The 57,671-nt window shown below is 35.1% G+C and carries 57 protein-coding genes and 1 pseudogene (2 of these 58 cut by a window edge); 15 read left to right on the forward strand and 43 right to left on the reverse strand.

Annotation, left to right across the window (positions count from 1 at the left end):
- The 4 genes from PSR14_RS18390 to PSR14_RS18405 form a co-directional block, all read right to left on the reverse strand.
- Positions 1-445 carry the 5' portion of an ORF6C domain-containing protein gene (locus PSR14_RS18390; RefSeq protein ID WP_098487051.1) on the reverse strand. Its footprint begins 380 nt before the window's first position, so only the first 445 of its 825 coding nucleotides appear in the window; it begins with the start codon at positions 443-445; its stop codon lies off the left edge, out of view.
- Between the two features lie 37 nt (positions 446-482).
- A complete protein-coding gene (locus PSR14_RS18395) occupies positions 483-638 on the reverse strand; it encodes a DUF6906 family protein (RefSeq protein ID WP_171840947.1) in 156 nt (51 codons plus the stop codon).
- 22 nt (positions 639-660) lie between these two features.
- On the reverse strand, positions 661-849 hold the full coding sequence (locus PSR14_RS18400; RefSeq protein WP_060852527.1) for a helix-turn-helix transcriptional regulator: 189 nt from the start codon (positions 847-849) through the stop codon (positions 661-663).
- Between the two features lie 75 nt (positions 850-924).
- A complete protein-coding gene (locus tag PSR14_RS18405) occupies positions 925-1,131 on the reverse strand; it encodes a helix-turn-helix domain-containing protein (protein ID WP_098487052.1) in 207 nt (68 codons plus the stop codon).
- A gap of 172 nt (positions 1,132-1,303) precedes the next feature.
- Here PSR14_RS18405 and PSR14_RS18410 point away from each other — a divergent pair, with 172 nt between their 5' ends.
- Complete coding sequence (locus tag PSR14_RS18410; RefSeq protein WP_098487053.1) at positions 1,304-1,639, forward strand: helix-turn-helix domain-containing protein; 336 nt, start codon at positions 1,304-1,306, stop codon at positions 1,637-1,639.
- Positions 1,640-1,645: 6 nt separating this feature from the next.
- On the opposite strand, the gene PSR14_RS18415 is transcribed toward PSR14_RS18410, so the two are convergent.
- Together PSR14_RS18415 and PSR14_RS18420 are read right to left on the reverse strand one after the other, a co-directional pair.
- The gene (locus PSR14_RS18415) at positions 1,646-1,798 is read right to left on the reverse strand and encodes a hypothetical protein (protein ID WP_113733196.1); all 153 of its coding nucleotides are present in this window, start codon (positions 1,796-1,798) and stop codon (positions 1,646-1,648) included.
- 256 nt (positions 1,799-2,054) lie between these two features.
- A complete protein-coding gene (locus PSR14_RS18420) occupies positions 2,055-3,275 on the reverse strand; it encodes an AimR family lysis-lysogeny pheromone receptor (protein WP_098487054.1) in 1,221 nt (406 codons plus the stop codon).
- A 789-nt stretch (positions 3,276-4,064) separates the two neighbouring features.
- Here PSR14_RS18420 and PSR14_RS18425 point away from each other — a divergent pair.
- Positions 4,065-5,156, forward strand: a complete 1,092-nt coding sequence (locus tag PSR14_RS18425; protein ID WP_098487055.1) for a site-specific integrase — start codon at positions 4,065-4,067, stop codon at positions 5,154-5,156.
- Here PSR14_RS18425 and PSR14_RS18430 read toward each other — a convergent pair.
- A pseudogene (locus tag PSR14_RS18430) lies at positions 5,136-5,855 on the reverse strand (2Fe-2S iron-sulfur cluster-binding protein); the annotation flags it as partial. The gene PSR14_RS18425 and the pseudogene PSR14_RS18430 sit on opposite strands and share 21 nt — an antisense overlap.
- A 332-nt stretch (positions 5,856-6,187) precedes the next feature.
- Here PSR14_RS18430 and gerSA point away from each other — a divergent pair.
- From gerSA to gerSC, 3 genes are read left to right on the forward strand one after another with little or no spacing between them, the layout of a single operon-like run.
- Positions 6,188-7,726 carry a spore germination protein GerSA gene (gerSA, locus tag PSR14_RS18435; protein ID WP_046198274.1) on the forward strand — a complete coding sequence of 513 codons (1,539 nt, stop codon included), beginning with the start codon at positions 6,188-6,190 and terminating at the stop codon, positions 7,724-7,726.
- Entirely contained in the window at positions 7,723-8,820 is a 1,098-nt protein-coding gene (locus PSR14_RS18440) for an endospore germination permease (RefSeq protein WP_000166500.1), read from the forward strand. The genes gerSA and PSR14_RS18440 overlap by 4 nt, the downstream gene beginning before the upstream one ends.
- Positions 8,821-9,957, forward strand: coding sequence for a spore germination protein GerSC (gene gerSC / locus PSR14_RS18445; protein ID WP_001252192.1), 1,137 nt, complete (start codon positions 8,821-8,823; stop codon positions 9,955-9,957).
- 82 nt (positions 9,958-10,039) lie between these two features.
- Here the strand turns inward: gerSC and PSR14_RS18450 are convergent, their stop codons facing one another.
- The 5 genes from PSR14_RS18450 to PSR14_RS18470 all read right to left on the reverse strand — a co-directional run bounded on the left by PSR14_RS18450 (position 10,040) and on the right by PSR14_RS18470 (position 16,769).
- Positions 10,040-10,174: a hypothetical protein gene (locus PSR14_RS18450; RefSeq protein ID WP_001116173.1), complete on the reverse strand. Its 135-nt coding sequence runs from the start codon at positions 10,172-10,174 to the stop codon at positions 10,040-10,042.
- 57 nt (positions 10,175-10,231) lie between these two features.
- A complete protein-coding gene (locus PSR14_RS18455; RefSeq protein WP_000175141.1) occupies positions 10,232-13,594 on the reverse strand; it encodes a tubulin-like doman-containing protein in 3,363 nt (1,120 codons plus the stop codon).
- A gap of 73 nt (positions 13,595-13,667) precedes the next feature.
- Positions 13,668-15,767 carry a vWA domain-containing protein gene (locus PSR14_RS18460; protein WP_048557176.1) on the reverse strand — a complete coding sequence of 700 codons (2,100 nt, stop codon included), beginning with the start codon at positions 15,765-15,767 and terminating at the stop codon, positions 13,668-13,670.
- A 257-nt stretch (positions 15,768-16,024) separates the two neighbouring features.
- On the reverse strand, positions 16,025-16,363 hold the full coding sequence (locus tag PSR14_RS18465; protein ID WP_000693976.1) for a VOC family protein: 339 nt from the start codon (positions 16,361-16,363) through the stop codon (positions 16,025-16,027).
- A gap of 70 nt (positions 16,364-16,433) precedes the next feature.
- Complete coding sequence (locus PSR14_RS18470; RefSeq protein WP_000842897.1) at positions 16,434-16,769, reverse strand: hypothetical protein; 336 nt, start codon at positions 16,767-16,769, stop codon at positions 16,434-16,436.
- Positions 16,770-16,903: 134 nt separating this feature from the next.
- Here PSR14_RS18470 and PSR14_RS18475 point away from each other — a divergent pair, with 134 nt between their 5' ends.
- Positions 16,904-17,299 (forward strand): hypothetical protein, encoded by a 396-nt coding sequence (locus PSR14_RS18475; RefSeq protein ID WP_042875367.1) that lies wholly within the window; start codon positions 16,904-16,906, stop codon positions 17,297-17,299.
- A gap of 41 nt (positions 17,300-17,340) precedes the next feature.
- Here the strand turns inward: PSR14_RS18475 and PSR14_RS18480 are convergent, their stop codons facing one another.
- From PSR14_RS18480 to PSR14_RS18530, 11 genes are all read right to left on the reverse strand, one after another.
- Positions 17,341-18,060 (reverse strand): class I SAM-dependent methyltransferase, encoded by a 720-nt coding sequence (locus PSR14_RS18480; RefSeq protein WP_048557177.1) that lies wholly within the window; start codon positions 18,058-18,060, stop codon positions 17,341-17,343.
- Positions 18,061-18,172: 112 nt separating this feature from the next.
- Positions 18,173-19,879 (reverse strand): peptide ABC transporter substrate-binding protein, encoded by a 1,707-nt coding sequence (locus PSR14_RS18485; protein WP_000728472.1) that lies wholly within the window; start codon positions 19,877-19,879, stop codon positions 18,173-18,175.
- Between the two features lie 305 nt (positions 19,880-20,184).
- Positions 20,185-21,891: a peptide ABC transporter substrate-binding protein gene (locus PSR14_RS18490; RefSeq protein WP_000728455.1), complete on the reverse strand. Its 1,707-nt coding sequence runs from the start codon at positions 21,889-21,891 to the stop codon at positions 20,185-20,187.
- 376 nt (positions 21,892-22,267) lie between these two features.
- On the reverse strand, positions 22,268-23,980 hold the full coding sequence (locus PSR14_RS18495) for a peptide ABC transporter substrate-binding protein (protein ID WP_000727520.1): 1,713 nt from the start codon (positions 23,978-23,980) through the stop codon (positions 22,268-22,270).
- A 347-nt stretch (positions 23,981-24,327) separates the two neighbouring features.
- A complete protein-coding gene (locus PSR14_RS18500) occupies positions 24,328-25,590 on the reverse strand; it encodes a dicarboxylate/amino acid:cation symporter (protein ID WP_001223620.1) in 1,263 nt (420 codons plus the stop codon).
- Between the two features lie 199 nt (positions 25,591-25,789).
- A complete protein-coding gene (locus PSR14_RS18505; RefSeq protein WP_000427602.1) occupies positions 25,790-26,827 on the reverse strand; it encodes an LCP family protein in 1,038 nt (345 codons plus the stop codon).
- A 17-nt stretch (positions 26,828-26,844) separates the two neighbouring features.
- Positions 26,845-27,843, reverse strand: coding sequence for an anti-sigma factor (locus PSR14_RS18510; protein WP_074532778.1), 999 nt, complete (start codon positions 27,841-27,843; stop codon positions 26,845-26,847).
- Between the two features lie 12 nt (positions 27,844-27,855).
- The gene (locus PSR14_RS18515; protein WP_000864717.1) at positions 27,856-28,389 is read right to left on the reverse strand and encodes a sigma-70 family RNA polymerase sigma factor; all 534 of its coding nucleotides are present in this window, start codon (positions 28,387-28,389) and stop codon (positions 27,856-27,858) included.
- A gap of 127 nt (positions 28,390-28,516) precedes the next feature.
- Positions 28,517-28,888, reverse strand: coding sequence for a glyoxalase/bleomycin resistance/extradiol dioxygenase family protein (locus PSR14_RS18520; protein ID WP_229136658.1), 372 nt, complete (start codon positions 28,886-28,888; stop codon positions 28,517-28,519).
- 50 nt (positions 28,889-28,938) lie between these two features.
- Positions 28,939-29,745, reverse strand: a complete 807-nt coding sequence (locus PSR14_RS18525; RefSeq protein ID WP_001041449.1) for an ABC transporter permease subunit — start codon at positions 29,743-29,745, stop codon at positions 28,939-28,941.
- The gene (locus PSR14_RS18530; protein ID WP_000626578.1) at positions 29,738-30,631 is read right to left on the reverse strand and encodes an ABC transporter ATP-binding protein; all 894 of its coding nucleotides are present in this window, start codon (positions 30,629-30,631) and stop codon (positions 29,738-29,740) included. The genes PSR14_RS18525 and PSR14_RS18530 overlap by 8 nt, the downstream gene beginning before the upstream one ends.
- 155 nt (positions 30,632-30,786) lie before the next feature.
- On the opposite strand from PSR14_RS18530, the gene PSR14_RS18535 reads away from it, so the two are divergent.
- Entirely contained in the window at positions 30,787-31,389 is a 603-nt protein-coding gene (locus PSR14_RS18535) for a TetR/AcrR family transcriptional regulator (protein WP_113732406.1), read from the forward strand.
- A 25-nt stretch (positions 31,390-31,414) separates the two neighbouring features.
- Here PSR14_RS18535 and PSR14_RS18540 read toward each other — a convergent pair whose 3' ends face one another.
- From PSR14_RS18540 to PSR14_RS18575, 8 genes are all read right to left on the reverse strand, one after another.
- The gene (locus tag PSR14_RS18540) at positions 31,415-32,446 is read right to left on the reverse strand and encodes an oxidoreductase (protein WP_000719752.1); all 1,032 of its coding nucleotides are present in this window, start codon (positions 32,444-32,446) and stop codon (positions 31,415-31,417) included.
- A 151-nt stretch (positions 32,447-32,597) separates the two neighbouring features.
- The gene (gene parC / locus PSR14_RS18545) at positions 32,598-35,021 is read right to left on the reverse strand and encodes a DNA topoisomerase IV subunit A (RefSeq protein ID WP_001147475.1); all 2,424 of its coding nucleotides are present in this window, start codon (positions 35,019-35,021) and stop codon (positions 32,598-32,600) included.
- Position 35,022: 1 nt separating this feature from the next.
- Positions 35,023-36,987, reverse strand: a complete 1,965-nt coding sequence (gene parE / locus PSR14_RS18550; RefSeq protein ID WP_001062205.1) for a DNA topoisomerase IV subunit B — start codon at positions 36,985-36,987, stop codon at positions 35,023-35,025.
- A 375-nt stretch (positions 36,988-37,362) separates the two neighbouring features.
- Positions 37,363-37,776 (reverse strand): CoA-binding protein, encoded by a 414-nt coding sequence (locus tag PSR14_RS18555; RefSeq protein ID WP_000151382.1) that lies wholly within the window; start codon positions 37,774-37,776, stop codon positions 37,363-37,365.
- A gap of 79 nt (positions 37,777-37,855) precedes the next feature.
- On the reverse strand, positions 37,856-39,097 hold the full coding sequence (locus tag PSR14_RS18560; RefSeq protein WP_000542648.1) for a S1C family serine protease: 1,242 nt from the start codon (positions 39,095-39,097) through the stop codon (positions 37,856-37,858).
- A gap of 202 nt (positions 39,098-39,299) precedes the next feature.
- Positions 39,300-39,977: a response regulator transcription factor gene (locus PSR14_RS18565; protein ID WP_001044683.1), complete on the reverse strand. Its 678-nt coding sequence runs from the start codon at positions 39,975-39,977 to the stop codon at positions 39,300-39,302.
- Positions 39,978-39,996: 19 nt separating this feature from the next.
- On the reverse strand, positions 39,997-40,449 hold the full coding sequence (gene nrdG / locus PSR14_RS18570) for an anaerobic ribonucleoside-triphosphate reductase activating protein (protein ID WP_098487057.1): 453 nt from the start codon (positions 40,447-40,449) through the stop codon (positions 39,997-39,999).
- Positions 40,446-42,302 (reverse strand): anaerobic ribonucleoside triphosphate reductase, encoded by a 1,857-nt coding sequence (locus PSR14_RS18575; protein ID WP_076855418.1) that lies wholly within the window; start codon positions 42,300-42,302, stop codon positions 40,446-40,448. The genes nrdG and PSR14_RS18575 overlap by 4 nt, the downstream gene beginning before the upstream one ends.
- A 225-nt stretch (positions 42,303-42,527) precedes the next feature.
- Here PSR14_RS18575 and plsY point away from each other — a divergent pair, with 225 nt between their 5' ends.
- Both plsY and PSR14_RS18585 read left to right on the forward strand, forming a co-directional pair.
- Positions 42,528-43,124, forward strand: a complete 597-nt coding sequence (gene plsY / locus PSR14_RS18580) for a glycerol-3-phosphate 1-O-acyltransferase PlsY (RefSeq protein WP_000258966.1) — start codon at positions 42,528-42,530, stop codon at positions 43,122-43,124.
- A gap of 108 nt (positions 43,125-43,232) precedes the next feature.
- Entirely contained in the window at positions 43,233-43,523 is a 291-nt protein-coding gene (locus PSR14_RS18585; RefSeq protein WP_001054442.1) for a HesB/YadR/YfhF family protein, read from the forward strand.
- Positions 43,524-43,549: 26 nt separating this feature from the next.
- Here the strand turns inward: PSR14_RS18585 and PSR14_RS18590 are convergent, their stop codons facing one another.
- Positions 43,550-43,969, reverse strand: coding sequence for a thioesterase family protein (locus PSR14_RS18590; RefSeq protein WP_000495810.1), 420 nt, complete (start codon positions 43,967-43,969; stop codon positions 43,550-43,552).
- A 109-nt stretch (positions 43,970-44,078) separates the two neighbouring features.
- On the opposite strand from PSR14_RS18590, the gene PSR14_RS18595 reads away from it, so the two are divergent.
- On the forward strand, positions 44,079-45,371 hold the full coding sequence (locus PSR14_RS18595; RefSeq protein WP_000614849.1) for a glycosyl hydrolase family 18 protein: 1,293 nt from the start codon (positions 44,079-44,081) through the stop codon (positions 45,369-45,371).
- Between the two features lie 28 nt (positions 45,372-45,399).
- Here the strand turns inward: PSR14_RS18595 and tlp are convergent, their stop codons facing one another.
- From tlp to PSR14_RS18620, 5 genes are all read right to left on the reverse strand, one after another.
- Complete coding sequence (tlp, locus tag PSR14_RS18600) at positions 45,400-45,597, reverse strand: small acid-soluble spore protein Tlp (RefSeq protein WP_001133509.1); 198 nt, start codon at positions 45,595-45,597, stop codon at positions 45,400-45,402.
- 99 nt (positions 45,598-45,696) lie between these two features.
- A complete protein-coding gene (gene sspN / locus PSR14_RS18605) occupies positions 45,697-45,831 on the reverse strand; it encodes an acid-soluble spore protein SspN (RefSeq protein ID WP_000527989.1) in 135 nt (44 codons plus the stop codon).
- A gap of 43 nt (positions 45,832-45,874) precedes the next feature.
- Complete coding sequence (locus tag PSR14_RS18610) at positions 45,875-46,018, reverse strand: FbpB family small basic protein (RefSeq protein ID WP_001254697.1); 144 nt, start codon at positions 46,016-46,018, stop codon at positions 45,875-45,877.
- Positions 46,019-46,159: 141 nt separating this feature from the next.
- Entirely contained in the window at positions 46,160-47,107 is a 948-nt protein-coding gene (locus PSR14_RS18615; protein ID WP_000526906.1) for a 3'-5' exonuclease, read from the reverse strand.
- Positions 47,108-47,224: 117 nt separating this feature from the next.
- Complete coding sequence (locus PSR14_RS18620; RefSeq protein ID WP_000269075.1) at positions 47,225-47,800, reverse strand: TlpA family protein disulfide reductase; 576 nt, start codon at positions 47,798-47,800, stop codon at positions 47,225-47,227.
- Positions 47,801-48,048: 248 nt separating this feature from the next.
- On the opposite strand from PSR14_RS18620, the gene PSR14_RS18625 reads away from it, so the two are divergent.
- Positions 48,049-48,306: a hypothetical protein gene (locus PSR14_RS18625; RefSeq protein WP_001083868.1), complete on the forward strand. Its 258-nt coding sequence runs from the start codon at positions 48,049-48,051 to the stop codon at positions 48,304-48,306.
- A 36-nt stretch (positions 48,307-48,342) separates the two neighbouring features.
- Here PSR14_RS18625 and PSR14_RS18630 read toward each other — a convergent pair whose 3' ends face one another.
- Together PSR14_RS18630 and acnA are read right to left on the reverse strand one after the other, a co-directional pair.
- Entirely contained in the window at positions 48,343-49,980 is a 1,638-nt protein-coding gene (locus PSR14_RS18630) for an ABC transporter ATP-binding protein (RefSeq protein ID WP_000666354.1), read from the reverse strand.
- Between the two features lie 116 nt (positions 49,981-50,096).
- Positions 50,097-52,820 carry an aconitate hydratase AcnA gene (gene acnA / locus PSR14_RS18635; protein WP_000238570.1) on the reverse strand — a complete coding sequence of 908 codons (2,724 nt, stop codon included), beginning with the start codon at positions 52,818-52,820 and terminating at the stop codon, positions 50,097-50,099.
- A 291-nt stretch (positions 52,821-53,111) separates the two neighbouring features.
- Between acnA and sspO the strand changes: the two genes are divergently transcribed.
- Positions 53,112-53,261, forward strand: coding sequence for an acid-soluble spore protein SspO (gene sspO / locus PSR14_RS18640; protein WP_000518052.1), 150 nt, complete (start codon positions 53,112-53,114; stop codon positions 53,259-53,261).
- A gap of 41 nt (positions 53,262-53,302) precedes the next feature.
- Here the strand turns inward: sspO and pdaB are convergent, their stop codons facing one another.
- The gene (gene pdaB, locus PSR14_RS18645) at positions 53,303-54,028 is read right to left on the reverse strand and encodes a polysaccharide deacetylase family sporulation protein PdaB (RefSeq protein WP_046199008.1); all 726 of its coding nucleotides are present in this window, start codon (positions 54,026-54,028) and stop codon (positions 53,303-53,305) included.
- A 45-nt stretch (positions 54,029-54,073) separates the two neighbouring features.
- Positions 54,074-54,337 (reverse strand): hypothetical protein, encoded by a 264-nt coding sequence (locus PSR14_RS18650; protein ID WP_001146294.1) that lies wholly within the window; start codon positions 54,335-54,337, stop codon positions 54,074-54,076.
- A gap of 121 nt (positions 54,338-54,458) precedes the next feature.
- Here PSR14_RS18650 and PSR14_RS18655 point away from each other — a divergent pair, with 121 nt between their 5' ends.
- Together PSR14_RS18655 and PSR14_RS18660 are read left to right on the forward strand one after the other, a co-directional pair.
- Complete coding sequence (locus PSR14_RS18655; RefSeq protein WP_000517649.1) at positions 54,459-54,581, forward strand: small acid-soluble spore protein P; 123 nt, start codon at positions 54,459-54,461, stop codon at positions 54,579-54,581.
- 124 nt (positions 54,582-54,705) lie between these two features.
- On the forward strand, positions 54,706-55,092 hold the full coding sequence (locus PSR14_RS18660; protein ID WP_000516745.1) for an Hsp20/alpha crystallin family protein: 387 nt from the start codon (positions 54,706-54,708) through the stop codon (positions 55,090-55,092).
- 43 nt (positions 55,093-55,135) lie between these two features.
- On the opposite strand, the gene PSR14_RS18665 is transcribed toward PSR14_RS18660, so the two are convergent.
- Positions 55,136-56,374, reverse strand: a complete 1,239-nt coding sequence (locus PSR14_RS18665) for an MFS transporter (RefSeq protein ID WP_000676837.1) — start codon at positions 56,372-56,374, stop codon at positions 55,136-55,138.
- A 68-nt stretch (positions 56,375-56,442) separates the two neighbouring features.
- Entirely contained in the window at positions 56,443-56,850 is a 408-nt protein-coding gene (locus PSR14_RS18670; protein WP_000965145.1) for a hypothetical protein, read from the reverse strand.
- A 137-nt stretch (positions 56,851-56,987) separates the two neighbouring features.
- On the opposite strand from PSR14_RS18670, the gene PSR14_RS18675 reads away from it, so the two are divergent.
- Positions 56,988-57,671, forward strand: partial view of a DHHA1 domain-containing protein gene (locus PSR14_RS18675; RefSeq protein WP_154400940.1) — the 5' portion only. 519 nt of this gene lie beyond the right edge of the window; the window shows 684 of its 1,203 coding nt (coding positions 1-684); the start codon lies at positions 56,988-56,990; the stop codon falls past the right edge of the window.

Raw genomic sequence — 57,671 nt, forward strand, 5'->3', positions numbered from 1 at the left:
TACTCATGGGATCTGTAGGCACTTTTCTTTGATATTCCTTTGCTCTCAGATTAAAATACCCATCAACAAATTGATCATATAGTTCCCACGCTGTATCATCTTCAAGGATTTTTAATAATTTTGCATAGCCTCGTTCTGAGAGAAGGTAAATGTTATTTGAATTAGCTACGGATTGTCTGCTGTATCCTAAGTTTTGCAAACTCAGTGGCTCAAACCCACCCGCTTTTAAATCAATAATATCCACTCCATCTTTAAATCTTTTTCTGTTATCATTAATTCTTCTGTTCACTTCTTTTAACGGTTGCCCATGAATGAAAGCAATTTCTTTTACTAACATTGCTTTCTTACCTGCGCCAAATCCCCCTTCAATTCCAGTGAACTGATAACCCGCGATATATTGTTGTCCTAGGATGTTTAACTCGTTTGCTACTGTTAATTGATCCATATAATACCCTCCTCATCTTTAATAATGCTTGTCCACCCTATGCACTTGGAATGACTCGTATTGAGTTCGTATGACGATGCACTAAATGTAATTCGCCATCTACCTTCTTAAAAATCAGCCAATTATCAGGATTTAAATTATATGAATTGATATGTACCTTCTCTCGTTTAGTTGGCCTTTTACCGTTTTTCATGCGTGTTTCTCCCCTTTTCTTGTTATTTTGCAAACAACTCGTCCACTGTTGTTTTGAAGTATTTTGCTAGTTTCTGAGCTTCTTTTAAGGTAAAGTCACTTTTCCCATGTTCTTTTAAATAATATGTTTTTGGGGCTATATTGATTAAATTTGCAATTGTTTCTTGTGTCATGCGTTGCTCTTTTCGAGCAACAAATAAGTTTTTGTGCATAATCATCATTCCTTTTCTAATTAAATTAATTTTCAATCACAATTCACTATAAAGTTAACACTGTTAACATATAAATTAAAAAAAATCGATGAATAAATCATCCATTGGAACTTTAAAAACTTCCGAAATCCCTAATAATTTTGAGGTTGTTGGCTGAATTTTTCCGTTTTCCATTAAATTAACTAAAGAATGACTACAGTTTAATAATTGAGCCAATTCCCTCTGCGAAAACCCCTTATTTTTTCTTAATAAAGACAGTTTCTTCCCATTAAATTTTTTCATTTTCATCCTCCATCTGTTACCTGTGTTAACATCATACAATAAATACAATTTCTTTGTAAACCCTTTTTATCTTTTTTATGTCTTGTTCTTTAAAAAACATTGCTTTGTCATACTTTTTTAGTTATTATAAGCAGTAGAAAAGTTTAATTTAGTTAACCGGAGGGTGTTAGTAATGGTGACGTTAGGAGAGCGTATAAAGTCTATTCGTACGAAAAAGAACATATCACAAAAAGAACTAGCGGAAGCTTTAAATGTAAATAGGTCTGCGATTTCCTTATACGAAACCAATAGAAAGAGCCCTTCACGAGAAAACACCTATAAAATAGCTACTGTCTTAGGTGTCTCTGTCGACTATTTACTTGGTATGCAAACCGACCTTTCACTTGAAACAGAAAAAATAAATTCGGAAACTGCTCATCTCATGAAACGTCTCGACAATATGCCACAAGAAACAAAACAAAATATTATAAAATTAATTGATGACCTAATTAAAATACACGAAAAATAACCATGATTATTGATTGTTAATCATGGTTTTAATTTTATTGACCATATGTATAAACTCTTCATCTTCACTGAAAATTTGCTCCAATATTAACATCTTTTTAATTTTACCTTCTACATTTTCCCATTCGTTTTGAACCCTTTCAATGTTTAACGTATTCATATTATCTAATCTCCTCCATAGATAATTTATCAACCATTATAAATTTGCCCCTTTTCTATAATTTTATTATTAGTTTTGATAGAAATCTTCAAACTAACCAAAAAACAAATTACTTTTTTTCAGCAAAATATATTGACAAATAAAAAAGGAACCACTTAATTAAAATTCATTAAGTGGTTCCTTTTTAAATCAACCGCCTGGTCTAACATCCATATAATTAACGTATTTATCCAAGCCCTTTCCATCTAATCCCTTACTAGAGACGAACGGCATTATCATTAAAGTCAACATCACTGAAAATATCAATATTCTCTTTTTCAAATTCATTTCCTCCCACCTCTTGTTTATAATCTATCATCCACTTAATTATAGCAGAATCTTCCCCGCGCTTATATAATTCTTTTGCGCTTAAACTGGAAAATAAGTAATTACCTTGAGTAAAGAATTGCTGAAGACATTTATGTAAGCTTTCATTAGACGTATCTCGCATTGCCTTAAATAGCACAATAAAGTCTTCATTTTCTTTCTGATAGAAAACTTGAGCATATTTGTCAACGTCAGCCAATACACTAGCCGTTCCGTCTGTTTCCGCAGCATAATAAATTTCTGCCATTTTCAGATTATAAAATGCCTCATTCTCGTAGCCCTGATCATTTATCCCTTTAGATAAATCATAGCTTTCTTTTAGCATTGATAAACATTTTTGCTTATCTTCAAGTAAATAAGACATGCCAATTATATAGGCTGCATCCGAAACAGCTTTGATACCAACGTTAGTATTTTTAATAGTAAAAGCATATTTTCTTGCCATTTCTCTGTTATTTGAGCGTAGATGTACAGGAGCTAATACCTCGTATACCTTATAAAAATAGCAGTGTTGGATAAAATCCTTACGTCCACCACTTAACTGTTTCAACCTCTGCTCTACTTCTTTACCAAGCCCAATCATCATCGGAAAATCTTTACAAAAATAATAACCATAGCATTTCATTATGCAAATTAATATTCGCAAACAACAATCTGTAGGCTGACGTAAGTTATTTACTTCTTTAATCAGTAATTCCCCATCAATTTGCCTTAGCATATATCGATACAATATTTCATAAACGTCCACAAACTCTTGAATACTTCCTTTATCTTTCCGATATTTTCCTATCAAAAGTTTTAGCAATTCAATATCCCTAGTAATTGAAGCATACTCAAAACTTTGTTTGATTAGTTCTGTTGTATCAACTTTCAAGCAAAAGTCACGCATGGTAGTTTTGTAGTTTTCACCAGGCAACGTTAATACTTGAGACAGTCTCAAGAGACTGCAAAAACTAATTGTCCCACTTTTTTTAAACTTAGACATATATTGGGGACTTACTCCAATAGCCTCAGCAATACTTGCATACGTTAGCTCTGGACTATTGTCAATTAATTCGCAAATTTCAACATGTAGCGGCTTCAAAGTAATCTTCCCTCCATCCAGTAACATAAAAACCCCCAACCTTAATTTTCTCAACTCAGGACACATTCTAAAGTTACTATGCATGTGCTACACTAACGAAAAACTCGTATGATGCAAGTATTTATCCTAAGTTAGTAGGATGAACGATGTGAGAGGCTTTGACGAGAGTACCTCTTACACACGCTCTGCAAGCTTTATGTTTTTACTTATATTTATTTTTACTATTCTGTCTATTTTATTGACATAAATCCATATACTGTATACAATGCCGATTTTAGCACGAACTAACATTCTATTCCACCCTTAAATTTATTTCTCAATATAACTTCAATGAAAAGGATTACAAATATTTGAATGCAGTTTCACATACTCTATGTTTGTAACAAGTATTGGTTTATTGTTTATTAATTCTATTAAAAATAATGTAGAAGTCAGCCGATTTTCAATAAATATGCCCAACCAATTAGAAAATTAATTGCAATATTATAAAAAACAAATGTCGGTATTTCTCAATATGCATCAAACATTAGTATGTAACTATTATTTCACCTTTACTAAGGTGCCCTTTTGATTAGAGCCCCTAACCAAATTCCTCACTATTACTACTCAACTCTCTTTTAAAATATTCATAATATTAAATTCAGTAGAAACGGTAATTTCATTTTTATGTTGGTAATATGTTAGTTGAACTTAAATGGCTCAAGTTAAAGAAAGACGCTCTGTTTATGTTGAGCGCCTTTTCTTTTGGTAACAAACAAGCTATAATTTAATAAATAAATTGAATTATCAATCTTTATATATACAGGAGGATTTTCTATGGTAGTCTACAAAGATAAAGAACGAGGAACATATTTCTTCGTAGTCAGAGTTCGTCAGTTTGATGGTACTCAAAAACAAGTAAAGCGTCGTGGGTTTAAAACAAAAAAAGAAGCACGTGAAGCTGAAGCTAAAATGTTAGTTGAAAAAGAAACAAACTCTAACTTAACATTTGCTCAAGTTGCTGATAGTTATTTTGATTGGTATTGTCAGAGAAGGAAACAGTCTTCGATTAACGCCATAAAAAATGCAATTTATAATCATTTACTAAAAGAATTTGGTAAAATGAAAATTGATACCATTACCGCAAAACATGTAATGAACTATCAAAATAAACTCTTAAATAACTACTCCGCTGATACTCTAAAGCAAATTCATACTATACTATCCGCTATATTCAATTTTGCGATAAAATTTTATGGATTGACTAGCAATCCAGCACGTATTGCAGGAAACTTTGAATTAGAATCAAACAAACGAATGAATTATTGGGAATTCGATGAATTTCAAAGATTCATCGATACTGTAGATGATCTACTTTACAATGCATTTTTTTCGACACTTTATTATAGCGGAGCTAGGAAAGGTGAATTATTAGCTTTAACATGGGCGGATGTTGATTTTGTAGGAAAAACGATTAACATCAACAAAACTGAATACAATCGTCAAGTTACAAAACCAAAGACAAAATCATCCAATAGAATCATCTTATTGCCTACACTTATCATTAATTTATTGAAGAAATTAAAAGAACATGCTACATTAACAGCACCAGTAAAAAACGATTATGTTGTTTTCGGTGAGTTTTATAATAGTATTGCTACCTCCACGCTAGATGAACGATACAAAAAATATGTAGCTACTGCTGGAGTTAAAAAAATTTTACTTCATGAATTTAGACATTCACATGCATCTTATTTAATTAATAAAGGTGTAAGTCCGCTTGTAGTAGCACAACGACTAGGTCATTCTGATGTAGCAACAACTTTGAATACTTATAGTCACTTATATCCGTCAAAACAAGCAGAAGCACTCGCTTTTATAGAAGACGATTTGGCAAAAAAGTTACCAAAGTGCCACCAAGGGCTCTAAAACCCTTGGTATATATGACACCGGATTTAATCCCGTCATAAATCCAGCTTCACCGAGCATCGTTTTCTCCATTAAAGCGTTACAAGGACAAATGGTTACACATTGACCACAACTAACGCATGAAGAATCATTAATATTTACTCCTTCATCCCAAATCACTCGTGGGCGTTCCGCTTCCCAGTCTATCGATAATGTTTCATTTACTTGTAAGTTTTGACACACCTCTACACATTGACCACATGCAATACATTGATTCGGGTCATAACGATAAAACGGATGCGTCATATCAACTTCACTTACATCTACTTTCGGTTCATAAGGATATTTTTGATGTTCAATTTCCATTAATTCTGCTGTATTATGCAGTTTACAGTTCCCATTGTTGTTGTCACATACTGTACAGTATAATAAATGATTTTCTAGTAACCGATCCATCGCCTCTGTTTGTGCTTCTTTCGCACGAGTAGAATTACGTTCAATGTTCATACCTTCTGTCGCTACTGTCGAACAAGAGCGCATTAACTTTCCGTCAACTTCTACAATACAAGTGTCACATGTTTGAATAGGATCTACTTCTGGCACGTAACAAATTTGCGGATGTTCAATCCCGTTCTCATTTATCACACCCAATATCGTTGAACCGGGCTCCGCTGTATACTTTTTTCCGTCAATTGTAATATGAACCATGTTGTTATTCATGGTCTTTCCCCCTTTTTGAGAATAAAAAAACTCCACCACGAAAATATACGCACCACATTTCGGCACGTTATTATCATGGTGGAGTAGTTTATTAGCACATCTTGCTAAAATACCAATCCATTTATTCATAAATAAAACGATAGAGTCATAACAGGTCATATCACGATTCCATCTTTAACACTATAATTATAGCGTTAAAGTTAAAAATATACAATATAAAATTTAAACTACGCATATGTCCGTATGGAACTATCCATAATAACCCATATAAAGTGAAACTTTAATCAGCCCTCACCAATCGGGATAAAACATAACAAGGAGTAAGCAAACAAATGGGGTCTTTTAATAAATGGATTCGTGGTGAAAAATCTTTTTCTAACCAAGAGCAAGCTGATCACACATTAAATAAATCTATTTCTTCTTCCCTTTCCCTTAATTTAAAGCACTTGTCCAAACTGTTTAGCGGTATTCCAGAATTAATAACACGCAATTTTCCATTAAAAAACGGACAGGAAGCTGCACTTATATATATGGAAGGACTTGTAGACAAAACTGTTATTAACGTAAACATCCTTCGTCCTCTCTTATTTAAAGAGTGGAATGAAGACGATTTTTGGGAAGCCTCTGTTTCTATCGGAAATATTAAAAAGATTGAGCAGTGGACAGACATTGAACAATCTCTTTTACACGGCAAAAGTATTTTATTTATAAACGGGCAATTATCCGCTTTAGAGCTTGATACGCAAGCGGCACCAAAAAGGAGCATTGAAGAGCCTACAACAGAGAGCTCCATAAAAAGCTCACACGAAGGATTTAATGAAGTAGCGAGCGACAGCCTTGCACTTATTCGTCGATATATTCCAAATCGCGAATTGAAAGTGAAGGAATTCACTGTTGGTGAACGAGCTACTTCAAAGGTTTTTTTGCTTTATCTAGCAGATGTTGCGGACGAAGATGTCGTAAAAGAAATGGCATCCCGTATCGAATCAGTAAAAGTGGATGCGATTCTTACTACCGGAGAATTAGAAGGATTTGTTGAAGATAATTCCTATACTCTCTTTCCGCAATTATCAATAACTGAACGTCCTGACACAACAGCACATCATATTCTAGATGGGCGAATTGCTGTTGTTGTAGATCGTTCACCAGGCGTATTAATAGGACCAATGACTTTTTCAGCTTTTTTTCAGACGATAGATGATTACAGCTTCAGACCAATGATTCCATCTTTTATACGATTACTTCGTTTCACTGGATTATTTATTGCAATTTTTGCTCCTGCTCTTTATATTGCTATGATTTCCTTTCATTATGAAGTGATTCCACTTAAATTATTGTTAACGATTGGAGAATCTCGAGCTAAAATTCCTTTTCCTCCTATATTAGAAGCACTTTTGATGGAATTAGTACTTGAAATGCTCCGCGAAGCTGCAGTTCGGCTTCCGGGTCCCGTTGGACAAACCATTGGCGTCGTAGGAGGGATTGTCATCGGACAAGCTGCAGTTCAAGCAGGAATAGTAAGTAATGTCATGGTTATCGTCGTATCTATTACTGCAGTCGCTTCTTTCATCATCCCTAATCTAGAAATGTCTGCAGGAATTCGACTTCTTCGCTTCCCAATGATGATAATTGCCTCTTTATTTGGTGTCATTGGCATTATGGTTGGGATGGCAATCATTATTATTCATATACTTTCTATGGAATCTCTCGGTGTTCCTTATGGTAGTCCTTTTTCTCCGTTATTTGCTTCGGATTTAAAAGATATTCTTATACGTTTACCATGGAAAATAATGAAGAAGCGCCCACTATCCCTTAACTTAAAACAAGAGAATCGACAACGCGATATAGAAGGAACGGAGGAAGAGAAGTGACAAAGCGTGCAAAGAGGGAGATTAGTTTATTTCAATACATTTTAACGATTAGTGGTGTTCAAGTAGGATTCGGTGTCCTTACACTTCCTCGTGAAGTTGCACAAGGGGCGAATACAGATGGATGGATTTCTATTATTATTGGATGCGCTATCACTACTTTAGTCAGTCTATGTATTGTAAAAATTATGGAAAAGCATCCTGGGTATACTTTACTTGATGTGCTGACTCGTTATCTTGGGAAGTGGCTAGGAAAATTCGCTATGCTTCTTTGGATTTTATACGCTATACTTGCTGCGGTCTCCTTAATCTTTTCTCTTTTATATGTCATTCACATTTGGATTTTACCTAGAACTCCAATGTTTTTAATTATGATTTTGCTTTCTATTCCAATGCTTATGCTTGCATGTAAAGGTGTACTTATTATTAGTCGCTTTGCCGTTTTCACTGTGCTTTTTACCCTCTGGATACCATTACTATTGTTTATCCCTCTTAAAGATGGTCATTGGATATATCTTCTTCCCTTTCTAAAGGAAGGATGGCTACCAGTTGTAACCACAGTGAAATCAACTATCATTGCGTCTCTCGGATTCGAGTTTGCATTCGTCCTTTATCCCTATCTAACTAACAAATCAGCTGCAAAAAAAGGCATCGTTCTTGCAAATATGATTACGTTATTCGTCTACCTACAAGTTACGTTCGTTTCTTTCGTTTATTTTAGCCCAGATGGTATAACTAAGTTTTTATGGCCGACTCTTTCTCTTATTACACCATTTCACTTTTCATTTCTGGAACGGTTTGAAATTATCTTTTTGTCATTTTACCTCTTCATTATTTTCGATTCGTGCATTCCTTATATTTTTACCGCTTCAGATGGAATCAATCAATTACTTAACAAAAAAGGGAGTTCGTTACCTGTTTGGATTTTATTATTCGGATGCATTTTCGTTCTATTCTTTTATATCCCTTCCTCTTACCAAATAAGTGCGTTGCGAGAATTTTGGGGAGCTGCCAGTTATTTTATCGTTTTTCTATTTCCAGTCGTATTTCTCTTATACATGACACTATATCAGTATTGGGAAAGGAGAAGAGTTTAAATGAGGCGCTTTATTCATTTCACTATACTTTGCTTTCTCATAACCTTTTTAACAGGCTGTGGAGATCGTCTAGACTTAGAAAAACAATCGATTTCATTAATTTACGGCTTTGACGCAAAAGCAAAAGGTAAATTAATTGTGTACCACGTAAACCCTATTTTTAATGAAGATGTGGAGAAAAAGTACGAAACTCATGAAGCGAAAGTACGTACACCCCGAGAAGCAAAAGCAACGTTTAATAGTTCAAGTAGCGGTTTAGTGTCTACAGAAAAGTTACAGCTCATTTTATTTAGCACGAAATTTTTAAAACAAGAAGGTGCTATGCCTTACCTTGATGTTTGGTACCGCGATCCTAAAAATACCGGAAACATGCGCATGGTTGCAGTAGACGGGCCAATTTCTTCTGTTATATATAACAACTTTAAAGATAAACCTGCTCTTCCTGAGTATTTAACAGATTTAATTAATACAAATAAATTATACAATCGGACAGTTTTCACACCATTTCATGAATTTCATAGACAAACGTTTAATAAAGGTATAACACCTGCTATTTCAGAAATAAAAAAAGGAAAAAAAGATGTTATCGTTACAGGCTCTGCACTTTTAACTTCTCGCGGAATTTATAAGATGTCTTTAAATCGCTATGAAAGTGCCCTTCTGCTCATGTTGCAAAAAAAAGCTAATATACCTGTTTCACTTACAATGAAAATCCCTTCGCATTCAGTTGAAAGTAATAGTCATCTAAAAGATACAGAAGGTGAAGATTTCGTATCAATAAACGTTCTTAGCATGAATCGTGATATCCGTACAGGCTATAACGATAACCACTTCAAATTTAATGTTAAAATGGATTTAAAAATTGCCGTATCTGAACTTACATTCAATATGGATATAGATAAAGATAGGAAGAAATTAACTTCTCTTATTACAAAACAACTAAACAAAGATTTGAACAATTTAATCCACAAAATTCAAAAACAACAACTCGATCCATTCGGATTTGGTGATTATGCGAGAGCGTTTCAATATGAAGAATGGAAAAAAGTTGAAGACGCTTGGCCGAGTGTCTTTTCAAAAGCTAACGTGAAAGTAACACCTACGATTAAAATTTTAGAAAATGGGATTATTAAATAGCAAAAAAAACACGCTACTTGCTCTTATACGTTTAAAGAGTAAGTAGCGTGTTATCATTTTTATTTTGAAGCTTCTTATACAGTTACACTTCTGTTTCTTGTTCTTCACTTTCCGCTTGTTCCAATCTTTGCTGCTCCGCAATTTCAGCTGAAATCATCCCATAATAAATTTCTGGATACAATCCAAATATTTGATATACACTTCCTAAAAACGGCATCGGAATCCCTCTTTTCTAAAGTTGTATTGCCACTTTTAAGGATTCCCTTTTCATTCATTATACATTCGTTTTTGGCGTTTCTTCTTCATCATGAACGCTTAATAAATTTTGCCATTTTTTATAAGGCGCACTATTTGGATCTACGTATCCTTTCGCGTACGAACGATCCCACAATTGTTTAATAAACATTTCTTTCTCTTTCTTGGCAACCATATCGGCACCTGTACCGTAATAGTTTTGGAAATATAACTCAATTTCATCAAGGAATAACCTTAATAATTCATCAGAAGTTTCTTCTAACGTTGGATCATATTTCGCTTCACGGTCATACATTAAAATCATATCTAAAATATTATGGACATGCTCTTTACGTAGCCATCTAATATCTTGAGCACCTAATACAAATGGATGTGTATATAAATGCCCACCTTGTATCATCGCCTTTTCTTGTTCTTCTTCAAACCTGGATAAGATGTTTTCATAAATGAACGGATTATGAAGTAACGCTCTGTGCAATTTATAACTTTCGCTTGAAATATTTTTCCCCATCGACTGAATTAAGAAACTACGTCCAACGCCGTTATATTGATACACGAATTGACCATCAACAGCAACTAAACTAATCCAGCGATATATATACGCGTATAGAAGAGCTCGATTACATTTATCATAATCTAACTTCGTTTGCGTTGCATTTAAGTCTGGCATGAATGCTGGTAAGTGCCAATACTTATCTAAATGCGGTGTTAAACTAGATTTTTTACTATTCAACTTGTTTACACGGCGATAGTACGACTGAAAATAATCACCTTTATCATTCATAAATCCATTTGCAATATGTCCAGACGAAAGCTTAGGAAAGTCTTGTAGTGATAAACCGTAATGTGCACGATAACAAATGACTTCAAATGGCGAGAAAGCTTCATTTACTGTATCTTTTTCTTTAAACATTTCTTGCATTAATTCCTCTTGCAGTTCTTTCTTTAAAGATGGGTGTATACCCCAATATTGTAATTCCCTATGATGAGAAACTTTCGGCACGAATGGACTTGCTAAATGGAACAAGTCTTCAATTTTTTCACGAACATATTCATCACGATCACGATTCTTATAATCCGCTTCTTTTCGTAATGCCTCAACGATATTCAGCTCTAATTTATCGCGATAGCGTATTTGTAATTCATCATAGCAATAACTTAGTATGTGCTCACGATAAAAGTCTTCTACCTTTTTCGATTGAATTTCTTCTGTTTTCGCATCCCGGCAATATTCCCCGTATAAGCTCATATAAATTTCTGCTGATATATCTTTCGGTAATACACCTAAATTTAAATGTTGTTGCATATCTTGCCATATCTTTTCTTGTAACTTCTCTTCCGCTAATACGTATACATTCGTTGGGTTTGTTTTCCCTTCAAATTCTTTGCTTCGTTTTTGAATTTCGAACAATAAATTTTCACGTGTTTCATGTAAATTATCAAAAAACCTTTCCCAATATTGAATCATTTTATTAACCGCTTGATATAACGATTGATAAACGAGTTCTAATAGCATTTCTTTACGGTATTCGTTTAATTTGTGTACGTACTGCGTTACAATATCCTCAAATTCCTTTTTAAATAAACGCTGCTGGTTATTAATCATTTTTCCGAACCAACCTTGTTGTTGCGCAATTTCTACTCGACGTACAGCTGTTACCGTTCCATCAATGTTACTCACATTAAATTTCTTATCGTAATTTTGAATTAAATTACGCTTTTGTTCATTATTTTCATGTAGTCGATTCATTTTTTCCACTAACTGCTTTCGAATTTCATACAACATAAAACGAGCTGCTACTGGATGAACTGGATCTGTTTTCTTTAAAAACCATGTATTTAATTGATATGACTGGCCTTCAGAACCACTTGGTGAAAAACGGTCTGATTCAATCATGTCATATAAAAGTGTCGTTACATGTTCATGTACACGGCTCGGAATCGCATACGCATATAAACGAACCGCATGATCGACCCTTGCTACTTCACCTTTCATTTGTTCCGTCATTTTTAGCTTCGCAGCCGAAATTTTACACTCATGCTGCAGACGATTTAATTCCTCGTCTTTTTGTACCGTACGCTGTACATAACTCTCTACAGCTTCTAAAAACAGTTTAGATTTCGCAACACCAACCTTGCCGCCTTCTGCTCCTTCACGCGTTTCATTGTACATTTGTCTATAGAAAATATGAGCCTGCTCTGGACGAGTAGCAAGATGTTCTAAATCTTCTAAATAACTTTTCCCGCGCTCTGGCTTTTCACGCTGCATACCACGTTTTACATCTTGGTCATATCTATGCTTCTTCTCTTGAAACAATTGATCTAAATGAAGCCACGATTCATCTAAACCTTGCACGGCCCATTTTAAAGCACAATATTTTAACACATGCTCATATGGATAAATAATCTTTGCCGTTCCGGCCCCGCAATATCGCCCTTTCCCGCTTGATTCTGCTAATTGCTGAATTTGATTATCTTCCTGTGCAAAATGATTTGCAGACATCGGACTAAATAATTGTAAATAAATCGTATTTGCCATTTGCTCCATATAATCTGATAAATTATGCAGATGGTGTCCATGTAAATTTTCGTAATCGTATAAAAAACAATAATTGTACGGTAAATGGTGTTGTTTAATCGTGTGATTTGTTCTCCCATCCTCATCTACTTGATCCGGTCGATACTCTAATTCAATCGTAACCCCGCCGCGTTTGGATAGTTCTCCTGTAGAACCGAGCGTAATGGCATGTAATTCTTTTAACGAGGCATAGCCGTTTGCTTGCACCGTTTCAAACTCTTTCGCACTAACTGTTCTCGTCTTCACTAACACATCCGGCATTAGAAACGCACCACGTATTAAAATGTTGTGATGTTGCAGTTTTTTTCGAAGCATTTCACGTAAATATAATGCAATTTGTAGAAACATTCCTGAACCTGTTCCGCCCGCTAGTGATGTTACGATAATGACACGTACTCCATATTCCGTTTGATCGCTTGTAACTGGAAAAATCTTCTCGATTTCTTGCCAAAAGGACGTTAATTTATCTTCTTTCATCGCAGCACGTAACGCTAAACGGGAAATGACGCGTAACTGTCCTGCTCCTTCTGTTAATGGTTTATCAAGTATAGTTGGATCCATCGGAAACCACTCTGGAATCGTCGGATCTCCCGCAATATACTCCCTAGGTGTTTTACTAGAGCTCGTTTGCGTCTTAAACTTTCGAATATGATCGAATTTACTCAATGTATTCACATCTGTATCAAATACGTGCATTGCTACTTTTTTCCGACGCTCCTCAGGTAGTCTTTCATATATTTGATGTGTCACAGTACTACCGATTCCACCTAAACCAATTAATATTGTTGGAACTTGTAACGTCATGTGAACCACCTTCCTATTCTTGCTTGTTTGAAAAAAGGAGGGAAAAATAATACTCTCCTCTTTTCCTCATCTACTATTCACACTCGTATTTGTAAATCTCCTTACCATATCCTCTATCAATTACTAAAAGTTCATTTGGATATAGTGTCTTATGTTCCATGCCAACCTCATCCTCTGTTATAAACATCCCATCAATAATCATTCCTACTACTTGTGACTCTTTCGCTACAAATATCGATTTCGATCCTTTCTTTGCTATAAACGTAACGGATTGCACAGTCTTTCTTTCTGCTCTATACGGAATACCAAAATAATGTTTCCACCATTTATTTTTGAGTAACTCTGGCTCAGATTGATATAACCAATCTTTCGCTACCTCTTGATCCCATTCGTAATACAATAATGCTTTCCGGTGAAATCTTGGACGGACAATCCATCCTAAAACGATTATTCCTACTATTAACAGTAATAAAGTGATAGGAATAACAAACTTAAAAATAAGCGCATACTTTTCATAAAACGGCGCATTTTGAATATGGAGTGTTATATCTTTCTTTACTTTTGGTAATTTTGAATCCTGCACTACGATGGTAGCTTCTACGGTGCCGGTATCTGTAAAATTGAACGTGTCGGAGTAATGCGGTCGAGGATAAATGTAAATTTGATTACCATGCTGTTTTATTTCATAGTTGATTGATTGTTTAGATGTGACACCAGTAGATTTTAATAGTTTTTTTACAGCCTCTTCTGTCATCGGCTTATCATCTAACTGTGGTTGTATAATAAATGGTTTACTATTCTCTAAATTTGTTACTTTTTCTTCATAATCTTTCGTGACAGTTTGAAGTGATAATTTAGGCTTTTTCGTTGTTTCGATTTTAAATTCTTTCGTCTGTCTGTAAAACCCCTTTATGTTCATATGAACTTTCCCGCGTACTAATCCTTTAGTAAGCTTCGTTTCGTAATAAAATACATGTCTTTTATCGTCCCACTTCATCGCATATTGCTTCCCGTCTATTTCTACTTCGGCCTGAAAGTAAGAAGACTGAACTGGCAACTCAGTAGGTTTTGCTTCAATAACAGCTGTCACATCTTCATACATTTCCTCAACATTTTTTCTATCCTTATCCTCTTTGTCATAAGTAGAAACAGTATAATTAAGTGCCGGTTCGACTAGTACTTGTAACCCTTCTTTCTCAATATCCTGGTCCACTTCTATCGTATAAGTTCCTGGTTTAATAACTTCCTCATTTTCCGTACTTATATGAACTATATTTCCGAACAATTTCGCTTCGCCTGGTGCATGTATAGAAAAAGAAGATTGTAATTGTAATGGTTTAGAAATTTGTGTGACCTGATAATCGGGCAGAGAAGGCGATTGTCGCACAAGCGTCATACGCTTTAACGGAAATGGTGTTGTAATCTCTACTTTCTTCCCTACTACTTTCGTTTTTACAATCGATTCAACAGAGGAGAACGGATCACGATTTGCAACTAATGCCGCCACTTGATTGACGCTTTTTACAATACCATCCTCTCCACTAGATGGCATCGTAACTCCATTTATCTCTTTCTTCCATATTTCTTTAAACGTATTTAGTTGTGCCTTTTCTTGCTGTCCTAAATCCTCTTCCATCGTAATTAAAATTGGATGTAACGATATCTTTTTTGCATCCATTTCTTTCTTAAACTGTACTAACTTCTGTGTAATTTGTTCTTTTCCGCCAATCTTATCTTTCTCTAAATCATTAAATGCCCCGTCAGTTAAGACAATAAGCCAAAATTCACGTTTCCCATCTATATCTGCTTCCTTTTTTATAGATTGCATCGCCGTTTCTACTGCGCTAAACGGAGTATTTAAATACGTTTTCCACGCTCCAATTCCCTCAATTTCCGTTTGTCTCTTATCCTTCGTTAACGAAATGTTTAATGGATCATTCGGCTTGCTCATTGGAACGTAAGAAAATGTATCTTTTTCATCTAATAGCGCAACTAAACTTTGCAAAGCATAATTGGCATATTTCCAGCGATCGTTATTTCTCATGCTGCCCGAATCATCATATACAAGTGAAACGACCCTTTCCTTTGCCTCCTCTCCTTTTGCAAAAGTCCAAAAAGGATGTAACCATATAAATAGAAACAACATGAATGTGGCACAAATTCGAATTTTCATGATGAGGCTTCGCCACCTTTGTAGACAAATTCCTATGTTTAAATTTATGAGAGGATACAAGATATATGACTTGTATTTTAGGACAACGAACGTAGCATAACTTTATTATGTAAACAGTTATAAAAACTGAATATGATTCCTTCTAGCGTTTTCTATCCGATCATATAAGTAAAAAAGCCTGTTTAAGCTCTACACTTAAAACAGACTTTTCCTACTTTTTATTTTAAAAACACATAACAAAAAGTTTGATTTTTGACTTAACACATCACTTCTATTGTAAATCCACCAGGTGCTTCAACGTAAAACGTATACGCATGTGCACGTTTAGGAGCCTCAACCAAAAATCCATCTTCCTTCAATCTTTGATTTATCTTATCTACTTGTTCTTCACTTTCTTGTGGAAATCCTACATGAAATGTTTTTGGATACTGAACTTCTTTTCCTTTCATTAAAGTTAGTATAAATCCATCATTATCACGCATAACTGCAAAGCCATTTCCCCTTGTTCCGCTACAAGTTAAGCCAAAATACTTTTCTAAAAACTCGCTCGCAGCTACTACATCTGCAACTGTTAAATTAAGATGTTTAATTTTCAAACCATCAACACCTTTCTTAATTTTCTAACATTTTATCATAAAATTAAAAAACACGCCTTCACAGCGTGTTTCATTTCTTCACATACACTTCAACAATCGGATTATCTTTATGATCCGCATGTAAGCGTATATTCTCTTCACTTGTACGATAAATGCCAGCTAATAACATAATCGTTAACACGTTAGGAGTTTTTGCATCACTCCCGTATTTCCTTTCCAGCGCTTCCTTATATTCAAAATCCAAATCCCCCTGCACATATGTATACACTTCAAAACCATCTTCTAAATTGCAAACTACTGTATCAATAATATCTGCCCCTACTTGCTTTTTCATTTCCTCTCGCAATGCTTCAATAAATTCTTCCCACGGTACTTCGTATGTCTGAAACTGATCTGTAGATTTCATGCCTTTTCCTCCTTATATATCCTCTTCCTATATTTCCCCTTTCCTATAACAATTATGATAGTTAGGACATTCGTACAAGCCGCACTTGTCCCCCTTACATATCGTATTACTGTAATGGGGAAGGAGGAATGAATATGCATAGACAAAAATGTTATGATACATGCCGACGTTACTTCGGAAAAGTGGTTCGGATTGAAGACCGTGATGGCCGTATACATTTAGGTAAAATAATCGATGTGACACAAAGCTCTGTATGGATTGAACCGGTGCAACAGCGCTCATCTTTTGATTCAGGATTCGGATACTATGACGCTTATGCAAATGGTGGTTGCGACCTTTGCGGCGGCCTTAGCAGATGTGATAGTTGTGGATTTGGTTGTGGTGGTGGATTCAGCGGCTGTGGATGTGGTGGTCGTGGTTGTAGTAATTGTGGTTGCGGCGGCTGGGGAGGCGGCGGTTGTGGCTGGGGTGTTGAACTCGGATTTGGTTTCATCTTCGGAATTACATTAGCTGCATTATTTTTCATTTAACATAAGTAAAGAGTTGACTATCTTTAGCCAACTCTTTTTCTTTATTTTTCACATATAAAAATACGATGACCTAAAATATGTTGGTACATAATTCGTACATTTTCATGTTGCACCCATGCCTCATATAACTCATTCGGAATAAATTGTGATACATTCCATTCTGGCTCTTCTATATAGCTAGAGATTGTTTCTGCAATTGTACCACCGCCAGCAATAGTAACCCGCCGAAAATTTGCTTTCTGAAATAATTGTACCCACTCGCTCTCAGTTAATAGTTCTTTCATCCCGTATAATTGAGCGATTTTTTCTTCCTCTCCCTTATCAATGTGCCTATCAATAATCATTTCAATGACAACAAGCTTACCGTCTTTCTGTAATACACGATAGCACTCTGAAATAACCTTTTCTTTTTCTGTAAAAGCGAGTATCGATTCTCCGAGTACGAACTCAAATGAGTCATGTAAACAAGGTAATTGCTCTACATTTCCTTCAATTAATTGAATGTCTAGTCCTTCAAACAACCATCTATCTTTCGCCTTTTGAATCATAATTTCATTCTTTTCAACCGCCGTTACTTTATAACCACACTCTTTTGTCATATACGCTGCTGTTTTCCCCGTACCGCAGCCGAGTTCAAGGACATTTGCTCCATATCTAAAAGGCAATTGTGCTAACAGTTGTTTTGTTAACGTAAAACCACCAGGATGAGCACTCCCTATTCCATAATAAGCTAGGAAATCGATGTATGTGTTTCGTTTCATAAAATTCTCCTTTAAATTTTCTATAATACATATATTCACCCATCCATAATTAGTGCACATAAAAAAGCATTCCCAAGTGCGATACCGCAACTTGAAAATGCTCTTCTCTTTTTTATTTCTCTTCAATATACGCCCATTTAAAGCTATATTCCGGACTAATATTATGTTTCACAATTCCCTTTACATTCGGTTTCATAACATATGATTTAGCACTTTGATATAAAGGTACAAGTGCTACATCTTCCTCAAGTAACAATTTCTCTGCCTTCCCTAATTCTGTCCAACGTTTTTTTGCATCAGCCATCCATTCTGTCTTACTTTTATTAATAACGTCATCATATTTTGAATTTGAGTAGCTCATCTGGTTTTGCGAATTTTTTGTTTCAAACATATCAAGGTATGTCATTGGATCCGCATAATCTGGATTCCAGCCACCATATGAAAAATCATAATCTTGGTCTGATTCTAATTTTAGTTTTTGCTTAAATGGTTGCAACTTAATATTTACTGTCACACCTTTTAAATTCTTTTCAACTTGATCTTTTACATACTCCCCAACTTTTTTCGCATTACCAGTATCATAATTTAAAAGTTCAATTGTCACTTGATCTTTTCCAAGTTCTTTTTTCGCTTCTTCCCATGCTGCTGCTGCCTTTTTGGAGTCTTGTTTTAAACCATTCTTAAACGTTTCTGCGAAATCTTTACCGTCTGGTCCACTTGCTAAACCTTTTGGTACTAAGTAATCCACTGGTTTTGAACCATCATTTAAAATAACATTCGTTAAAGCTTTCTTATCAATTGATAATGCAATTGCTTCACGTAGTTTTTTGCTCTTTAACGGTGTATCTTGCCCACCACGTTTTTGATTTAGACGTAAGTAAAACGTACTTGTTTCCGAATAGGCCCCAAACTCTTCTTTATTATTTCTATACTTATCCACGAATTCACCTGATAATAGCGCGAAATCAATTGCACCTGTATCAAATAAGTTTACTCTTGTAGCTACTTCTTTTACTACACTATAATTGATTTCTTCTAGTTTGACAGTCTTTTTGTCCCAATACTGCTCATTTTTCTTTAATTTCCAACCTTGCTCATGCTTCCAATCAGTAAGCACAAATGGACCATTATAAAGTGTTGTATCAGACTCTAAACCAAATTTATTCCCTTTTTCTTTCACGAACTTTTCATTTAATGGATAGTATGACGCAAATGCCATTAAGTTCAAGAAATATGGTACTGGTCTTTCTAGTTCTACTTCAAGCGTATAATCATCTACCGCTTTTACACCTAATGTCGAAACTTCTCCTTTTCCTTGATTAATCGCTTCTGCATTTTTAAGATAGTAAGCAATAAATGCATACTCAGCAGCTGTTTTTGGATCTACTAGACGTTGCCATGCAAATACGAAATCTTTCGCTGTTACAGGATCACCATTTGACCATTTTGCATCTTTCCGTAATTTAAATGTATACTTTTTGCCATCCTCGCTTTTTGTGCTAGATTCCGCTACAGCTGGGATTGGCTTATTATCTTTATCTAATCGATATAAACCTTCCATTGTATTCCCTAAAATTTGTGAGCCAAGTGTATCTGTATTTTTTGAAGTATCCATCGTCGGAATTTCATTCGTTTCTGTACGATTTAGCACTTGCTTTGCCGCATATTTAATATCAGATTTCTTCTCTTCTCCACCATTATTAGATGTCGTTGTCGTTTTCTTCTCCCCACCTGAAGATCCAGAACACGCTGTTAACGCCATACTCATCGCTAAAACTGGTGCTACAACCGCCGTAAACTTTTTCATCTTTTTCTTCATTCTTGTACCCTCCCCAATTTATATGTACGAAACTAACTTTGAGAGATTTCTAATTTAAATTATCAGAAAATTATTACTAATTATTATTCTACTAATTTCCCTTGGAATGTAAAGTGTTTTTAAAATATTCATAATAATTAATTTATTTACTTCGATAACAATCTATTACTACTATACGAATTCTCCCCCATCTACTATATGTAAGTACCACTTTTCTTATTCTTCTCTATCTATTTAAATTTAATTGGATAGCAAAAGAGCGTTTTAAAAAAATAAATAATATATTTTTCAAACGCTCTTTTTTCTTATTTCCCTTCCGTTACATACGCCCACTTAAAGCTATATTCTGGACTAATATTGTGTTTCACAATTCCTTTAACAGTCGGTTTCATTACATACGCTCTTCCTGTTTGATATAAAGGAACTAGCCCAGCATCTTCTTCAAGGAATAGTTTTTCAGCTTTTCCTAACGTTTCCCAACGTTTCTTCGCATCACCCATTAATTCATTACCTGCTTTTTGTACCATTTCGTCGTATTTTGCATTTGAATAACTCATTTGGTTATATGGACTCTTCGATTCAAACATATCAATAAATGTCATTGGATCCGCATAGTCTGGACTCCAACCTGCATAAGAAATTTCATAATCTTGTGCAGTCTCTAATTTTAATTTTTGTTTGAACGGCTGAATTTTTGTATTAATTGTTACACCTTTTAAATTTTTCTCAATTTGATCTTTAACATAATCAGCAATCTTTTTCGCAGTTCCATCATCATAGCTTAGTAATTCAATTGTCACTTGATCTTTTCCAAGTTCTTTTTTCGCTGCTTCCCAAGCTGCTGCACCTTTTTTCGGATCATATTTCAGGCCATTTTTAAATGTATCTTGGTAATCTTTACCGTCTGGTCCTGTCGCAAGTCCTTTTGGTACTAATTGATCTGTTGCTTTTGAACCATTATTTAAAATAACGTTTGCCAGTCCTTTTTTATCAACCGATAATGCAATTGCTTCACGAAGCTTTTTGCTCTTTAACGGCGTATCTTGTCCGTTACGCTTTTGATTTAAACGTAAGAAGAATGTACTTGATTCTGCATACTCGCCATATTCTTCTTTGTTCGATTTATATTTATCTACAAACTCTCCTGATAGTAGTGTGAAATCAATTGACCCTGTATCATATAAGTTTACTTTCGTCGCAACTTCTTTCACTACACTATAGTTAATTTCTTCTAATTTTACAGTCTTCTTATCCCAATACTTATCATTTTTCTTTAGCTGCCATCCTTGTTCATGTTTCCATGAAGACATCACGAACGGCCCGTTATACACCGTTGTATCTGCTTCTAAACCGTACTTATCGCCTTTTTCTTTTACGAATTTTTCATTTAACGGATAGTATGACGGGAATGCTAGTAAATTCAAGAAATATGGTACTGGCTTTTCCAATTCTACCTCTAGTGTATAATCATCTACTGCTTTTGCCCCCAAATCTGTTAGAGGTTTTTCACCTTTATTAATTGCTTCTGCGTTTTTAATATAGTAAGCAATAAATGCGTATTCTGACGCTGTATTTTTATCAAGTAAGCGCTGCCATGCAAATACGAAATCTTTCGCTGTTACAGGATCACCATTCGACCATTTTGCATCTTTACGTAATTTAAATGTATATTTTTTTCCATCCTCGCTTTTCGTACTAGATTCTGCAGCAGCTGGGATTGGCTTATTATCTTTATCAAGACGATATAATCCTTCCATCGTGTTCCCTAAAATTTGTGACCCTAACGTATCAGTAGATTTAGACGTATCCATCGTCGGAATTTCTTGATTCTCTGTACGATTTAATACTTGTTTTGCTGCGTATTTAATTTCGGATTTGTTCTCTTCCCCACCACCATTAGACGTCGTAGTTGTTTTCTTCTCCCCACCAGATCCAGAACAAGCTGTCAACGCCATACTCATCGCTAAAACTGGCGCTACAACCGCCGTGAACTTCTTCATCTTTTTCTTCATTTTTGTACCCTCCCCAATTATATGTACGAAGCTAATTTTGAGAGATTTTCTAATGTTTATTTATCAGAAAATTCTTATTAATTAATATTCTACTAATTTTTCCGGTTTTGTAAAGTTATTTTTAAAATATTCTAAAAATTTTTTTTTTGTGATAGTAACGAGTATTCTTTACAATTATCACGATACAAGTTCTTTCCTACATCTATCTATTTATTCGCATGTATTCTCATAATAAAAGAGCATTCCAAAAGTAAATAGTCTACTTTTAGAATGCTCTATCATTTTATCTTTCTATAGTGGATAATGAGATTCTCACTACAAAATAAGCTAAGAAACCTATATACATCCACTTAAATATAGCCTCACTGCTTAAAAATTATTTTCCATCTTTTTCAGTCATGTACGCCCACTTGAAGCTATACTCTGGGCTAATGTTATGGTGAACGATGCCTTTTGCATTTGGTTTTTGAACGTATGCATCACCACGTTGGTATAAAGGTACAAGTGCTACATCTTGCTCAAGAAGTAATTTCTCAGCTTTTCCTAGCTCTTCCCAACGTTTCTTCGCATCACCCATTAATTCTCCGCCAGCTTTTTTGATCATATCATCATATTTCGGATCAGCGAAGCTCATTTGGTTATGAGAATGATTAGACTGGAACATATCTAAGAATGTCATTGGGTCAGCGTAGTCAGGTCCCCAACCAGCATATGATAAATCATAATCTTGCTCTGTTTCTAATTTCAGCTTTTGTTTGAATGGCTGAAGTTTAATATTAACAGTTACACCTTTTAAGTTTTTCTCAATTTGATCTTTTACATATTCCCCAACTTTTTTCGCATTACCAGTGTCATAGTTTAATAGCTCAATTGTAACTTGGTCTTTTCCAAGTTCTTTTTTCGCTTCATCCCATGCAGCTGCTGCTTTTTTTGCATCTGGTTTAATACCGTTTTTAAATGTTTCTTGGAAGTCTTTACCGTCTGGTCCAGTTGCTAATCCTTTCGGTACTAAGAAGTCCGCAGGTTTAGATCCATCATTCAAAATAACGTTTGATAGATTTTTCTTATCGATTGAAAGTGCGATGGCTTCACGTAATTTTTGGCTCTTTAACGGTGTATCTTGTCCGCCACGTTTTTGGTTCATACGTAAGAAGTAAGTACTTACTTGTGAGTATGTACCAAACTCTTCTTTATTATTTCTATACTTATCAACGAATTCACCTGATAATAGCGCAAAATCAATTGCATTTGTATCATATAAGTTTACTCTTGTAGCAACTTCTTTTACTACACTATAGTTGATTTCATCTAGTTTTACAGTCTTTTTATCCCAATATTGATCGTTTTTCTTTAGTTTCCAGCCTTGCTCATGCTTCCAATCAGTAAGTACGAACGGTCCGTTATATACTGTTGTGTCAGACTCTAAACCGAATTTATCTCCTTTTTCTTTTACGAATTTCTCATTTAATGGATAGTAAGATGGGAATGCTACTAAGTTTAAGAAATATGGTACTGCTTGTTCTAATTCAACTTCTAAAGTAAGGTCGTCTACTGCCTTTACTCCTAATTCTGCTACAGGTTTTTCACCTTTATTAACCGCTTCTGCATTTTTAATTGGGAATGCGATAAATGCATACTCGGCGGCTGTTTTTGGATCTAATAGACGTTGCCAAGCATATACGAAATCTTTTGCTGTTACAGGATCACCATTTGACCATTTTGCATCTTTACGTAGTTTAAATGTATATTTTTTACCATCCTCACTCTTCGTGCTTGATTCTGCCGCAGCTGGGATTGGTTTGTTATCTTTATCTAATCGATATAAACCTTCCATTGTGTTCCCTAAAATTTGAGAACCTAATGTATCTGTATTTTTAGAAGTATCCATTGTTGGAATCTCATTTGTTTCAGTACGATTTAGTACTTGTTTCGCTGCTAATTTTTCTTCTGATTTGCTATCTCCGCCAGAGCTAGAATTTGTGCTTGTCTTCTTATCTCCACCTGATGTAGAACATGCTGTTAATGCCATACTCATTGCTAAAACTGGTGCTACAACTGCTGTTAGTTTTTTCATTTTTTTCTTTTTCACTTTCTGTACCCTCCCTAATTCTTAACGCTCTCATTTAAGAATTTTCTGATAATTCTGTTTTTCTTTATATATTTATCAGAAGATTCTTATTAACTATTATTCTACTAATTTTTCGAGTTTTGTAAAGTGTTATTATTGAAAATTTTTAAAAAATTATTTTATTACAGTAATATTCATAAAAATTCCATAATCTTTCGAAACACTATGCCTTATTGAATCTTATGTATTGATTTAATAGTCTTTATATCCTTCCACTATAAAAAACCTGTAAATTATTGTTAATAAATAATGTATATCGTAACAAACCTCTTTTCTACAAAAATAAAAAAGTCAGCAAAGCTGACTTTTTATCCGGCCATTTTCTCTTTTTTCATTTCCTCTATTACTCTCGTATACTTCTCTTCATCAAATTCATTTTCACTTTTTGCAACAACTACAGTCGCAATACCGTTACCAATTAAATTAACGATAGCACGTGCTTCTGACATGAAACGATCTACACCAAGTAATAGCGCTAACCCTTCTAATGGAATAACATTCATCGCAGATAAAGTAGACGCTAGTACAATAAAGCCTCCACCTGTTACTGCGGCTGCTCCTTTAGATGTAACTAACAAAATAGCTATTATCGTTAATTGTTGACCTAGTGAAAGATCGACGTGAAAGACTTGTGCTAAAAATATAGTGGCCATCGATAAATAAATTGTTGTTCCATCTAAATTAAAAGAGTACCCCGTCGGAATGACTAAACCTACTACCGGCTTCGAACATCCGAAGTCTTCCATCTTTGTCATCATTCGCGGTAATACTGATTCTGATGATGATGTCCCAAGAACAATAAGTAATTCTTCTTTAATATGCGCTAAATATTTCCACAAACTAAATTTATAAAATTTACAAATGAAATTTAAAACAATAAAAACAAATAATGCCATTGTTGCATATACACAAATCATTAATTTACCAAGTGGAATAAGTGTACTTAAACCATATTTACCAATTGTAAACGCCATCCCGCCGAATGCTCCAATTGGTGCTAATTTCATTACAATTGATAAAATGTTAAAAAATACTTTCGATAATCTTTCAAAAAAGTCGATTACCGGTTGTCCATTTTTCCCTAACATCGTTAACCCTGCACCGAATAAAATGGAGAAAAACAAAACTTGTAAAATATCACCTTTTGCAAATGCTTCAAACATGTTAGACGGCACAATATGTAAAAAGAAATCCATCCATTTCATTTCTTGCCCGCTTTGTACATATTGTGAAACATCTCCGCCTTTTAGTTTTGAGGGATCTAATCCGTCTCCTGGACGCACAACATTCGCTACAATGATACCAATTATTAAAGCCGCTGTTGTAACAATTTCAAAATATAATAGTGCCTTCCCGCCAACACGGCCTACCTTTTTCATACTTCCCATGCTTGCAATACCAAGCACAATTGTTAAAAAGATAATCGGTGCAATAACCATTTTAATCATATTGATGAACGTTTCACCAATTGGCTTCATCTCTTGTCCAACACTCGGCCAAATCGCTCCTACTGCAATACCACAAATAATGGCCACAATAACTTGAAATGTTAAATTCTTTACAATTCTCATTTTTAATACTCCCTTATTTTTTCATTTCTCCCAAACTATTTTCATCAATAACATTTATTCTATGTGATGGCCCTCTGTTATGTAACTTAAACCTTAACTTTATGTTACACTATTATGTTAATTTTGAAAATAGTATATAACATTTGTATATAAACGACATACTATTTAACGTAATAAAAAAGCAGACATCACATCTGCTTTAATTCTCCTCAATCTGCTTTTCACTTAATCCTAGATGTGTTCTAAGAGTATTGCTCAAACTCTGTAGATCTTTTTTATTAGGATTATAATAATATACACGTTGGCCGTTTGGGCCATTAGGTAAGTATAAATCATCACCAGCTAATTGTATTTTTTCAACTGAACTGTTTAAACCGTATTTATAAAAAGATAAAATATCATCCATTACTAAATTTGTTTTAAAATCACCGTCAACCGCCTCAACTATTTTTTCTAGCTTCGTAATCGATCCTACACTTTTTAATTTACTTAAAATCGCTTCCATAACAAGTTGTTGGCGCTGTCCTCTCATTGCATCACTATCAATATGACGCGTTCTTGCTAAGGCAAGTGCCTCTTCCCCTGTTAATTTTTGTAGTCCTTTTTTCAAATGGATCGCGTCAGGTTCATCTTTACTATTTTGCTCCGTAAATTCAACTGGGACATCTACTTCAATCCCATCTAATCCATCAACAATTTTAGTAAATGAATTAAAATTAAACTTTACAAAATAATCAACAGGCACTTGTAATAACTTTTCTACCGCTTCCACTGAAGCTTGCGGCCCTCCATCTTTACCATTTTTAACGAAACCACTTCCATATGCATGCGTTATTTTATCTTTTTTCTTTTCAACCGGAACATATGTGTATGTATCACGTGGTATGCTCGTCAATTTCACAGTCTTATCATCTTTATTAAAAGTAGCTAACAGCAGTGCATCTGTATGAAATGCACCATTATACTCCTTTTGTCGCTCTTGATTTTCATCAATTCCCATAATTAAAAGTGAAACATTATTCGTAATCGGTTTTACCGTTTCCTCACGTAAATTTGATTTTTCACCACGTGCCAAATTAACATTTGATTTTTGTACGAGATTAGAAGTTTTCATATATACGTAAGTACCATATCCAAATCCGCCAAATAGTAATATTGCTAACAATACACTTATTATCGTTGTCTTTTTATATTTTCGTTTATTTTTCTTTTCTCTTGAAGAAGAATGATTCTCCATATAGTTTCCTCCGTTTTCTATTCATCTAATATATTTTTCACTTTCTCATAATTAGTGCTTTCCTTTTGAAATGTATTCTCTTTCAATCCTTTGTTTATTTGTATCCATTCAGTTGTAATCGAATATTGAATCATACCTTCGTGGAAACTAAGGAATTTCAGCATAATCCCTGTATTTTTCTCTACAACCATTTCAAATTTCCCTCTTAAGTCTTCAGATGTACTTACAGGCATTTCTATATTTATTGTCCCTTCTATTTTGTAGCAATCCAGTCCAAGATACTTCGTTTCTTTATAATTCCAATCTTTATATCGGATTAATAGATCAGCAAATTCGGATTGAATACTATACTTCGCGAATCCCACATATTCATCATCATATCTTTTTTTCTCACCTGATTTTCTCAATAACCTTCCCGTAGGATTTAATTTTAATAGTTCATAGTTTCTTTCTTTCGGGCTCCATTTTGTTTCTTTGTACGTATACTTCTCATCATCAAATTCTTTTTTCTTGCCCTCGTTATATATAATGGTTCGTTTTTTCGCTAGTTTATCTTCTTTCGAAGAGATACCTCTTTGTTGCTCCGTATCAATCGCATATTTGTATGTTGTAGCAATTCTTGACGAACTAGAATATTCCTCAAATTGTCCTGAAATATTATTAAAATGATCAATGGAATCTAGCATCTTTTCATGAATCTTTTCTTTATCTGGATAATTTGCATTTGCTTTTATTTCCTCTTCGTTTTCGTAATCAGAAAATGCCTTTTTCTTTACATATTCAAACACTCCGCCGTTTTGAGCAAAAATTTGATCAGAAAACTCCGACATAGACACAATGGAAAGTGCTAGAACAGCAGCACTTATAACCATCATATAAACTCTGTAACCTTTCTTTTTTACCGGAAGACTATGTAGTGTACGATTAATCTTTTCATTTAACTCTGGCGGTACTATAACATTCTCTTCGTTTATTCTCTTTTTTAATTTCTCATCAAATATTTTTTCATTATCCATCCTTTGCACCTCCTATTCCATCTTTAATCGTTTCTGTAGTTGTTCCCTCGCACGTGCCAATCTCGATTTCACTGTTCCTTTTGGTACTTCTAAAAGCTTCGCTATACTCTCTTGATTCATATCTTCATAATAATAAAGCACCGTAACAGCTCTTAACTCTTCATGTAACGATTGAATCGCATTACACAAATCTATATCTTCATACTGATCGCACGCACTCATATTGTAATCATTCTCTTCTGTCACAATTATCTTTTTATACGTTCTAATAATGTTATTACATTCATTCATTAAAATTCGAATTAACCAAGTTTGAAAAAACTCTTCCTTCTTTAATTTTTTTATATTTTCATAGGCTTTTAAAATTGTTGTTTGTATCGCATCCTCTATATTTGTCTCATCACGTAACATAGCCTTTGCAATACGATACATCTTCACTTTTTCTGTATGTATAAGCGTCATAAACGCTTCATGATCACCTTTTTTCGCTAAGGAAACATCTGTTTCTTCTTTTACAAACATTTTATATAAAGGGATTACTTTCACAATTGCTCCTCCTGTTTCATCCTCGCTTCAAATTTAACTTTACATGTATTAGACGTATGAGCCTAGAAAAAGGTTCATTTTTTTGAATATTTCCATAAAAAAAGGTAAACATTTTTCATGTTTACCTTTACTTAGATGTGATCCTAAGGAAATATCCATCTGGATCCACTACTTTAAATCCTCTCATCTCCCATGGATAAGTTTGAATTTCTTCTTGTATTGTGCACCGATTCTCTTTACAACGTTCATATACTTCTTCAATCCGATTGACAACAATAATTAGTTCAAAGCCATTCCCCTTCATCTCTTTTCGATTGTAAAAATAGTGATTTTCATTCAATCTTGAATCACTAACTAGTAATAAAGAAAACTGGTCGAAATTAAAACGTGCTGCATGCATATTTCGTTTATACAACTTTAAACCAATTACTTCTTCATAGAACAATAATGACTTTTCTATATCATTTACATATAGCTGCACCCGGAATAAATGATCCACTAGTTTCCTCCTCATCAAAAAAAGTCCACTCATATAGTGGACTTTCTACTCTACAACGGTAAATCCCTCTTCTTAAACAATACAATCGCTACTATAAAAATACAAAGCGCTCCCGCAGCTAAACCTATACTTACCGGCCATATATTATACGTTCCTTCCGCAATTTCTTTTGGACGAAACAGTGTAAATAACGATAGACTTTTCATCCACTCTAACTTATCACTTAATTTACCTACCATATTTAGTACAAAAAATAAAATAGTTAAACTTGCTGAGTAGCTAAGTGCTTTTCTTTCATCATTACATATACAAGAAAAGAAAAATGAATATGCACTAACGACTAAAAATATGAGCCCTCCGACTATATTTATCTTTAGGAATAATTCTTTATTTAAGTTATTATCACTTAAAAACCATTCTGCACCTACTATGCCCGCTACATACGTAACAACTACAATAATTAGTAGTCCTAATATGAGAACAGAGGCTTGCGTGATTGCAATTTTCACTCTAGATACAGGTGTCGCCAATAAATATGCCATCGCCCCTTTATCTACATGCCGGGCAATTAAATGTGTTGCAACTGTAACGCAAAAAATTGTTAATATGATAATAAACAATAGACTATAGTACTCACCAGCTAAAAAATCCATTACGTTTTGAATCGGACTTTCCATGCCAACAATTTTTTTCACACTATCAGGCATAGCGCTTATTAATTCATTTAAACCTTTCGCTGATACCATTGAAGGGAATATCCAAATTAACAACCATAAATATAGAGCTGCACCAGTTGCGTAACTCAAAATACTTTTTTGCGTCTCTTTCAAACTAGCTAAAAACAATTGCTTATTCATGCTTTACCCCTTCTTTCTTATCGTAATAATGCATAAATAAATGTTCTAAATCCATCGCTCTCGTTTGAAGTGCCGTTACATTATAGTTTGAAAGTATTTGTAAAACAGTTTGATAGTTTCCTTGTACAATAATCGATGCCTCTCTACCTTTTACCGCTTCAAATTGCAAATTACATTTTGTAAGAGAATCAATCTCTTCCTCTGATGATACGGTTACATCTATCACTTGTCGTCTCATCCCTTGTAAATCATGAATATTTTCAACCGTTACAAGGCGCCCATCTTTAATAATCGCTACTCGGTCACATGTACGCTCAATCTCAGTGAAAATATGTGAAGACATAAGAATCGTTTTTCCCCTTTGCTTTTCCTCTACTATTAAATCTATAAATACTTGCTGCATAAGCGGATCGAGTCCTGAAGTCGGTTCATCTAAAATTAACACTTCCGGATCGTGCATAAATGCAGCAACAATTCCTACTTTTTGTTTCATTCCTTTAGACATTTTGCGAATTGGTGTTTTCACATCAAATTGCAGACGTTCTATTAGTTCATCTCGTCTTTTCGTATCCTTTAGCCCACGCATTCCTTGCATTAACTTCAGAAATTCTAATCCGTTCATTCCTTCAATAAAAGAAATTTCTCCTGGTAAATAACCAACTTCCCTTTGAATCTTCGCGGCGTCATTCCAACAATCTAATCCGAAAATGGAAGATTTTCCAGATGTCGATTTTATAAATCCCATTAAATTACGAATCGTTGTGGATTTCCCGGCACCATTTGGTCCTAAGTAACCGAATACTTCTCCTTCTTTTACATCAAATGTAATATGAAACAAGCCTTTTCCATTTGAAAACTGTTTTGTAACATCTTGAACTGAAATCATAATTCCACCTCATTTTTTAAAATATTTAATATGTGATATTTCAAAATTATTGTACTCCTCATCTTTTATATTCGCAACAACTTTTTGAAATATTTATATGTCTATATTTCAAAATTATTGTTTTTCATTATTTTTTCTTGTATATTTTAATTGAGGTGATTGCATTGAACGGCTTTGAAAAAGTGAAAGAAAAGAAAAAACGTGCTATTAAAGAGGCAGCCTTCTTATTATTTTCAGAACGCGGATTTAATGAAGTGAAAATAGAACATATTGCAAAAGAAGCAAACGTTTCTCAAGTTACCATTTATAATCATTTCGGAAGTAAAGATGCGTTATTTCGAGAGCTTATACAAGAATTTATTATATCTGAATTTCAATATTATAAAGATCTTGCAGCGGAAAAATTACCTTTTCATGATATGATGCAAAAAATGATTGTAAGAAAAATGAATACTGGTGGGTTATTTCAGCCGGATATGTTACTACAAATGATGCAAAGAGATGAAGAGCTCCGAAAGTTTATTTATAGTTATCAAAACGAAAAAATCTTGCCTTGGTATTTAGAAATATTAGAACAAGCACAGCAAAAAAATGAAATTAACCCTCACCTTACTAAAGAAATGATGTTACTTTACATTCAAATGTTTACAAAATTAGGTGATGATTTTGGGGTACAGCTTCTTGAAGGAGATCGCGAAAAACATATTCAAGATATTGTCACTATGTTTTTCTATGGTCTTTCTGTTCCACAAAAATAAAAAAGACACGAATTTCGTGTCTTTTTTATTTTACAGTGATAACTCTACCTGTTTCACTACTTTCAACCGCTAATTGAATCAGCTTAATAACTTCTAAACCTTCTTGTGCTGTTACAGGTAATTTCTCACCACTTATAATACTATCTCTTACACCTTTATAGTACATGTCATAACAGCCGACTTCTGTTGGAATACGTACTGACTCTTCTTCTGTTTCTAGAGTAGCAAAATTCTGTTCAATGTCTACCCCATAACCGTTATCGCCTGGCTTCATTCCATTTTTTAATTGTTCTTCCTGTGAATCCATACCGTATTTCACGATAGAACCTTTATCTCCATGCAGTGTAAAGTGTGGACCTGCCTTTTTCACATAACTGCTACTACGTAAAATGACACGTTTAACTCCGTAATGAAGTACTATGTGGAAATAATCATCAATTTCTGCACCTGGTCGTTGTTTGATTACATCTGCACTGATTGCATTTGGTTTCCCAAATAATGATAATGCTTGGTCAATTAAATGCGAGCCTAAGTCATATAATATACCTGATCCTGGTAAGTTTTTTTCTCTCCATCGATCACGTACATGTGGACGGAAGCGATCGAAATGCGCCTCATATGCGTATACATTTCCTATTCTATCCTCTTCTAATAATTTCTTTATCGTTAAGAAATCATTATCAAAACGGCGATTATGATATACACTTAATACCACATTATGTTTCTTTGCTAATGAAATAAGCTCTTCTCCTTCTTCAATTGAAACAACAAATGGTTTCTCTACAACAACATGCTTACCGTTTAATATTGCTTCTTTTACATATGGAAAATGAGTTGTATTTGGTGAAGTAATAACAACTAAATCAATATCAGCTCGCTTCACCAATTCATCAATTGTACTCAAGACGTTAGCATTCGGTAATGTTTCTTTTACTACCTCTTCTTTTGAAGATAATACGGCACGAATATCGTATTCTTCTATCGTTTGTAATAATGGGATGTGAAATGTTGTACTAGAAAATCCAAACCCTACAATCCCTACACCTATTTTTTTCATGTTGCCCCTCCATTTATCCCGCTATTTGTGGGTAGTAAGTCCACTTCATGAGAACGATTTCATTCAGTTATTATAACAAGATTATTATTATTTACATAATAAGTTGCCTAGAAAAAAGCATCTTGCCATTATTCATGGCAAGATGCTTTTTTTATTCCGGTCTTTTTTTCGTCCACGTTTCAATAACTTCACCAGTATCGTTAACATCTAGCACTAAACTACCGTTACTATACCGGTCTTTATTTCGATACGCTTTCGGATCAATTTCTTCTACGATATGTTTCTCTGTCTTCATATAAACTAGTTCATCGTCTCGAACGATTTCAATACCGACAATGCGGTATGGATTACGTTTTAATTCTTTGAAAATAACAAGACCTCGCTTCGCCCTCGTTGATTTCTCAATTTCTGATGCTTTTAGGCGTTTTACAGCACCGCGCTGCGTTACGAGAATAAGTTGATCTTTATCAGCATTTAATGGTTTACCAGAAGCGACATAGTCATCTTCTTTTAAATTAATTGCTTTCACACCAGCGGCTCTTACACCGACTGGACTTACTTCATCTTCATGGAAAATAAGTGCATATGCACCATGTGTAGCAAGAACGATATCACTCGTTCCATCTGTCGCAAATATATCAACAACTTCATCATCTTTTTTCAAGTTTACAGCAACGAATGCTCTAGAGTAACGTTGTACTTTATATTGGTTTAATTCTGTCTTCTTAATCATACCGTTCTTCGTTACAAATACGATAAATCGCTTTTCTTCCTCAAAGTTCGGTACGACAGTTGCCCAAATAATGGTTTCATCCCGGTCAAGTGAAACGATATTAGCAACGTGCTGCCCTAAATCTTTCCAACGAATATCTGGCATTTCGTATACTGGCAGATATATATAGTTTCCTTTATTCGTAAATAAGAGGACTGTCTCTGTCGTATTCGTATCGAATCTTTCAAGTAAGATGTCACCCTCTTTCATACCGAAGTCTTTGCCATTTGAGGCATTATGTGAGCGCCATCCAGTACGTTTCACATATCCTTCTTTCGTTACAGTAACGATGACATCTTCTTGTGGGATCATCACTTCTACATCGATTTTAATTTCCTCGATTTGATCTTCAATAATCGCGCGTCGATCATCACTATATGTTTTCTTAACTCTCTTTAAATCTGTTTTAATTACTTGAAGTAATCTTTTTTCACTTTGTAAAATTGCCTGTAGCTCAATAATTTTCTTATTAAGCTCATCTGCCTCTTGTTGTAGCGCTGTAATATCTGTATTCGTTAAACGATATAATTGCAAGGATACAATTGCTTCCGCTTGCGCTTCTGTAAAACCAAATTTCGCACTTAAATTATCTTTTGCATTACGCTTATCTTTTGAAGCACGAATCGTTTCAATAACTTGGTCTAAAATCGATAATGCTTTCTTTAAACCTTCTACAATATGTTGACGATTTTCTGCCTTTCGTAATTCATATTGTGAACGTCTCGTAACAACTTCTTTTTGATGGCCAATATATGCATCTAAAATTTTCGGTAATGTCATAAGCGTTGGACGACGATTATTAATCGCTACCATATTAAAGTTATATGGAATTTGTAAATCTGTATTTTTATATAAATAATTTAAAATACCTTCAGAATTTGCTTCTTTTTTTAATTCTACGACAATGCGAAGACCTGTACGATCTGTCTCATCACGTACTTCAGCAATGCCATCTAATTTTTTATCTAGGCGTAACTCATCCATTTTCTTAACAAGGTTTGCTTTATTTACTTCGTATGGAATTTCAGTAATTACGATTTGCTGTTTCCCGCCACGAACCGTTTCAACCTCTGCTTTCCCGCGAATAATAATTTTACCTTTACCTGTTTCATACGCCTTTTTAATACCATCAATCCCTTGAATAATACCACCTGTTGGGAAATCTGGTCCTTTCATAACTGTTAATAAATCATCAACAGTACTATTCGGTTTATCAATACGCATCATTGTAGCGTCAATAACTTCTCCAAGATGATGCGGAGGAATTTCTGTTGCATAACCTGCGGAAATTCCTGTAGATCCGTTCACTAATAAGTTCGGGAACGCTGCTGGTAAAACAACCGGTTCTTCACTCGTATCATCAAAGTTTGATACGAATTCTACTGTTTCTTTATCAAGATCACGTAATAACTCCGATGCAATTGGTGATAATCGTGCTTCCGTATAACGCATTGCTGCTGCCGGATCCCCATCAACACTGCCGTTATTACCATGCATTTCAACTAAAACATTACGTACTTTCCAAGTTTGGCTTAAACGTACCATCGCCTCATATACAGAGGAATCACCATGCGGATGATAATTACCAATAACGTTACCGACTGTTTTAGCTGACTTACGGAACGCTTTATCGTGCACGTTTCCTTCTACATACATAGAATATAAAATACGTCTTTGTACTGGTTTTAAGCCGTCACGCGCATCTGGAAGTGCGCGATCTTGAATAATATATTTACTATAACGTGCAAAGCGATCACCTAACACGTCTTCAAGCGGGAGGTCATGAAACTTCTCTGCTTGCATGTTATTCCACCTCCGTCTCCATAATCATTTCATTTTCTAAAATATTTCCTTCTTCTTGCATACCAAACTGTACATTGCGCTCAATCCATTTACGGCGCGGTTCTACTTTATCGCCCATTAATGTTGTTACGCGGCGCTCTGCCCTCGCTGCATCATCAATTTTCACGCGAATTAATGTACGCGTTTCAGGATTCATCGTTGTTTCCCATAATTGATCCGCATTCATTTCGCCAAGTCCTTTATAACGCTGTAACATGTAACCTTTTCCAACTTTTTTCGTTACTTCATCTAATTCATCATCTGACCATGCGTATTCAATTACTTCACTTTTTCCTTTTCCTTTACTTACTTTGTATAAAGGAGGAAGTGCGATAAACACTTTACCAGCTTCGATAAGTGGTTTCATATATCTGTAGAAGAATGTTAATAACAATACTTGAATATGCGCTCCGTCTGTATCGGCATCGGTCATGATTACAACTTTATCGTAGTTAATGTCTTCCACATCGAATTCATTGCCTACACCGCCGCCAATCGCATAAATAATTGTATTAATCTCTTCATTTTTAAAGATATCAGCAAGCTTTGCTTTTTCTGTATTAATTACTTTACCACGCAATGGTAATACCGCTTGGAAGCGTCGATCTCGCCCTTGTTTTGCAGAACCACCGGCAGAGTCACCCTCTACTAGGTATAGTTCATTTTTCTGCGGGTTACGTGATTGTGCAGGTGTTAACTTACCACTTAATGTACCTTCTGATTTCTTTTTCTTTTTACCAGTACGCGCTTCCTCTCTCGCTTTACGAGCGGCTTCACGTGCTTGCGCTGCTTTAATTGCTTTTCTCACAAGAAGTGTGGCTACGTCCGGGTTTTCTTCTAAAAAGTAAGCTAAATGCTCTGATACAATGGCATCAATTGAAGAACGAGCTTCACTTGTACCTAGTTTCCCTTTTGTTTGCCCTTCAAACTGAAGTACTTCTTCTGGTACACGTACAGAAACGATAGCCGCTACACCTTCACGAATATCTGTACCTTCTAAGTTTTTATCTTTTTCTTTTAATAGTGAAACTTTGCGAGCATACTCATTGAACACACGCGTCATCGCTGTCTTAAATCCAGCTTCATGTGTTCCACCATCTTTTGTACGTACATTATTTACAAACGAAAGAATATTTTCTGAGTAGCCATCGTTAAATTGAAATGCTAGTTCTGCTTCAATCCCATTTTGTTCACCAGTGAAGTATACAACTGGGTGAATTGAATCTTTTTCTTCGTTTAAATAGGAAACGAAAGCTTCAATTCCTGTTTCATAATGAAAGACATCTTCTAAATCATTTCTTTCATCTTTTATTGAGATTTTCATCCCTTTTAATAAGAATGCAGATTCACGTAATCTCTCACATAATGTTTCATAATTGTAATTTGTTGTGCTGAAAATCGTTGTATCTGGTTTGAAATGCATTGTCGTACCAGATTCTTTCGTCTTTCCGATTTTCTCAAGCGTCGTTACAGGAACACCGCCATTTTCAAAGCGTTGTTCATAAATATTTCCGTCACGCTTAATCGTTACGACTAACCATTCAGATAAGGCGTTTACAACTGACGCCCCAACACCGTGTAAACCACCACTGGTTTTGTAACCACCTTGACCAAACTTACCACCGGCATGAAGTACAGTTAAAATAACTTCTGGTGTAGGTTTTCCAAGCTTATGCATTCCCGTAGGCATTCCTCGCCCTTTATCTATAACGCTAATACTATTATCTTTATGTATTACGACAGAAATTTCGTCGCCAAATCCCGCTAACGCTTCATCAACGGAGTTATCTACTATTTCGTATACTAAATGATGCAATCCACGGCTGTCCGTGCTCCCGATATACATACCCGGGCGTTTTCGAACGGCTTCAAGTCCTTCTAACACTTGAATCGCATCTTCATTATATTGGAACTGATGCTTCGCCAAACTCCTTGCCCCTTTCCTAATCCAAAATCAGAACATATGTTTCTATTATAGAATAACGCCTCGACTATAGTTTTGGCAAGTTATCTTATCTCTTTTATATACCATTTTCAATAGAAAAATCCTTGTTTTTTCACAAGGATTCCTCTAGGCTACTATTTCAGAAAAATAATCGTTTGTCAACGAGAAATGGATATGTATTCCAAGATTACACATTCCAAACCTTTATTATGATCCAAATGATCAAGATCCAAAACGGGATTACAAGTAACAATCCCCAAAAACAGCCTTTAAAAAATCTCATGATGAACACCTCGTTCATCGGCCCTACTTATTATCATGAGGGCTGAAGCAATCTTCCTACCTTTACAATCTATACTATTTTGTCATCGCATGTTCTACTTTTATACAACGATCCATTATTACAGTATAGTCTTTTTCTTTTAAAAGTTTGTATGTATCTTCATCTTGTACTCCTAATTGTGCCCAAAAAACATCTGCATCAATCTCTACAAATTCTTTTGCAACATCCATTAAAAACTCTGAGCGACGAAATACATTTACAATGTCAACGTGTTCCTTAATATCCTTTAGTGAAGCAACTGCCTTTTCTCCAAGCACCTCATCTACTGTTGGGTTAACTGGAATAATGCGGTATCCAGCATCTTGCATTGCTTTTGAAACCATATACGATGTACGTTCTGGCTTATCCGATAAACCAACAACTGCAATCGTTTTGCTTTTCTTTAATACTTCACCAATTTCCGTACGAGTTGGGTTTTCAATTGTCATAAATTATCCCTCCTATTCCTTTAGTATAGCCGATAAAGAAAGTCTCTTTCAATATGAAAGAGACTTTCTTTTATTCCGATTATTGATTCTTTGTAGCTGAGTTATCTGCTAAAGTAGCTGTTTTCGTCATTTTTTGACCGTTACGATAGAATGTAACTTCTACCTTCTCTCCTACTTTTTTCTTTTCATATAAATATTTACGGAATTGAAGTGAATTTTCTACTTTTTGATTATCTAATGCTACTACAATATCATATTGCTCTAAACCTGCTTTTTCAGCCGGTGATATTGGGTAAATTTTACCTAATACAACACCGTTTGTTACTTCTTTCGGTACTTTCAATTGATTGACTGCATAAGCTTGCACATCTTCTAATGAAACAACACCTACTCCAAGCGCTGGACGTTTTACTACTCCATCTTTTTCAAGAGATTCAATAACTGGTTTTGCGATATTAATTGGAATAGCAAATCCAATTCCTTCAACTTCTTGTTGTGCAATTTTACTTGAATTAATCCCAATTATTTCTCCGTTTTGGTTAAATAACGCACCACCACTATTACCAGGGTTAATTGCTGCATCTGTTTGAATAACTTGAGCATTCCAATCTGCACGTTTATCGCCATCAATATCAACCGGAATTTCGCGTTCTTTACTACTAATAATACCTTCCGTTACACTTCCATCAAATCCTAGTGGGTTACCGATTGCAATTGCTTTTTCACCCGCACGGATTTTACTAGAATCACCTAAAGTGGCAACTTTATTTACATTAGCACCATCAATTTCAACAACAGCTAAATCTAACCAAGGGTCTTTCCCTACAAGCTTCGCATCTACCTTCTTGCCATCACTCAGTTTTACAGCAAGTTTATTTGCACCATCTACTACATGATTGTTCGTTACAATATATGCTTTATTTCCTGCCTTTTTATAAATAACACCTGATCCTGAACCAGCTTGTTGTTCTTGACCCGTCGGTTGCATTGCAAATGGATCAATACTTTGTTGCATATTAATAACACCTACAACAACATCTTTCGCGCCTTCAATCATACCAGGTAAGTCCGTTTCATTTTTTGCTTTATTGACAACAGGAACTACAGTACCTTCAACTTTTGAATCTGAACTAAAAGATGATACAGTCGCTCCATTATTTTGAGCCCATGGCATATATGGTGCCGCAAAGCTAATTGAAACAGCCCCAACTACAGCTCCGACTAAACCTGTGAAAAAATAGCCTTTTTTACTGCCCGATTTTCTCACTTCTCTCGTTTCACTATGCTCTTCATTTAAATTTGGTCCGTCGTAATATCCCATGTTTACTTCCCCTCTCTGGTGAATTCGTATTTTTAGTATAGTCACGTTTTGTGTCCTTCTTGTGAACTCATCGTGAAATCCAATTAAAAAAATACACTTATTTAACATTGTAGACAAAAAAAGCATTTTTTGTACATTCCACCTGCAAAAGAGGATATAAAATTGTTATTTTCCTAGACTGAAGCACACAATACGTTCCAAATTATTCTTCAAATTTATAACCAACACGAATAACAGTACCGATATGCTTCGCTTTATCTCCTAGCTTATTTCGTAGTTTTTTAATATGAGTATCAACAGTTCGGTCATCACCGTAATAGTCATATCCCCATAACTGATCTAATAAATGTTGACGTGACAACACAATTCCTTTGTTCTCCATTAAATAAACGAGAAGTTCAAATTCTTTATGTGTTAATATAATTTCTTCTCCATCTACTAAAACAGTTCTAGATAGACGATTCACTTCTATTCCAGCTAAAGACATAGCATTTTCTTCAGCTACTCCTACCACGCCATCCGCACGCTTCAATAAAGTCTTTGCGCGAGCTACTAACACTTTCGGGCTGAAAGGTTTCGTTACATACTCATCTGCACCTAATTCGAAACCTAGCAATGTATCATCCTCATCCGAACGTGCTGTCAACATAATAATTGGTACTGCTGATTCTTTTCTAATTCTTCTACAAACAGACCATCCATCTATTTCTGGTAACATAATATCTAACATAATTAAATCAATTTCATGCTCTGCAAATAATTCTAACGCCTTTTTTCCGTCTTCTGCTTCGATTACTTCAAAGCCTTCATTGCGAAAATAATCGCTGACAATTTCACGTAATCTTCTTTCATCTTCAACAAGTAATACTGTTTTATTCATAATAATCTATCCCGCCTTTTTACTCTTTCAATCGAATAATACGTTGATTGGAGCTTCCGCGAAATGGAAGTGTTAAATCTTTTTTCTCGATTTCAAATCTTCCATCGACTAAAACATCCCCATAATGTAACAACTCTATCATATCATTATTTTGAGAACTCTGTATCTCTTCTAACCTATAACCTGTATACATCCATAGATTTTTTTTCAAATCTTTCACAGCTTTTGCTACTTTTTTCACTTCAGCAGCTTGGAAAAATGGATCTCCACCTGAAAATGTTACATCAGTTAATGGATTACTTGCAATCTCTTTCACAATTTCTTCTACTGTCATTTCAGTTCCATTACAAATATTCCACGATTTCGGATTATGGCAACCGAAACAACGATGCGGACAGCCCGCAAAAAACACGACTGTCCGCAACCCTTCTCCATCTACTACACTATCATGAATGATGTTCATCACTTTCATTTATGTTTCACCCGATCCATCTCTTCACTACGTTTCGCACTATTCCACTTCGACATATCTCCTACAAGATAACCTGTTATACGGCGAATTCTTTCTATGTTAGCCTCATCTTCATTTCCGCAGCTCGGACATTCATTTCCAATAACTCCGTGATAACTACAGCACTTACAACGGTCAACAGGGTGATTAATTGAACCGTATCCAACGCCATTCTCTGCCATCGCTTGTACAATTTGTTTTAATGCCTTTTTGTTATGCATTGCTGCTCCATCTAGTTCAATATACGTAATATGTCCCCCGTTACATAGAGCGTGGAACGGGCCTTCTAAACGAATTTTATTTATCGCTTGCATGTTATAATAAACTGGAATATGGAATGAATTCGTATAGTAATTATGATTTGTTATACCGCTAATCACGCCAAATTCTTCTCTATCTTTTTTCACAAACTTCCCTGATAATCCTTCTGCCGGAGTTGCAATTACCGAGAAATTCAGTTCATGTTCTTCTGTCGCTTTATCCATTCTATCCCTCATAAAGGAAATAATTTCATACCCGAGTTTCCATGATTCTTCATCTTCTCCATGATGCTTTCCTGTTAAAGCTACTAAACACTCCGCAAGACCGATAAAACCAAGACTTAACGTCCCTTGCTTTAAAATGGATGCTACAGAATCTTCAGGCTGCAACTTTTCTCCACCGCGCCATACACCTTGTGAGTATAAAAATCGAAAATCTCTTGCTCGTTTCGTACATTGATACTCAAATCGCTCTAATAATTGCTTAATTCCTAAATCTAAATAATAATTTAACGCTTCAAAAAACGCTTCTTTTGAACCACTAATTAATGCTAATTTCACTAAGTTAATAGATGTAAATGATAAATTCCCTCTTCCAATCGCCGTTTCTTCTCCATGTATGTTCGACATAACACGAGTACGACATCCCATGTAACATACTTCACTTTCCGGTCGTCCATCATAATGCACAGCATTAAATGGCGCATCTAAAAATGAAAAGTTAGGGAATAATCGTTCAGCCGTTGTCTCTAACGCTAATTCAAATAAATCATAGTTCGGATCACTTTCTTCAAAGTTCACACCTTTTTTCATTTTAAAAATTTGAATAGGAAAAATTGGTGTTTCTCCTTTACCAAGACCAGCTTGTGTCGCTTTTAAAAGTTGTTTAATTAAAAGTCTTCCTTCTTTTGATGTGTCTGTTCCATAATTAATAGAAATAAACGGTACTTGCCCGCCGCCCCTACTATGCATACTATTTGAATTATGAATGAAAGCCTCACAAGCCTGATACGTATCATTTTCTGTTTCTTTCCACGCAAATTCTTCTATTTGTTCTTTCGTGAGCGGATATGACTGTAATCGTTTCTTATGTCTCTCTACTGTTTTTCTCACATATGGAGCTAAATCAACATCAAAGAGTGCAAACGATTGACCACCGTGCTGCATATTTTGATTCGCTTGAAAAATAATAGATGAAAGAGCTAATGCACTTTTAATGTCTTGCGGTTGTCTCATATGTCCATGTCCGGTATGAAAACCGTTCGCAAGCAGTTGCGCTAACGGAATTTGTGAACAAGTCGTCGTTCCTGTCGCATAAAAATCTAAATCATGTGGATATAATATATTTTCATTTATCGCTTTTTTCACTTGATCTGACAATAAATTTTCCACAGCATAATATTTTGCACTCTCAGATGCGAACGTTCCCATTACTCCCATTGGAGAGCGGCCGTCTACATTTGCATTTTCTTGCATTAAATCTTGTTCATTGCCGTGGACAATCGTCTCAAACACTCTCATTAATTCTTCTCCACGTGTATTTTTTTGTAACATTTATAACCCTCCACCAATATGTTGTTGTCTTTTGATTAAAATGTTACTACATATAGTCTTATTGTTTCTGTGAGAAATGTAACATTCCTGTGAAATTTTTTGCACGAAATAATGAATTTTTCATTTACAAAAAAGAAATGTGCTCTTTACAAATGTATGGTACAATATACGGGAAAAACTCTTTTTACCCTTTATCAACACATTTGAATAAAGGAGACTGAACTTATGGTTACTACATATCTTTTATTTATCGTTGCCTACTTACTTGGCTCGATTCCATTTGCACTAGTCGTTGGAAAGATTGGTTATGGAATTGACATTCGTGAGCACGGAAGCGGTAATTTAGGCGGAACAAATACATTCCGCACATTAGGGAAAAAAGCAGGTTTTATCGTTACAATTGCTGACATTTTAAAAGGTACATTAGCAACGAGTCTACCGATTATTTTCGCGTTAGATGTTCATCCACTATGGTTCGGATTAGCAGCTGTTCTTGGACATGTGTATCCGATTTTCGCGAAATTCCGTGGTGGTAAAGCAGTTGCAACTTCTGCTGGCGTGCTATTATGCTACTCACCAGTTGTTTTTGCAATTTTAGCTGTTGTCTTTTTCAGCCTTTTATTTACAACAAGATACGTATCACTTTCTTCTATGGTAACAGCTGTCGTTGCCGTTATCGCATCAATTGTTAGCGGGGATAAAATCTTCATTATTGCGATGTGTTTATTAGCAGGTATGGTTATTTATAAACACCGTGCAAATATTGGACGAATTATAAATAAAACTGAACCGAAAGCAAACTTTTCAAAAAAGCAAAAATAAGATCGTAACCCACATAACGCAAAAAGAAAACGTGAAGCATATTAATAGCGTCTTTTTGCGTTATTTTTTATACTAAAGAAAAAGCAACATAATTTGGAGGAACTATACATGAATCTTTCCGTAACAAAAGAAGCAGCACAATGGTATAAAAACGAATTAAACTTACAATCAGGTGAAACACTACGCTTTTTCGTACAATACGGTGGTTGCAGTACTGTGCAAAAAGGACTTTCTTTAGGTATTCGTAAAGATGATCCTGCACATCCTGCTGTGCAAATTCAAGAAGAAGATATTAACTTCTTTATTGAAAGCGATGATGAGTGGTTCTTCGATGGACATAATTTAGTTGTTACATTTAACGACGGTGATGATTTCCCGCAATTTAATTATGAAAAATAAAAAAACGTGGCTTCCGCCACGCTTTTTTATTTTTTCTTAATTTCCTCATATTTCGCATACCACTCTGGATAGAACTTTTTAAATGATACAGGGCGGAATCCTTCTTTTTTTGCACAAATATTCGTTGTACTTGCAGTAATACAAAGTTCGCCATCACCATTATAAATTTCATATCCATATACAACGCGAAGCGGGCTCACTGTATCAACCCACGTTTTTACAATTGCTTTTTCCCCGTAGCGCATCGCTTTACGATAAGAAATTTGCAAATCTAAAACAGGAGAAATAATTCCTTCCTTCTCCATTTCAACATATGAAAACCCTAAATCTTGTATAAGTTTCGTGCGACCTAGTTCAAGCCACACTAAATAGTTTGAATGGTAAACAACACCCATTTGATCTGTTTCCGCATAACGGATTTCAACTTCATGTTCTGCTACAAACATATGTATTCGCCTTCTTTCACTTCTGCTACCTTGCATACATTTAATCATAATACAGTGACATCAAAAATAAAATAAAAATAGTGAATCTTTTACCGAAAGGAGCAAGCATATGATTCAAATTGTAACGGTTCGTAGCGGTGATAGCGTATATAGCTTGGCATCAAAATATGGATCAACACCTGACGAGATAGTAAAAGACAATGGATTAAATCCAGCTGAAACACTCGTTGTTGGTCAGGCACTAATTGTGAATACGAAAGGAAATAATTATTATGTACAGCCTGGCGATAGCTTATATCGAATCTCTCAAACATATAACGTTCCTCTCGCTAGTTTAGCTAAAGTGAATAATTTATCTTTAAAATCCATTCTCCATGTTGGCCAGCAATTATATATTCCAAAAGGGACGAAACGAGCAGTAGAATCCATCGCTTATTTACAACCTTCAACTATCCCCATTAAAGAAAGTTTAGTTAATTCTACACGTGCTATTAATCCATTTTTAACATACTTAGCCTACTTCAGTTTCGAGGCAAAAAGAGATGGTACGTTAAAAGAACCAACTGAAACAGCTAAAATTGCTAATATTGCAACGCAAGGAAACACCATTCCTATGCTCGTTATTACAAATATTGAAAATGGAAACTTTAGTGCCGATCTAACATCCGTTATTTTACGTGATGCAACGATTCAAAATAAATTTATTACAAACATTTTGCAAACAGCTGAGAAGTACGGTATGCGAGACATTCATTTTGATTTCGAGAGCGTGGCACCTGAAGATCGCGAAGCGTATAATCGTTTTTTACGAAATGTGAAAACACGCTTACCTAATGGGTACACACTAAGTACAACACTTGTACCGAAAACAAGTTCAAATCAAAAGGGAAAATTTTTCGAAGCTCATGATTATAAAGCACAAGGTCAAATTGTTGATTTCGTCGTCATTATGACATACGACTGGGGTTGGCAGGGCGGACCACCGATGGCTATTTCTCCTATCGGTCCTGTAAAAGAAGTACTTCAATACGCAAAATCTCAAATGCCTCCGCAAAAAATTATGATGGGACAAAATTTATACGGATTCGATTGGAAACTTCCATTCAAAGAAGGAAATCCGCCTGCAAAAGCAATTAGCTCTGTCGCAGCTGTTGCACTAGCTCGTAAATACAATGTTCCGATCCGCTATGATTTCACAGCACAGGCTCCTCATTTTAATTATTTCGATGAAAATGGTGTACAACACGAAGTTTGGTTTGAAGATTCACGGTCTGTTCAAAGTAAGTTTAATTTAATGAAAGAACAAGGTATAGGTGGTATTAGTTATTGGAAGATTGGTTTACCATTCCCGCAAAATTGGCGTTTACTCGTTGAAAACTTTACGATTACGAAAAAGGGCTGACAAAAGTCAGCCCTTTTTGTACATTCTGTTAAGATTCATCTTTGATTTCACTTTTTAATGAGTCAATACTTTCTAAACGTCTTTGATTTTTTGCTTCAATAGCAGAACGATCTTTTTCATTAGAAAGTTCCGCTGTTTCTTTCGCTTCATTAAAGTTATCAATTGTATTTTGCACCATTTCTTGTAACTTTTCAGCGTTATCACTTCGATTATCTGGATTTGGCATGTACTTTCCTCCTAATATTGTATATACACACCATCTTAAATTACCTATCTTCCCTCAAATTTATACATAAAAAAGGAGAATACAATATTCTCCTTTTCTTTAACCGTTATCAACAATCGGTTGTTTACCCGTTTGGTCTTGCATTTGCTTCCCTTTATTGCCACCAGCTTTTTTTGATTGTGTTCCAATATGATTCGGTACAAAGTCTTTTGAATTCTTTTTCGGATTACCCATTACTATCGCCTCCTTAACAGTAGTATCGTACTAGTGTTAAGAATTATTCAGCTTGCTTAAAAAGTTTCATTTCATAACGTTTTTCAATACGCTCTTCAATGCGATCGATTGCATCGCGATCGCTTAATAATTGTTGTTTATTTTCTTTCACAAGCTCGTCAAATGATTTGCGACGACTTCTTCTCATGCTGTTCACCCTCTCTCCTTCTCATTCTTACTATACATAGTATGAGCAAAGGAAAAACTCTTTAATCAGATTTGCAAGAAAATTTTATGTTTTAATACTCCTAAAAAAACTCCGTGTACAATAAAATGTACACGGAGTTTTTCATACCATAATATTTAAATACTCTTTTAACTTTTCATCTGCATTCATTTCACTTTGTTTATAATCATGCAGCGCTTGCAGTACGAAATCATACTGTTCTAAAATATAACTTTCTAATTTCAGGACGTCCTCTAAGCAATTCAGCATAATTCTCGTATTACCAACTTCACTTTTTAACGCCGGTTCACAGGCTAAACTCGTACATATTTCTTTCACATCATCTTCTAATATGTCTGTTAATACGTATTTCTTTCGCCCTTTTACCTTTAATCTCATAACTGGATAAAAAGCTTTTATATCTAAATAGCTTCCTACATTCATGCAACGAATCCATTCGATATCACGTTTATTTCGTACAAGTATCTCTTTTACCGCTTCATATACTGCTGTCTCATCAAGTACTTCTGTATTCGATTTCCTTTTCGCCTCTTCTTCAATAGAGGCACATTTTTGATAAACTGCTGCACAAGTAATACAATCATCAAATGCATTATGAGAACTCAAACGAATTCCAAGCATTCGCTTTAACGTTTCAAGTTTATGATTAGGAGCGTGCTTCATATATTTCTTCGCTAAAAATACAGTATCAATCACTTTATTTTTCGGTTCCGGCAACCCCAGCATATTCACATTACTTTTCAAAAAGCGCATATCAAAAGATGCATTATGAGCGACAATTACATTCGTATGTAAAAATGCTAAAAATAAAGGTAACACTTCTTCAATCGTCGGTGCATCTGAAACACGATAATTTGTAATACCCGTTAAACTCGTTATTCGGTCTGGAATTGGACGCTCTGGATTCACATAGGAAACAAATTGATCTACTAGTTCATGATTACGATATTTCACTGCTGCCACTTGAATAATTTTATCATTATAAGGGTTAAATCCTGTTGTTTCAAAGTCAATTACAACATAATCTAACGGTAAGGATATATTCCCCACTCCAAATACACTCCTTTATCTCTCAACGTTTATATTTCTTTTATCATATCATGAAGCTTTCACTACGTGAAAAAGAAAAGGCAGAAATGATTATATTCCATCTCTACCTTTTCACTGTTATTTTAATTTAGCAATTCGTTTCTCCATCTCTTTTTGCGTCATCGGTCCAATAAACTTATCTTGAATGACACCTTTCGTATCTATAAAATACGAAGTTGGGATTGTAATGACTTTATACGCTGTTGTCACATCAATATTCTTGTCCAATAAAATAGGAAAAGTAATTCCTTTCTCCTTAGCAAAATTACTCACCTTTTCTATCCCTCCGCCTTTTTCTGAAGGCGTATAATTTATTGCTAAAATTTCTACATTTTCTTTATGTTCTTTATAGAAAGCCTCCATATCTGGCATTTCTTGCTGACAAGGTCCACACCACGTTGCCCAAAAATTTACAATCACTTTCTTTCCTTTTAAATCCGATAATTTTACATTCGTTCCATCTAACTTCGTTAATTCAAAGTCTGGCGCACTCTTTCCTATTTCAATACCGTTACTTGCAATCATCTCTTTCATAGCAGCTTTACTTTTTTCTTGCTCTCCTTGGGCCGCCTGATCGCTTTTACCAAACTGTTCATAAGCTGCATATCCCGCTAAACAAAGTAATACTACAATAATCGTAAGCTTCCGCCACATTTTATATCACCCTAACGTGTTTGTCTTCTAACATATTCACCAAAATGCTATATACCTTATTTTAGCTTATACGGACAAGCTTGGAAATATTCACAGTCGAAATAATTAGAATATTCTTATTTAAAGTGCATTTTTTTCCTTTTTATCATATAATTAGAAAAACAAATGAAGTATTACCTATCTTCTTCTAGACCCATTCACCTTTTATTTTCATGGTTATATAACCTTCAACAAAAGGGGGATTGTTTATGAATTCATTCGAAAAAATAACATTATATATTCTTAGTTTTCTTTTATATCCAATCGGTATTATTACATGGATCATTTCACTCTTTAATAAAGATATTGAAAAAAAGAAAGTAGGGCGTATTTGTCTTTACATCTCTCTAGTCTCATTCGTCCTTTTCTTAATTCTTGGAATTACAACTTTCCTTATGACTGCTACTTTTAATGTTGATCTGAATCATTCCGAATCTATCGAGTATCAAATAAATGACGCTGAATAAAGATAAGAACAATGCTCTTATCTTTATTCACATCCCTTAAAAAAACAAATGACTATTTATTAATTTTTCAGGACTTCCACATGCTACAATACTTCCTTCTTTCATGATGACAACGCGATCTGCTAGTATCACTTTCTCTACATCATGCGTTGCTACAATTCTCGTTACATCGCTTCCTAGTCCTTCTATCATATTCCAAACAAATTCTTGATTGCCCGGATCTAATCCCGCAGTCGGTTCATCTAAAATAATAAAATTCGGATTTGAACCAATTGCTCGCAATAATGCAAGCCGTTTTCTTTCTCCTCCCGAAAACTCTTCACCGCTTTTATGTAGTACAGTTTGAAGACCTTCAGGTAACCCCCTAATAATCGGCGTTACATTTACAAGTTCAGCACTTTTTTCTAACTCGTTTTCTAAGCCCACTTCCCCGAAATACATATTCTCTTTTACTGTCGTCTGAAAGAATCGAGGTTCTTGCCACACTGTAGTCAATCGAGCCTCATTTCCATAATAAGCAATGCTACCGTTAGATGGTTTATACAAACCTGTCATTAATTTTAAAAGCGTTGTTTTTCCTGCACCACTTTCTCCCACAATCATAACGAGTTCGCCAGGATTAATTTGCAAATCAATATTCTTAATTCTGCATTTCTCTTCACCATTCTCCTGAAATGAAACATTTGTTATTGTCATCCCCATCGCTTTTTCTACATTACTATTTGCCACTCGTTTATCTAAAAAGGAAAAAACTCTACTTGCCGAAGCAGCTGCAACTTGTGTCATCATTAATAAATCCCCCACATAACGGACAGGGAAAAAGAGCATCTCAATTGTCGCTAACACTGCAACAAGTGAACCAACCTCCATTTCGCCCTGCATTATTTTTTGCGCACCTATAATAAGAACAACGATATATGCTCCTGTTTCAATCACTGTTCCAACTACTCCAATGTAATGCTGCATCATCGTCTTCTTTACTTCTGTTTTATAAGATTGTGCCGTTACTCCTTTAAATAAGCCAATAGCCCATTTTTCTTTTTGCAAACTACGTAAATCTTGCGCTCCTTTTACAAACTGTGACACCATCTCTACAACAGTTGATTGATTTTTTTGAGCAATACTAGCAATATTTCTTACCTTCTTCCCTAAAAGCATCGGAACCATTGCACTTAAAAATAAAAACGGAGTTATCCACAATATGAACTGTATATCTATATGTTGTAGTGCTATGATCGCACCGATAAATTGCGCAATGGCGTGTATATATTCTATTAATATAGAACCATATAGCCTGACCCAGTTCGGAATATCAGATACGACTAACGTTTCTAGCTCTCCTTGTTTGATTTTCTCACTCTCTTCAAACGGTAATAGGAAAAAATGGCGCAATACATCTATACGCTTCTCTCGTAATATTCGCTGGCTCGCTTTTGAGCTTACATAATCAAATGAAAGATTGTTCACCCACATCAATAAGCGGGTAACTGTAAACAAAGTAATGTAAAAATACGCTCCCTTCAGCTCTCGTTGAATTAGGTTATCTACAATTAGTCCCATGAATAGTGGACGGGATAGATTTAAAATAGCTGCAAAAATCCCACTGCATACAGCTGCTATTACTAATATTTTTTCTTTCTGTAACGGTAACAAAATTCTTTTATATTCTTTCATAGTATTCCCTCCATTTTTATAGTAAAAAGAAAGGGATGAAACCATTTGGTTTCATCCCTTTCCATAAAATAAGGAAGCTAACAGTTGTTAGCTTCCTTATCATTCATTTCAATTGTTTAGTTTGACACTTTAGACTCTTCAATTTTCTCACGAAGAACCATTTGTAAGATACCACCGTGACGGTAGTAGTCAATTTCAACTTCACTATCGAAACGAGCTACTACTTCAAATTGTTTTTCGTTGCCATCTGCATCAGTTGCAACTACTTTTACAAGATCGCGTGGTCTAACTGTTTTGTCAATTTGAATTTCAAATGACTCGTTACCAACAAGACCTAACGTTTCAGCGCTTTCGCCATCTTTAAATTGAAGTGGTAATACACCCATTAATACTAGGTTACTACGGTGAATACGTTCGAAGCTTTCTGCGATTACTGCTTTAATACCTAATAAGTTTGTACCTTTCGCAGCCCAGTCACGAGAACTTCCCATACCGTAATCTTTACCTGCAATAACTAGAAGGCCTGTGCCATCTTCTTTATACTTCATAGCAGCATCATAGATTGATGTTACTTCACCAGTTGGCCAGTATGTTGTATATCCGCCTTCTGTTCCTGGTGCGATTTGGTTTTTAATACGGATGTTCGCGAATGTACCACGCATCATAACTTCATGGTTACCACGACGAGAACCGTAAGAGTTAAAGTCAACTGGTTGTACGCCGTTTTCTAATAAGTAGCGTCCAGCTGGTGTATGCTTACCGATTGAACCTGCTGGTGAAATGTGGTCAGTCGTTACAGAGTCACCAAATTTACCAACTACGCGTAAGCCTGATAACGTTTCAACTTCACCTGGTTCTTTAGATAAACCTTCAAAGAATGGTGGGTTTTGAATGTACGTTGAATCATTATCCCAAGTATATAAAGCTTCGTTTGAAGTTTGGATTTCATTCCAACGCTCATTGCTGTTAAATACTTGTGCATATTCTTTCTTGAACAGCTCAGATGTAACAACGCTTTGAACTACATCTTCAATTTCTTTAGCTGATGGCCAAATATCATTGAAGTAAACAGCATTGCCATTTGCATCTTTACCGATTTCATCATTTTTCAGGTCAATATCAACAGTACCTGCAAGTGCATATGCCACAACAAGTGGTGGTGATGCTAAGTAGTTTGCTTTTACAAGTGGATGAATACGACCTTCAAAGTTACGGTTACCAGATAAAACAGATGTTACTAGTAAGTCGTTTGCTGCGATTGCTTCTTCTAATTCCGGTGCTAATGGGCCAGAGTTACCGATACAAGTCGTACAGCCGTAACCAACTGTTTGGAAACCTAATTGATCTAAATACGTTGTTAAACCTGATTTATCTAAGTACTCCGTAACAACTTTAGATCCTGGTGCTAATGATGTTTTTACGTATTCAGGTACTTTAAGTCCCTTTTCAATTGCTTTCTTCGCAACTAAACCTGCCCCAATTAATACGTATGGGTTTGATGTATTTGTACAGCTTGTAATTGCAGCGATTGCGATTGCACCTGTTTTCATCGTTACTTCTTTATCTTCTAATGTAACCTTCACTTCTTTATCGAACTCTTGCTCATTAAATCCAAGTCCTTGTGTTCCAACTGGTGCTACAACAGCTTTGTGGAACGCATCTTTCATATCTGAAAGTGGAATTAAATCTTGTGGGCGTTTCGGTCCAGAAAGGTTAGATTCGATTGTATTTAAATCAATTTCAACAAGATCAGTGTAAATTGGATCTTTGCTGTCTGCTGTATAGAATAAGCCGTTCGCTTTACAATATTCTTCAACAACGCGAATTTGCTCCTCATCTCTACCTGTTAAACGTAAGTATTCTAATGAAATTTCGTCGATTGGGAAGAATCCACAAGTTGCGCCGTATTCTGGTGCCATGTTTGAAATTGTTGCACGGTCAGCTAAAGGCATGCTCTTTAAGCCATTACCGAAGAACTCAACAAATTTACCAACTACACCTTTTTGACGTAATACTTGTGTTACTTTTAATGCAACGTCTGTTGCTGTAGTACCACTTGGAAGTGTACCAGTTAATTTTACACCGATTACTTCAGGTACTGGGAAGTACGAAGGCTGTCCAAGCATTCCCGCTTCTGCTTCAATACCACCAACGCCCCATCCAAGAACACCGATACCGTTAATCATTGTTGTATGTGAGTCTGTTCCAACTAACGAATCTGGGTATGCAACTAAGTCACCTTCAGCATTTTTCACAGCATGAACAACTGGTGCTAAATATTCAAGGTTTACTTGGTGTACAATACCTGTAGCTGGTGGAACTGCACGGTAGTTATCAAATGACTTTTGTGCCCAGCTTAAAAATTTATAACGTTCTTCATTACGTTTAAACTCTAAGTCCATGTTGAATGCAAGCGCGTCTGCCGTACCCGCTCTATCAACCTGTACAGAGTGATCAATTACAAGGTCTACAGTAATTTCCGGATTAATTTTATCAGGATCCCCACCCATGTCTGCCATTGCTTTACGAAGCGAAGCCAAATCAACAACAGCTGGAACACCAGTGAAATCTTGTAAAATTACACGAGATGGTTTAAATGGAACATCGATATCTTGCACATCTTTCGTTCCCCATTTCGCTAAATTTGTAACATGCTCTTCTGTAATTACACGTCCGTCCACTTGACGAAGTACTGATTCAAGTAAAACTTTCACGGAATATGGTAATTGAGATACGTTGCCAACCCCTGCATTTTCAAGCGCTTTCAAATCATAATAATGATACGTTTTTCCATCTACTTCAAAAGTTGCACGTGATTGAAATGGATTATGTTTGACCATTATGTTTCCCCCCTGTTAAACGTGACTAAGTTGTCTGAATATAAAATGTAGACAAACTTTTCAATACCTTACGATAATATCTTATTACAACTTTCTAAATAAGTAAATAATAAGAAACTTATAGATTATCATAAGTTTTCTTTATGTTTCTAAATTTGAATAGTGTTCATGTTCCTTATGAATACTATTACCATAAAGTAAAGTGCTCTATTAGCGCTTTCTTTACAGTTCATACATACTATGAACTGCTCATCATGCAACTTACAAAAAAAGTTATAGAGGTGAAATAAAATGGGTAAAAGAAAAGCAAATCATACTATTTCAGGAATGAATGCAGCATCTGCACAAGGACAAGGTGCTGGTTATAACGAAGAGTTTGCAAATGAAAACTTAACTCCTGCAGAACGACAAAATAATAAGAAACGCAAAAAGAACCAGTAACGAAAAATCCCAAAAGGAGCATTCACCTTTTGGGATTTTTTCTAATGTTTATAACGTAACAATTCCGAAACCGTTACAAATCGATAGCCCTGCTTTTTCAGTTCAGGTAATATTTTTGCTAGCGCTGCTACTGTTTGACTACGATTATTTCCTCCATCATGTAGCAATACTATATCACCACTTTTAGCATGTTTCACTACATGATTTACAATGGATTCAACCCCTGGATTTGCCCAATCACGTGGATCTTGATGCCACGACCATAGAACCGTTTGATAACCAGCTTCTTTCGCTGTTTTAAATACAGCATCGTTAATATAACCGCCAGGAGGACGGAATAGCAAAGGCTCTTTCACCCATTTTTCGAAAAATTTCTTTCCATCTAAAATATCATTTTCTAATTTTTCATCCGATGAATTACTTGCATACAAATGGTTCATCGTATGATTTCCAATTTCATGCCCCTCTTTTAACACTTGTTTCACTAAATATGGATTACGCTGAACTCGAAATCCAATCATAAAAAATGTCGCTTCTGCTTTATATTGGCGCAATAAATTTAAAATTTGTGGTGTATAAGTTGGATCCGGTCCATCATCAAATGTAATAGCAATAATCTTTTCATTATTAGGTACTTCCCATGTTACATAGCCAGTTGGTTCTAGCTCTTTTCTGAGCAACATTTTCGCTTCCACTTTTTCAACTTGAAATATATGTACTGCGCATAATAAAGAAAAAATGAGTAGAAAAACTTTCTGTTTTCGCATAATATTCGTTAAAGTAAGAGGTTGTCGAATACACAACAACCTCATTTACTTTTCTAATTGATCTACATGCTGCATAATATTTTGAAGATTATTTTCGTATTGCTCAAGTTGTGGGCGTTGTGTTTCCGAAGCTACTTCTAGTGCATTTTGAATCTGTTCATAGGCTTCCTGAACCTCTTGGCGTAATTCTTTTAAATCATGACCGTAGTTTGGATCATTTTTTACAATGTTGTTAAATGCATTTTCTGCTTGTGTAACACCTTGCTGAGCCGCTTGAAAAGCTTGTTGTTTATCTTTATGATATGGCATTATACAATCCCCTTTCCATAATAGTTAGTCCCAATTATCTTTACCTTTTTTTCTAAAAACATTCTCGTATAAATTTGCAAACTTCTCTCATTCTAAAGAGAAAGAGGAGGTGTCACATACAATGGGAAAAAACAATCGTGAAGCGAAAGAGAAAAAGGGACAACCTGAACCGTTAAGCGGATCTCATAAAGTAAAAAACCGTAACCATTCACGCCAAAAACATCATGCGCATCATGATATGTAACACAAAAAGTGCACACTAGCTACCTTTTCCACATACAATATTTATATTTTTCCATTTATTCTTCACCCCTACTTCATTCATGCATAACATAGTATGAATTGAGATTTTACGGAGGGTGTCTTACATGGGCAAGAAAAAGAAGGATTGTCTTTTTCATGTTGATGGTTTCGAAGAATGGATGGATCAGTTTTGTTCTGATTCTTGTAGCAACTTTAGTTTCCCAAATCAAATTCATATTGACCTTTGTGAAACGGAACAAGAATACATTTTGGAAACAGATGTACCAAATGTGACAGAACAAAATGTAGTCATTAAAAAGATGAAGACAGGCCTAAACATTTGCATACTTCATAAAAATATTTCTTTGCAGAGGATCATTCCTTTACCCGATAATATTATTTATAAAAAGATGCTAGCCTGCTTAGAGAATGGATATTTAGCCATTCATATTTCCAAAAATGAAGTAGCTCATAAACATGAGGAAAAAGTTCTTTTTCAAATTGAGAATTAAAATAAATACAAAAATAAGCCCCAGTCGTTGACTGGGGCTTATTTTATTTCGCATGTACTTCCATATTAGAATTCCCATCATATCTTTTTTTCAATAAACCTTTCGTAACTAACAGTACTGGAAACGCTACAGTTGAAAATATAGCTAGCGCTGAAAATACTACAAATCCATTTTGGTACCCGTAATAATCGAGAAGTACTCCCCCAAACCATGGACCAATTACTGCTCCAATTCCTGAAAATCCCATTGCTCCAAAGTACGTTCCTTTTAGATGCGCAACAGCTATATCATCAATAAATACATCCGTCATCGAAAACATTAAGACTTCTCCAATTGTAAAAATAATTGTGCAAATAGCAGCACCTAGCATAGATTCTACTATTCCAAATCCAAATAATCCCCCGCTCACAAATAAAGTTCCAACCATAATGGATGCTAATGGTGTATACTTTTTACACATTTGAATAACAGGATATTGAATTACGACTACAACAATCGCATTTAATACTAACATATATGAAAATAATTTCACTCCATCCTGGAATATATGTGCATTTGCAAAATATTGTGATACTGTCGTCGTTAAGTGAGAAAAACCACAATTACTCAAAATAATACCAACTAACGCAACTAAAAATACGACATCCTTTCGTAATATACGCAGCGCATTTAGCATTGTAACAGGCTTTTCTTTATTGATTTTCTTTTGTTCCACTGGATATTTCTTAAATTGGAACGCTAGTATAACTGTATATAGAATATATACTCCAGCTGCTACTAAAAAAGGAATTGTTGATTTTGCGCTTCCAATCTGTAATCCGACAAGTGGCCCAATCGCTACTCCAACATTGATTGCACCGTAACGCAAATTATATACGAGTAAACGATACTCTGGTTTCGTTAAATCTGATAATAACGCTCTTGACGTCGGTTCAAAAAAGGACCTACATAATCCATTTAAAGCATTTAATAAAAAGAAACTTAAAACATGATCTGCAAGTGAAAATCCTATGAATACAAATACCCAAACGATCATGGACCATATTAGAATCATATTTCGACCGAATCGATCAGATAAATTCCCTCCGATAAAACTAGCAAACACTCCAACAAGTGCACTCGTTCCAATAATAGCACCCGTCATTCCAGCTGATACGCCTTTAACAGTCGTTAAATAAATTGCTAAAAAAGGAATACTCATTGACGTGGCGAACCTCGCAAATAAAGTCCCGATTATAATTGTCATTCCTAACGGATGAATATTTTGTAACTTCCCCTTCATCTTAAAAACCTACTCTCCCTGTTATCACATAAAAAAAGAAAGCAAAGGATCTGCTTTCTTTTCCCTTTTTATACTTGAGCTGTTGATACTCGAGCTGTTCTCGTTATATCCATATCTATGCCATATGTAAACTGTAATTCTTTACAAACGTCTTTAATTAAAATTGCGACATTATACTTTTCATTAAATTGTAAAACGATGTTTTCTACTTCTTCATATGTATACTTATATTCCCCTGTAATAACACTTTTTAAATCAAAGCATTCATTTATACAAAGTTGCACAAGTAACTGGTCATATTTCTCGATTACATCTTCTTTCTTCCACATTACCTCTTTTACATATAACCGATCAAACTTCACACTTTCACGGTTACAATCCGTTAAAATCCGGGTCATTTCGTTTAATTCTCGATACAATTCAGAAATATTTTTGCTTAAACTAAGCAGTTTATCTACGCCGTTTTCATACAACATATTCATTCCACCCCCGCATTTTCTTTTTCTTATTATAGCAAGAAAATTCTAAAAATAGTTTCTTTCTTCTGAAATATTAGGAAACGAATTTCAATTGCTTTACAATGAAACTAGTTAATGCGAGAGGAGAAAGAAAATTGGAGCACAAATTATATTACACTGACGCTTATAAGCAAGACTTTACTACTAAAGTTATAAAGCAAGATTATGATAAAGACGGTAACTTATACGTTGTTTTAAACGAAACGGCATTTTACCCAACAGGTGGCGGGCAGCCCCATGATACTGGAACTTTAAATGGCATTACTGTATTTGGTGTTGAAGAGGTCAACGAAGAAATCCGCCACTTCATTACAAAACAATTACATACAGAAGAAGTAGAAGGTAAAATCAATTGGGAGCGCCGTTTTGATCATATGCAACAACATGCGGCTCAGCATATTTTATCTGCTTCTTTTTGGGATCATTTTAACATACCTACGATTGGATTCCATCTTGGTAGAGAAACGGTAACAATCGATTTAGAAACAGAAAATCTGCATACAGAAACAGTTGAAAAAGCAGTACAAATTGCAAACAATATAGTTTTTGAAAACCATCCAATCCGTATAGAGTGGATGGACTTAGAAGAAGCGAAAACATTACCTCTTCGTAAAGAACCGAATATGACAGAAAATATACGCGTTGTTATGATCGAAAACTTTGATTATAACGGCTGTGGCGGAACACACCCGAAACGTACTGGTGAAGTAGGGCCTATTCACGTACTAGGATGGGAACGTAATAAAGGCAGCATACGATTAACATTTATCGCTGGTTGG

The organism is Bacillus sp. A01H (genome assembly GCF_045277205.1).
GTDB classification, from domain to species: Bacteria; Bacillota; Bacilli; order Bacillales; family Bacillaceae_G; genus Bacillus_A; species Bacillus_A paranthracis.

Coding starts and splice junctions, on each gene's coding strand:
- PSR14_RS18395 (WP_171840947.1), bottom strand. CDS start 638: ATGAAAAACGGTAAAAGGCCAACTAAACGAGAGAAGGTACATATCAAT.
- PSR14_RS18400 (WP_060852527.1), bottom strand. CDS start 849: ATGCACAAAAACTTATTTGTTGCTCGAAAAGAGCAACGCATGACACAA.
- PSR14_RS18405 (WP_098487052.1), bottom strand. CDS start 1,131: ATGAAAAAATTTAATGGGAAGAAACTGTCTTTATTAAGAAAAAATAAG.
- PSR14_RS18410 (WP_098487053.1), top strand. CDS start 1,304: ATGGTGACGTTAGGAGAGCGTATAAAGTCTATTCGTACGAAAAAGAAC.
- PSR14_RS18415 (WP_113733196.1), bottom strand. CDS start 1,798: ATGAATACGTTAAACATTGAAAGGGTTCAAAACGAATGGGAAAATGTA.
- PSR14_RS18420 (WP_098487054.1), bottom strand. CDS start 3,275: ATGTTACTGGATGGAGGGAAGATTACTTTGAAGCCGCTACATGTTGAA.
- PSR14_RS18425 (WP_098487055.1), top strand. CDS start 4,065: ATGGTAGTCTACAAAGATAAAGAACGAGGAACATATTTCTTCGTAGTC.
- gerSA (WP_046198274.1), top strand. CDS start 6,188: ATGGGGTCTTTTAATAAATGGATTCGTGGTGAAAAATCTTTTTCTAAC.
- gerSC (WP_001252192.1), top strand. CDS start 8,821: ATGAGGCGCTTTATTCATTTCACTATACTTTGCTTTCTCATAACCTTT.
- PSR14_RS18450 (WP_001116173.1), bottom strand. CDS start 10,174: ATGCCGTTTTTAGGAAGTGTATATCAAATATTTGGATTGTATCCAGAA.
- PSR14_RS18455 (WP_000175141.1), bottom strand. CDS start 13,594: ATGACGTTACAAGTTCCAACAATATTAATTGGTTTAGGTGGAATCGGT.
- PSR14_RS18460 (WP_048557176.1), bottom strand. CDS start 15,767: ATGAAAATTCGAATTTGTGCCACATTCATGTTGTTTCTATTTATATGG.
- PSR14_RS18470 (WP_000842897.1), bottom strand. CDS start 16,769: ATGAAATCTACAGATCAGTTTCAGACATACGAAGTACCGTGGGAAGAA.
- PSR14_RS18475 (WP_042875367.1), top strand. CDS start 16,904: ATGCATAGACAAAAATGTTATGATACATGCCGACGTTACTTCGGAAAA.
- PSR14_RS18480 (WP_048557177.1), bottom strand. CDS start 18,060: ATGAAACGAAACACATACATCGATTTCCTAGCTTATTATGGAATAGGG.
- PSR14_RS18485 (WP_000728472.1), bottom strand. CDS start 19,879: ATGAAGAAAAAGATGAAAAAGTTTACGGCGGTTGTAGCACCAGTTTTA.
- PSR14_RS18490 (WP_000728455.1), bottom strand. CDS start 21,891: ATGAAGAAAAAGATGAAGAAGTTCACGGCGGTTGTAGCGCCAGTTTTA.
- PSR14_RS18500 (WP_001223620.1), bottom strand. CDS start 25,590: ATGAGAATTGTAAAGAATTTAACATTTCAAGTTATTGTGGCCATTATT.
- PSR14_RS18505 (WP_000427602.1), bottom strand. CDS start 26,827: ATGGAGAATCATTCTTCTTCAAGAGAAAAGAAAAATAAACGAAAATAT.
- PSR14_RS18510 (WP_074532778.1), bottom strand. CDS start 27,843: ATGGATAATGAAAAAATATTTGATGAGAAATTAAAAAAGAGAATAAAC.
- PSR14_RS18525 (WP_001041449.1), bottom strand. CDS start 29,745: ATGAATAAGCAATTGTTTTTAGCTAGTTTGAAAGAGACGCAAAAAAGT.
- PSR14_RS18530 (WP_000626578.1), bottom strand. CDS start 30,631: ATGATTTCAGTTCAAGATGTTACAAAACAGTTTTCAAATGGAAAAGGC.
- PSR14_RS18540 (WP_000719752.1), bottom strand. CDS start 32,446: ATGAAAAAAATAGGTGTAGGGATTGTAGGGTTTGGATTTTCTAGTACA.
- parC (WP_001147475.1), bottom strand. CDS start 35,021: ATGCAAGCAGAGAAGTTTCATGACCTCCCGCTTGAAGACGTGTTAGGT.
- PSR14_RS18555 (WP_000151382.1), bottom strand. CDS start 37,776: ATGACAATTGAAAACCCAACTCGTACGGAAATTGGTGAAGTATTAAAG.
- PSR14_RS18560 (WP_000542648.1), bottom strand. CDS start 39,097: ATGGGATATTACGACGGACCAAATTTAAATGAAGAGCATAGTGAAACG.
- PSR14_RS18565 (WP_001044683.1), bottom strand. CDS start 39,977: ATGAATAAAACAGTATTACTTGTTGAAGATGAAAGAAGATTACGTGAA.
- nrdG (WP_098487057.1), bottom strand. CDS start 40,449: ATGAAAGTGATGAACATCATTCATGATAGTGTAGTAGATGGAGAAGGG.
- PSR14_RS18575 (WP_076855418.1), bottom strand. CDS start 42,302: ATGTTACAAAAAAATACACGTGGAGAAGAATTAATGAGAGTGTTTGAG.
- plsY (WP_000258966.1), top strand. CDS start 42,528: ATGGTTACTACATATCTTTTATTTATCGTTGCCTACTTACTTGGCTCG.
- PSR14_RS18585 (WP_001054442.1), top strand. CDS start 43,233: ATGAATCTTTCCGTAACAAAAGAAGCAGCACAATGGTATAAAAACGAA.
- PSR14_RS18590 (WP_000495810.1), bottom strand. CDS start 43,969: ATGTTTGTAGCAGAACATGAAGTTGAAATCCGTTATGCGGAAACAGAT.
- PSR14_RS18595 (WP_000614849.1), top strand. CDS start 44,079: ATGATTCAAATTGTAACGGTTCGTAGCGGTGATAGCGTATATAGCTTG.
- tlp (WP_001133509.1), bottom strand. CDS start 45,597: ATGCCAAATCCAGATAATCGAAGTGATAACGCTGAAAAGTTACAAGAA.
- sspN (WP_000527989.1), bottom strand. CDS start 45,831: ATGGGTAATCCGAAAAAGAATTCAAAAGACTTTGTACCGAATCATATT.
- PSR14_RS18610 (WP_001254697.1), bottom strand. CDS start 46,018: ATGAGAAGAAGTCGTCGCAAATCATTTGACGAGCTTGTGAAAGAAAAT.
- PSR14_RS18620 (WP_000269075.1), bottom strand. CDS start 47,800: ATGTGGCGGAAGCTTACGATTATTGTAGTATTACTTTGTTTAGCGGGA.
- PSR14_RS18625 (WP_001083868.1), top strand. CDS start 48,049: ATGAATTCATTCGAAAAAATAACATTATATATTCTTAGTTTTCTTTTA.
- PSR14_RS18630 (WP_000666354.1), bottom strand. CDS start 49,980: ATGAAAGAATATAAAAGAATTTTGTTACCGTTACAGAAAGAAAAAATA.
- acnA (WP_000238570.1), bottom strand. CDS start 52,820: ATGGTCAAACATAATCCATTTCAATCACGTGCAACTTTTGAAGTAGAT.
- sspO (WP_000518052.1), top strand. CDS start 53,112: ATGGGTAAAAGAAAAGCAAATCATACTATTTCAGGAATGAATGCAGCA.
- pdaB (WP_046199008.1), bottom strand. CDS start 54,028: ATGCGAAAACAGAAAGTTTTTCTACTCATTTTTTCTTTATTATGCGCA.
- PSR14_RS18650 (WP_001146294.1), bottom strand. CDS start 54,337: ATGCCATATCATAAAGATAAACAACAAGCTTTTCAAGCGGCTCAGCAA.
- PSR14_RS18655 (WP_000517649.1), top strand. CDS start 54,459: ATGGGAAAAAACAATCGTGAAGCGAAAGAGAAAAAGGGACAACCTGAA.
- PSR14_RS18660 (WP_000516745.1), top strand. CDS start 54,706: ATGGGCAAGAAAAAGAAGGATTGTCTTTTTCATGTTGATGGTTTCGAA.
- PSR14_RS18665 (WP_000676837.1), bottom strand. CDS start 56,374: ATGAAGGGGAAGTTACAAAATATTCATCCGTTAGGAATGACAATTATA.
- PSR14_RS18670 (WP_000965145.1), bottom strand. CDS start 56,850: ATGTTGTATGAAAACGGCGTAGATAAACTGCTTAGTTTAAGCAAAAAT.